Genomic DNA, 55894 nt, shown 5'->3' on the forward strand with positions numbered 1-55894 from the left:
CTGGCCGGTTTTCGCCATACATTCAGTCACTTCCACCTCGATATCCAGCCGCTGCTGATCGAGATTGAGGCAGCGCCAGCGCTGCGCCTCATGGAAGCAGATAACCGACTCTGGTATAACTTACGCCATCCTGCCGAGGTGGGGCTGGCGGCCGCCACGGCCCGTCTGCTCGCCTATCCGGAGCTACAACCATAGAGGTCAACATGAGCCGTACTGTATTTTGCCAACGCCTGAAAAAAGAGGGCCCGGGCCTGGATTTTCAACTCTACCCGGGCGAACTCGGCAAGCGGATTTTTGACAACATCAGCAAGGAAGCCTGGGCCGAGTGGCAGAAGAAGCAGGTGATGCTGATCAACGAAAAAAAGCTCAATATGATGAATCTTGAGCATCGTCAGTTGCTGGAAAAAGAGATGGTCAGCTACCTGTTTGAAGCGGGTGAAGTGCAGATCGAGGGTTATACCCCTCCCAGTCAGTAAGCAATCGAGCTGTAGTACCTGTGAGCGGGGAGTGGAGCCAAAGGTGATCAGCCTCCCCTTGTTTACTCGCGGCATATGAATGATGGGCGGCACTGTCGCCCTGTTTGAGGATCCTATGGGCCGAATTTTCTGGCTGCTGTGCACCCTGCTGTTTCTCTCTGCCTGTTCATCTTCTCCCAAGCCCAGCGGGAATGAGGATGATGATCTCGTCAACGGCAAGGACATCCGCGGCTTTGAACACATGATCAGTGCGCTCTCCCATAACGTGAACGAAATATGGGGGCGAGAGGCGCTGTTTGCGGGCAAGTATGACTACGTCAAATACACGGATCAGTACAAGAGCCGTGCCCACATCGACTTCTCCAGCGGCCATATCATGGTCGAGACGGTATCTGGCGTAGATCCCCGTGCTCACCTGCGTCGTGCCATTGTCGAGACCCTGTTGACACCGGACGATCCGGCCGAAGTGGATCTTTACTCCGACCGTGAAATCATGCCCGGCGGCGAGCCTTTCCTCTATGGTCAGGTGGTGGACAATCAGCGTCAGCCCATTCGGGCATCCTGGCGTGCCGAACGCTACGCCGACTACCTGCTCAACACGGCGATGAAGAAGCGCACCCTTGGTATTCGCACCATTTTCTTCGTCGATATCCCCATGGTGGCCAACCACGAAGACAGACGGGGTTACAAGTACGCCAGCCTGATCCGTGAAGCCTCCCGCAAATACGGGGTCTCTGAAAGCCTGATCTATGCGGTGATCAAGACCGAGAGCAGCTTCAACCCCTATGCGGTGAGCCATGCCAATGCTTATGGCCTGATGCAGGTCATTCCGGCGACGGCCGGGCGTGACGTCTATGTGCGGGTCAAGGGCAAGAGCGGTCAACCGACCCGGGAAGACCTGTTCAATCCGGCCTACAACATTGATGTCGGGACTGCCTATCTGCATCTGCTGCAGACCGTCTATCTGTCGGATATTCAGGATCCCCAGTCCCGTCGCTATGCGGTGATCTCCGCCTATAACGGTGGGGCTGGCGGGGTGCTCAACACCTTCTCCAGCGATCGCAAGGCGGCGCCAGGCATGATCAACCAGCTCTCACCCGAGGCGGTCTATCAGGTGCTGACCGAGCAGCATCCCAAGGCGGAAGCTCGTCGCTATCTCTACAAGGTCAATCAGGCCGAGAAGGGGTTCAAGCGAACATTTGCCAGCCGTTCCGGTTAACGGGTCGCAGCGGCAGAACGGAAAATGAAAAAGGGCGCTTTCAACAGCGCCCTTTTTTACGTCTGGTCAGTCAGGGATCATTCCGGCCTTACTTGGCGATGAAGCCGCCTTTAGCCTTGGGCGCCGCGCCCACTTTCTCCAGACTTTCCACATCAAGCTCGGTCTTGTTCCAGCTGTGGTCCACCTCGCCACGGATGCGGATCAGGTCGTCCGGCCCTACCTCGGTGCCACGCCATACCTTCTCGTCTACCTCGACCTCTACTTCGCCGCTCTCGTCGCGGAACAGGTAGTTTTCACCGCCGAGGTGCTTGACCAGCTTGCCCTCCAGCGTGGCCCAGCTGTCATCGGCCAGATCCTTGAGTTGCGCCACGGAGACCTTGTTCTGCTCCATCGGGCCCGTGTAGGCCGCCATGGCGAAAGAGGATACGGACATCAGGGTCAACATTCCGATAATGGCTGCGCTTGCTTTGTTCATTTCATGCTCCTGTCGTTGGGATGGGGGCATTGTGCGGAGGGGGGCGTGAAACAAGCGTGAAAGCATCCGTTTTATTTGCGAGAAGGGGAAAAAGCACGCGCTGTTTCCGACTGTGGCAGCAGCCGAAATGGGGTGAAAATGGAATAAGAGATCGTCTGTTTTGTGAGCGCAATCGATTCTATTGCGCGAAAGAGTAGGTGAAGGTTTAGCCAGCTCGTTAATCTGTCGCCCTGATCAGGCGTCAGTGGAGATCTGCTTCTTCCCAAAGAGATCTCCGTTCGAGGAAAGCGAGCAAGGTTAACCCTTGCCGAACAATGAGAATAACAATATGAAAAAGTGGCTTGTTTGTTTATTGGGGTTGATGGCATTGACCGTTCAGGCGGTCGAGCGTCCTGCCTTTTCCCGTATCGTGATGTTTGGCGACAGCCTCTCCGATACCGGCAAAATGTACCAGAAGATGAAAGGGTATCTCCCCTCCAGTCCCCCCTATTTCAAGGGGCGTTTCAGTAATGGGCCAGTCTGGCTGGAAGTGTTGCAACAAGAGCATTTTCCGGGGCTTAAGCTGGCCAACGAGGCTGAAGGCGGTGCCACTGCGGTGGCTTATAACCACCTTGGCCCCCTGAATGGCTGGCTTGGCTTCTGGTCCTGGGATCCCAAGTATCAGGTGATCAATAACCTGGAGTACGAGATCAAACAGTTCCTGAAAAAAGACAAGTTCCGCCCCGATGATCTGGTGGTGATTTGGGTGGGAGCCAACGATTATCTGGCCTATGGCTGGAACAAGGAGAAGGATGCAGATCGGGTGGTAGCCACCATTCAGGCGGCAGCGAATAATCTGGTTTTAAATGGCGCCAAACAGATACTGCTGTTCAACATTCCGGATCTGGGGCAGACCCCGTCGGCTCACAGCATGAAGGTGGTCGACAAGGTGCGCCATGTAGCCAAATACCATAACCAGCGGTTGCAGGCGCTCACCAACGAGCTTGCCCCTCTTGGCATCGTGAAGCTGTTCGAAGTCGACAAGCAGTTTGACGAGATGGTGCGCGACCCGCAGCAGTTCGGGCTCAGTGATATCGAACATGCCTGCTACGGCGGTGGCTATGTCTGGAAGCCCTTTGCCAAGATGCCGAAAGCGGCGGCGCTGACGCTGCCGGAGCAGCTTGCCATTGCGAGCAACCCGATCCTGGCGCAGGCAGTGGTCAGCCCCGAGTTGATGCGGGCGGCCATGACAGCCAATTGCGAGGGCAACATGTTCTGGGATCAGGTACACCCGACTCGTACCGTGCATAAAGTTCTGGGTCAGCGTGTGGCCGATTTTATCGAGAAGAACTACGAGTTCATCCGTCAGTAACAACCATTCCGGGCCGGCGACAGGCTGGCCCGTTTCCCCGCAGAATGATGCATTCATCCCTTTCCTGGTCAAATAACAGACATTTGTTGCTGTTTTTGTGGTGTCATTGAGTTAAAGTGTTATTTGTTAATTGATATCAGGTACTTGAAAATAGGCTAACGTTGATATGCTGCGATCGTGTTTGTGCGATTGCGCCTATAAGACGAGGTGATATCAATCAACCTCCTCCTACATAAAGTTGCAGAGGCTAAGACATGAAAAAATCATTGATTACCTTACTGGTTACCGGTTTGCTCGCTGCCAACGCACAGGCGGCCGGTCAGGACAACACCTGGTATGGCGGTGCCAAACTGGGCTGGTCCAACTTCTATGGCATTGATGAAAGCAACGCTTTTACTCTTGGCAATGAGACCAATGATTCCCTGGGGGCCGGTGTGTTTGGCGGCTATCAGGTTAACAAGAATCTGGGTGTTGAGCTGGGTTATGACTATCTGGGCAAGTACAAGTTTGATGCCGTAGAGAAATCAACCAGCACAGCATTTAACGACTCCGTGAAGGCACAACTGGCGCAACTGACCCTGAAGTTGGGCTTCCCGGTGACCGAGAGCCTGGACCTCTACGGTCGTGTGGGTGGTGGCTATGGCTGGGCTGACAACAGTGGTGAGGGAAGCGACAGCCGCTTTGTTGTCGTAGGTGCGCTGGGCGCTGAATATGCCTTCAACCGCGACTGGGCTGCTCGCCTCGAATATCAATACTCCACTCCATATGGCAGCCGTGACGACACCGGCCTGCGTATGGACAACGGCCTGCTCTCGCTGGGCGCTGTCTATCGCTTCGGTCAGGTTGCTCCTGTGGTTGCCGCACCGGCTCCTGCGCCGGCACCCGCTCCCGAGCCTGTTATTGTCGAGAAGCAGTTCACCCTGAGCTCCGACGTGCTGTTTGACTTCAACAAGGCAACGCTGAAGCCGAAAGCCAGCGAGGCGCTGGACAACCTCTACAGCCAGATTGAGTCTGCGCGTCCGAAGGATGGCGTCGCCACCGTGATCGGTTACACCGACCGCATTGGCTCTGACTCCTACAACCAGAAGCTCTCCGAGCAGCGTGCCCAGACCGTTGCCAACTATCTGGTTGGTAAAGGGATCCCGGCCAGCAAGGTCAATGTGGAAGGGCGTGGCAAGGCTTCCCCGGTTACCGGCGACAGCTGCGTCAGCAAGTCCAAGCGCGAGCTGATCGTCTGCCTGGCTCCGGATCGCCGTGTCGAAGTGAAAGTGGAAGGGGTCACAGAGGCCCAGCAGTAATCGTCTGACCGATGCCGCCGTGGTTTAACCCTGGCGGCATTGGTAAGAGATGAAGAAAAGCCAGTCAGTGACCTGACTGGCTTTTCTATTGGGGAAGATCCGGCAATTCGACGGCTCTCAGGAGGGGAGTGGCATGACCCGGTTACGGCCAAGCTCTTTGGCCTTGTAGAGCAGTTTGTCGGTTCGTTCGACCAGACTGTCGGCACTCTCCTGACCGTTGAACTCGCCCACGCCGAACGAGGCGGTGATGTGATCGATGCGCCGGCCCGATTTGCGATCCAGAATCGACATCCGCTCGATGGCGCGGCGCATGCTCTCTGCCATCTGCCTGGTCAGTGCCAGATTGCGATGGGGCACCAGCATGGCGAACTCTTCGCCACCCAGCCGATAGGCGGTCACTCCCTCCTTGCAGGCATCGCGCAGCCGTTTGCTGAAAGCGCGCAGCACCTGATCGCCAAGCAGGTGACCATATTCGTCGTTGAAGTTCTTGAAGCGGTCGATGTCGGCAAGGATCAGCGAGAAGGGCTGCTGGCTGCGGATCAGGCTCTCCAGTTCAAGGTCAAAGGCGCGCCGGTTGAGCAGGCTGGTGAGGGCATCCTCGTTGGCCAGTTTGCGGGTCTCGTTGAGCGCTGCCCGCAGCTCCTTGATCTCTTTCTCGGCATTGCTGAGCTGGTTGCGAAAGTGCATGGTCGACATGCGTACATCCCGCGACTCGCGCACCAGATCGCGCAGGATCCCCATGGTGTCTTCCAGACTGAAACCCTCGTCGTCGATACGGCTCAGCTTGTCGAAGCTCTTGTCGAGCATCTCCTGAAACATGCCGGTATCCGAGATGGCGTCCTGCATGGAGTGGCCCAGCTCGTTGGCCATGGCGGCGAGGTTGAGCTTCATTGCCTCCATCTGCTTCTCGTCCTGAGCCGCCAGATATTGGTGATAGAGGCGCTCACAGGTGGTGAGAGAGCAGGTGCCCTGCAGCTTGACCGCCTGATCGATCGCCTGATTGAGCTCGGGCATGCTGGCCGCAACGTAGTTGTACCAGAGGTGATAGTTATCCGGCGTCGTGGGGATCTGGTACTTGATCATCAGGGGAACTGCCTGCTTGAGATAGGCGGCAGATTGGGCAAATGTGTCCTTACTCATGAGTTCTGTGTCTCATCATGCCAGCGAACTGAAGATAGTATGACAGAGAGATTGGCCAAAAGGCAGCCGATGGATGCCATTCGCCCCCCCCTCCGATATAATGGCACCGTTACCACCTACCCTAAGGCCTGCTTATGTCTCAAAAAGATCCTTTCCTCGAACGCGAGGCCGAAAAATACGAGAATCCCATCGCCAGTCGCGAGATGATCCTCGACCTCATCAAGGGCCACGAAAAACCCATGTCACGGGAAGAGCTGGCCAAGGTTCTCAAGCTGACCGATGAAGAGCCACTGGAAGCCCTGCGTCGCCGTCTGCGTGCCATGGAGCGCGATGGACAGCTGGTCTTCACGCGCAACCAGTGTTATGCCCTGCCGGATCGTCTGAATCTGGTGAAAGGCTACGTACTCGGCCACAAGGATGGCTTCGGTTTCCTGCGTCCCGAGGGTGGTGGCCCGGATCTGTTCCTCAACAACCGCGAAATGCAGCGTCTGATGCACGGCGACTATGCGCTGGTGCAGCCGACCGAAATCGACCGCAAGGGGCGCCAGGAGGCGCGTCTGGTGCGTCTGCTCAAATCCCGCGAGGCGGATATCGTCGGTCGTTACTTCGTCGAGAACGGCGTCGGTTTCGTCGTGCCGGATGACAGCCGCATCGGCCAGGACATCATCATCCCGGAAGGGGAGAACAAGGGGGCTCGCCAGAGCCAGGTCGTGGTCGTGCGCATCAACCAGCGCGCCACTGCCCGCTTCAACGCGGTCGGTACCGTGCTGGAGGTGCTGGGTGAAAACATGGCGCCCGGCATGGAGATCGAAATCGCCCTGCGTACCCACGGCATTCCGCACACCTGGCCGGAAGAGGTGACCAAAGAGGTCGCCGGTCTCGGCGAGCAGGTGCCGGAGAAGGCCAAAGAGGGCCGTATCGACCTGCGTGCCCTGCCGCTGGTCACCATCGACGGGGAAGATGCCCGCGACTTCGATGACGCCGTATTCTGTGAAGCCAAGCGTGGTGGCGGCTGGCGCCTGTGGGTTGCCATTGCCGACGTTTCTGCGTACGTGAAGCCGGGCACGGCCCTCGACACCGAAGCCTATCAGCGCGGCAACTCGGTCTACTTCCCCGAGTTCGTGGTGCCCATGCTGCCGGAGGTGCTCTCCAACGGTCTCTGTTCCCTGAACCCGCAGGTTGACCGCCTCTGCATGGTGTGCGAGATGACCATCTCCGCCTCTGGCCGCATGTCCGGCTACAAGTTTTACGAAGCGGTAATGAACTCCCACGCCCGTCTCACCTACACCAAGGTGGCGGCGATCCTCGACGGGGATCCCAAGCTGCGTCAGCAGTATGACCCGCTGGTGGGCCATATCGAGGAGCTCAACAACCTCTACAAAGCGCTCAAACAGGCTCGTCATCAGCGCGGCGCGGTGGAGTTCGAGAGCGAGGAGACCCGCTTCATCTTCAACGCCCAGCGCAAGATCGACCGCATCGTGCCGCTGGTGCGCAACGACGCCCACAAGATCATCGAAGAGTGTATGATCCAGGCGAACGTGGCTGCCGCCCGTTATATCGAGAAGAACGAAGCTGCCGCCCTGTTCCGGGTGCACGATCGTCCGGGTGAGGAGCGTCTGACCGGTTTCCGTGACTTCCTCGCCGAACTGGGTCTGGAGCTCAAGGGCGGTCTCGAGCCCGAGCCGAAGGATTTCGCCGAGCTGGCTGCCAAGTTTGAAGGGCGCCCCGATGCGGAGCTGCTCTCCACCATGCTGCTGCGCTCCATGCGTCAGGCCATCTATCAGGCCGACAACATCGGTCACTTCGGTCTGGCCCTGAAGTCCTACGCGCACTTCACCTCGCCGATCCGTCGTTACCCCGACCTCATCCTGCACCGTGCGATCAAGTATCAGACCGCCAAGGAGCAGCAGGCCAACCTGCGCCACAAGTGGACGCCGAGCGGTGGTTATCACTACCAGCTGGAAGAAGTGGATCCGATGGGCGAGCACTGCTCCATGACCGAGCGCCGTGCCGACGATGCCACTCGCGACGTGGCCGACTGGCTCAAGTGCGAGTACATGCTGGATCACGTGGGTGACGAGTTTGACGGCGTCATCGCCAGCGTCACCGGCTTTGGCTTCTTCGTGCGTCTGGCCGAGATCCACATCGACGGTCTGGTGCACGTCAGCACCCTCACCAACGACTACTACCAGTTCGACCCGTTGCACCAGCAGCTGATCGGCGAGAACTTCCGCCGCCGCTACCGTCTGGGCGACAAGGTGCGGGTCAAGGTGATGGGCGTCAATCTGGACGATCGCAAGATCGACTTCGTGATGGTGGAAGAGCCCCTCAAGATCACCGGCAAGAACGCCAAGCAGGCGGTTCGCAAGATGGCCGAGATCAAGAAGGAGAAGGCCAAGAGCGCCGAGCGCCACGAAAAGCGCAAAGAGAAAGATGGCAAGGAGAGCGGCAAACCCGCCAAGGGTGGCCGTGCCAAACCCAGCAACAGACGACCGGGCAAAAAAGCTCGCGATAAGGCCAAGAGCACTAAATGAGTACTGAACTGATCTACGGCATTCACGCTGTATCCGCGCTGCTGGAGCGCACTCCCGAGCGCTTTATCGAGGTATGGGCGCTGAAAGGGCGGGATGACGACCGGCTACAACCCCTGCTGGCCGAGCTGGAGTCCCTCGGCTTGCGCGTGCAGAGCGTGAACCGCAAGACCCTTGATGACAAAGCGGAAGGCAACAATCACCAGGGCATCATGGCCCGGGTGAAAGAGGCGCCGAAGCTCGCCGAGCACGATCTGGCCAGCCTGCTGGACGAGCTGGCGGCACAACAGAGCCAGCCCTTCCTGCTGGTGCTGGATGGCGTGACTGACCCGCATAACCTCGGCGCCTGCCTGCGCAGCGCCGATGCCGCCGGGGTGCACGCGGTGATTGTGCCGCGCGACAAGGCCACCGGCCTGACCCCGATTGTGCGCAAGGTCGCCTGTGGCGCCGCCGAAGTGGTGCCGCTGATCCAGGTAACCAACCTGGCCCGCACCCTGCGCGAGCTGCAGGAGCGCGGCGTCTGGATCGTGGGCACCGCTGGCGAGGCCGATCACGACCTCTATCAGGCCAAACTGACCGGCCCGATGGCGCTGGTGATGGGGGCTGAAGGTAAAGGCATGCGCCGTCTGACCCGCGAGCACTGCGACGAGCTGGTGAGCATCCCGATGGCGGGGGCGGTATCCAGCCTCAACGTCTCGGTGGCAACCGGTGTCTGCCTGTTTGAAGCCGTGCGTCAGCGCCGCGCTTGATCATGCTGACTGACAGACCCCCCTTCGATTGGGCGCAGGTCGCAGATAAAGAGGAGGCCGCGCGCCTCCTCTCTTTTGCCCGCCCGCTGACCCTCAGCCCGAAAAGCTGCCTCTGGCACGCCGGCGATAGCCCGGATCAGCTGGTCAGGGTGGAGCAGGGGCTGCTGCGGGCCAAGCTGGTGCTGGAGGATGGCCGCGAGTACATCAAGGAGTTCTACTGGGAGGGGGACGAGTTTCTCGACTTCCACCACCTGCTCAGTGGCGAGCCGGCCCGCTACAGTGTGGAGGCGCTGGAGCCCTGCCGTCTGCAGCTGTTCAGTCTGGCCGACTTGCGCCAGCTGCCCGGCTGGCCGCGCTGGTACCAGCACCTGCTGGAGGTGCAGTTGCGCATCAAGGAGGAGAAGGAGCAGTTGCTGCTGACCGGCAGCCCACAGGCGCGCTATCAGCACTTTCTCGACAGTTTTCCCGCACTCGATGCCAGAGTGCCTGACCACCAGATTGCCGCCTATCTCGGCATTACTCCCATCAGCCTGAGCCGCATTCGCAAACGGCTGAAAGAACTTAACAAAGGTTAATGCAGGGCACTGGTGCCACGATTATGCTGGCAGGCCGAACTGATAAGGAGTTGCCGATGAACTGGATCCTGAAACCCTGGTCTGAACTGACCACTGACGAGTTGTATGAGTTGCTGGCGCTGCGGGCCGAGGTGTTCGTGGTGGAGCAGACCTGCCCCTTTCAGGATCTGGACGGGCTCGATCGCCGCGAAGGGGTCTGGCACCTGCTCGGCTATCAGGGCGATCTGCTGGCCGCCTATGCACGGATCATGGCGCCCGGTATCGGCGATGAGAGCGGCGCCGCCATCGGTCGGGTGGTGACTTCACCCAAGGCGCGCGGCGGTGGTCTCGGTCACCAGCTGATCGGCGAGGCGGTCAAGGCGTGCGAGGCGCGCTGGCCGACCCACAGCATCTGGCTGGGGGCGCAGGCCCATCTGCAGGGCTTCTACGGCCAGCACGGTTTTGTGGCCGAGGGGGAGGGATATGTCGAGGACGATATCCCCCATATCGGCATGCGCAAGACGGTGGCCTGACAGGCCGGCTGCATTCAGGCGTTGCGCCCTGAGATCGGGCTATGACTCCGCAGGGCGTCTGACGGGCAAATTGATGCCCTGATGATCGGATGAGGTTCACTATAAGTTTTGGTTAGGGCATTCAGCTAAAACCCATAAATTAAATTTATAGTGAGCCGTTCTGGCTGCAAATAGCCCTGCAACGGCGGTGGCGAGCCCTAAGTAACACGGCTCCGATTGGCCAGATGTACAGAATGCAGAAGGGCCATCCCGCGGGATGGCCCTTCTCTTTATCGCCAGGCGATCACTTCTTCTTTTTCTTCTTGGTCGCTTTCTTCTTGCCATCGACCGGCTTTTTCTTCTTCACCGGCACCCGCGCCTCTTTATGTTTGGGGCGCAGCTCGTCGATCACCCGGCGCTTGAGGCGCTCTTCGGTGTAGCGCTCGATCTTGGCGACCATCGCCATGTCGTGGGCTTCCACCAGGCTGATGGCGCAGCCACGGTTGCCGGCGCGGCCGGTACGGCCGATCCGGTGGACGTAAACATCGGCGCCGTAGGGCATGTCGTAGTTGATGACATGGCTGACGTTCGGCAGGTCGATACCGCGGGCGGCGACGTCGGTGGCGATCAGGAAGGGCACCTCACCTTCGTGGAACTTGCGGATCGATTCGATACGCTTGCTCTGCTCCATCTCGCCGCGGATCCAGGCGCAGGAGATGCCTGCCGCCTGCAGCTGGCCGGAGAGCTCCGCCAGACGCTCGCGGGTCTTGACGAAGATGATCGCCTTCTGGGTTTCCGGGTTTTTCAGGATGTGGGTCAGCAGCGCCAGCTTGTGGGCGGCGTCATCGGCCAGATGGATCCACTGGGTGATGGGGCGACGCTCGCTGCGCGGCGGCTCGGCGTGCAGCTCCACCGGATCTTTCAGAATTTCGCTGGCGAACTTCTCAAGGCCAGCCCCTTCCAGAGTGGCGGAGAAGAGCATGGTGTGCTTGCGGTAGCGCGCCTCTTCTACGATGCGGTTCACATCCTTGATGAAGCCCATGTCCAGCATGCGGTCCGCTTCATCCAGTACCAGCACCTCGATGTCGTGGCTCTCGAACTCCTCTTTCTCGATGTACTCGAGCAGGCGGCCCGGGGTGGCGACCACGATGTCGGTGGTTTTGGTCAGGGCAGGCAGCTGCTCTTCATGGCTGACGCCGCCGATGATGGTCTCGATGCTGAGGTTGGTGTGGGCCGCCAGCGCCTTGGCGTGGGCAGTCACCTGCAGCGCCAGCTCGCGGGTCGGGGTCAGGATCAGCATGCGGCAGGGGCCCGGCTTGCGGCGCGGGAAGTCCAGCAGATGCTGGAGCGCCGGCAGCAGGAAAGAGGCGGTCTTGCCGGTACCGGTCGGAGCGGATGCCAGAATATCGCGGCCGTCCAGGGCTGGCTCCAGTACCATCTGCTGGATGGTAGTGGGGCGGGTGAATCCCATCTCGGCCAAAGCCCGGTTGAGGGCAGGGTGCAGGTCGAAATCATCAAAGGACTGGCTCATGGCAATACTCGGTCATTAAGGAAACGGCAGATTATAGGCGATTATCTCGTCGGCTCCTATGGCGAGTGTGGCTTAGTCGCTATAATCGCCAACCATTTTTTCAGATGACGGGGGCCAGATGGGGCGTAGTCGCGGTTTTACCTTCAAACAGTTCCATATCAATCACGATCGCTGCGCCATGAAGGTGGGCACCGACGGCATCCTGCTCGGTGCCTGGGCCCCGGTCGAACAGGCGCGCCGGGTGCTCGATATCGGCTCCGGCAGCGGCCTCATCGCCCTGATGCTGGCCCAGCGCAGCAGATCTGACTGCCATATCGACGGGGTGGAGCTGGATAGTGATGCAGTGATCCAGGCCAGAGAGAACGTCGCCGTCTCCCCCTGGGCCGAACGTGTGGCCATCATCGAAAGCGCGGTGCAGGGGTATCAGGCCGCCCCTTACGATCTAATTGTCTCCAACCCCCCTTACTTCGTGGCAGGCCAGTCATTTAGCGATCCGGCGCGGGCGATGGCCCGCCATACCGGCGCCCTCGACAGCCATGCACTGCTAGCTGCTTGCGACCGACTGCTGGCCCCGAATGGGGAGGTGGCACTGGTGCTGCCGACGGCCATGGCTGATGAAATTTTATGCATCTCGGCGGATTATGATCTGCATGGCATTTGTTATACAGCTGTTATCACCAGAGAGGGTAAAGAGGCAAATCGTGTTTTATTGCGACTTGGTAGAGGATTAAACAGGTGTGAAAGGGGGGATATTGTGATCCATTCTGCTGATGGAGCCTATTCCGACAGATATATCCAACTGACCAGCCCCTTCTATTTGAAGATGTAAATTTCGTCTTGAACTATTTTTTCATGCCATTATGCTGGTTCCAGATCGAGCGCCCGCTCCAGACCAGCCAAAACCACTGGTCGCGATGAAAAATCAAGCGGGGCTCTTTTTTTTACCCATATGAACAAACTGGTCAATGACCGATAAAAACTATAACAAGCAATAATTTACAAGACAGACGAGGTTGAACTTGAAGAAATCACTCACGTTGTCCGACGTACTCGGATTGGGGTTCATGACCTTCGCCTTCTACCTGGGCGCCGGTAACATCATCTTCCCGCCGCTCGCTGGTTACATGGCTGGCGAACACCTCTCTCTGGCGATGCTGGGTTTTCTGGTTACCGCTGTGGGCCTGCCGCTCATCACCATCATTGCCGTCGCCAAGGCCGGTAACGGCTGGGCCGGCATGACCAAACTGCTGCCTGCGGGCGTGGCCACTGCGCTGGCGGTTGCCATCTACATCATCATCGGCCCGGCCTTTGCAGCTCCCCGTACCGGTCTGGTGGCCTACGAGATGGGTCTCAAGCCTTTTATCGGTGATATGGGGCAGGCAGGTCTGGCTGCCTACACAGTGCTCTTCTTCGGGGTGGCCGTGCTGGTCTCCATGAATCAGGGCAAGCTGATGGACGCCATCGGCAAATACCTGACTCCGGTGCTGATGCTGCTGCTGCTGACCCTGGCGATCGGGGTATTCGTGGCGCCGCAGGGCACCATGCCGGAATCTGCCGGTGACTATCAGAACAGCCCGTTTGTGAAAGGGATCCTGGAAGGCTACAACACCATGGATACCCTGGCTTCCCTGATGTTCGGTGCCCTGATCGTCGACCTGCTGCGCCAGAAAGGGATTAATGACTACCAGAGCCAGTTCAAGTATCTGGCCATCGCCGGCCTGATCTCTGCCATCGGCCTCTCCGTGGTCTACATCTCTCTGTTCGAGCTGGGCAACACTGCCGCTGGCGTGGCGACCGACATCAGCAATGGTGGCGCCATCGTTAACGCCTATGTGCTGAGCCTGTTTGGTCAGCCGGGTCAGTTCATTCTGGCTGCCATCATTACTCTGGCTTGTTTCACTACTGCCGTGGGTCTGATCTCCGCCTGCTCCGACTTCTTCCACAATCTGACCGGCATGGCTTACAAAAAGCTGGTCGTGCTGCTGGGCGTTATCTGCTCCGTGGTGGCCAACGTGGGTCTGAGCCAGCTCATCAGCCTCTCCATTCCGGTGCTGGTTGCCATCTACCCGGTTGCCGTGGCGCTGGTGCTGGTCACCTTCCTGAAGGGTTACTTCGGTCGCCCGCGTCTGGTGTTCCGTGCCGTGCTGGTGGTGGCCTTCCTGTTCGGCTGCCTGGATGGTCTGGGTGCTGCCGGCATGAAGATGGATGCGTTTGCCTTCCTGCCGCTGTTTGACAAGGGCCTTGCCTGGTTGATGCCGACCCTGCTGGCTTGCGTGGTAGGGATGGTGGTTCGCCCGGCCGAGAAGCTGGCCGCCGAAGCTGCCTGATAGCTTCCCTCTCTGACAAAAGAGCCTGCCTGGTGCAGGCTCTTTTGTTTGTTGATTCCTGCACTGCTGCTGAATGCTTTCCAGCTTCCTTTCTCTCTCCCGCGCTTCAGCTCCTTCCCCACCGTGGTCATTCAGCGATTAATTCTGGCCAAGCAAATTGTTTCAAGATATTAATGTGTGATTGAGATCAAATATCTCTTCTTTATGCTCAGGATGGCGCTCCTCATCCGATTGTCGGGGAGAGCGGGACGCGAGCATATGGTTGTCAGGTTATCTGCCAGGCAGTGGGTGTAATCAACAAGAACAAGCTGATAAGGCAGATGAGGTTGGGTTTGACGAAATCATTGAAGTTGTCCGACGTATTCGGATTGGGGTTTATGACGTTCGCCTTCTATCTGGGGGCAGGCAATATCATTTTTCCGCCGCTGGCCGGTTTTATGGCCGGTGAGCATCTGGTCGCCGCCATGTGCGGTTTTCTGCTGACGGCGGTGGGGCTGCCGCTGATCACCCTGATTGCGGTGGCCAAGGGTAGCTCCGGGCGTGGTGCCGGCGGCTGGACCGAGCTGACCCGCTACCTGCCGGCAGGCGTTGCCACTGCGCTGGCCATCGCCATCTACATCATCATGGGGCCTGCGTTTGCCATTCCCCGCACCGGTCTGGTTGCCTACGAGATGGGGCTCAAGCCCTGGCTCGGCGATGCCGGTCATGAGGGGCTGCTGCTCTATACCCTGAGCTTCTTTGCGCTGGTGATCCTGGTGGCGCTCGATCGCGGCAAGCTGCTCGATGCGGTCGGCAAGTACCTGACGCCGGCCCTGATGGTGATGCTGCTCATTCTGGCAGTCGGGGTCTTTGTGGCGCCACAGGGCACCATGCCTGATGCCAGCGGTGAGTACATAGAAGCAGCCCTGACCAAGGGGATGCTGGAGGGGTACAACACCATGGATACCCTGGCCTCCCTGATGTTCGGTGCCCTGATCATCGGCTTGCTGCGCCAGAAGGGGATTGAGGATTATCGCAGCCAGTTCAAATATCTGACCATCGCGGGGTTGATCTCGGCGGTCGGGCTGTCGGCTGTCTATATCTCGCTCTTTCATCTGGGCAACAGCGCTGAAGGGGTGGCGAGCGATATCAGCAATGGCGGCACCATCGTCAATGCCTATGTGCTGAGCCTGTTTGGCCAGCCGGGTCAGTTCATTCTGGCGGCCATTATCACGTTGGCCTGCTTTACCAGCGCGGTTGGCCTGCTCTGTGCCGGTGCCGACTACTTCCACGGTCTGACAGGTTGGGCCTATCGCAACTGGGTCATGCTGCTGGGGGCACTCTGTGCGCTGGTGGCCAATGTGGGGCTGAGCGAGTTGATTGGCCTCTCCATTCCGGTGCTGGTGGCCATCTATCCGGTCGCCATCGCGCTGGTGCTGGTGACCTTCCTCAAGGGCTATTTTGGTCGCCCCCGTCTGGCGTTCCGCTGCGTGCTGGCGGTGGCCTTCCTGTTTGGCTGTCTCGATGGGCTGGGAGCTGCCGGCATGAAGATGGATGGGTTTGTCTTCCTGCCGCTGTTTGATAAGGGGCTCGCCTGGCTGATGCCAACCCTGCTGGCTTGCGTGCTTGGCATGCTGGTGCGGCCGGTCGGCGATCTGGCTGCCGAGGCAGCGTAAACAGGTGACTCACTCGTTCGTATAACAAAAGAGGCCAGCAGATGCTGGCCTCTTTGTATTGGTCTTCGAGCAGACGAACTAGATGCGCGGGCCTTCCGGTTTGGGTTTGCCATCCAGACCATACCAGTGGGTCTGTACGCGCCCGGCATGCCATTCGAAGGTGCCCCACGGCGCTTTGGCTTGCCAGCGGGGGAAGTTGATGACTACCCGATTGTCTTCGTATTTGTAGAGAGAGGTGCTGATCTGGATATCAGAGAGGATCAGCAGCAACGCCCAGCAGATAAAGAACCACTTCAAGGCAGTCCACATTCTGACTACTCGAAGCAGATTTCGATGGTGGCACGACCAAAATCAGATTCGAAAGGCATCATGATCTTGGTGCCATCGGCGCGGTGAGTGATGGTGTGGTTGGGGCCGGAGACGATAACCGGAGTGGCCATGTCAAACTCGTAGCCCTTCTCGCCCAGCATCCGCTTGGCACCACCGGTCACCATATTGGTGATCTCGCCCACCATGTCGGTCACTTCTTCGTTGATGGTGGCAGGAGCTTCCCCCAGCATGCGGCGCATGATCTCCAGCGCTAGCCCTTTTTCAAAGCTGATGGAGAGGGAGCCACGGGTCTGCGGGCCGACCATGCCGATCAGGCCTGAGACATCGCCGCGAGCCAGCTCGTCCATCTTGCGTTTTGGTTTGCCCGGTTTGAGTTCCAGCTGTGCCATGGTGGAGAGCACATTGAGCAGAGAGAGCAGGAACGGATTTACAAAATCAGCCTTCATGATGACTTCCTACAGTGGGCGTACAGCGAGCACATTGGCCATGTGCCTCTATCGTCTTATTGGTAATAGTAAAACCATGCAGATGGGCCTGCTCGGAAAACGCGCTATCGATCGCCGTGTCGTGCAGCTCGACCACCTCGCCGCAGTCATCGCAGATGAGCAGCTGCATCGGGTGAGCGTGATCGAAGTGGCAGCAGAAGATAAATGCGTTCAGCGATTCCACCTTGTGGGCAAAGCCCTGTTCGAGCAGAAAATCGAGTGCCCGGTATACGGTTGGCGGTTTGGCGTTGGCTTCCGTTTGCTGCAGTTGAGCCAACAAATCATAGGCGCTGATGGCGTTGCCATGTGCCGCCAGCAGGCGAAATACCTGACGTCGGGTCGGGGTGAAGCGGATCCCTCGCTGTACACAGAGTCGCTCGGCTCGTTGTAAAAGTTGGTCTTGATTCATGATCGCGCAATTGCCCTTTCTATTAGCTGGATACTATCACAGGGCCTCGCATGGCGCGGCGACAAAATTCATTTTCTGGGGCTGCTTCACGTTGTGATAAAATCCGCCCCTTTCTTTAGCCAACCCGGATGATTTTTATGCAGGCGCAGCGTTTTTCCATCGCCCCCATGCTGGACTGGACCGATCGGCATTGCCGTTATTTTCATCGACTGATGAGCCGCCAGACCTTGCTCTATACCGAAATGGTGACCACTGGCGCCATCATCCACGGCAAGGGTGATTATCTGGGTTACAGCGAGCAGGAGCACCCCATCTCCCTGCAGCTGGGTGGCAGCAATCCGGCCGATCTGGCGCGCTGTGCCAAGCTGGCCGAGGAGCGTGGCTATGACGAGGTGAACATCAACGTCGGCTGCCCCTCCGATCGGGTGCAGAATGGCCGCTTTGGTGCCTGCCTGATGGGTGAACCGGCGCTGGTGGCTGACTGCGTCAAGGCGATGCGCGATGTGGTCGATATTCCGGTGACGGTGAAGACCCGCATCGGCATCGACGATCAGGACTCCTACGAATTTCTGCAGGCCTTTATCGAACAGGTGCGCGATGCCGGTTGTGACACCTTCATCGTCCATGCCCGCAAGGCTTGGCTGAGCGGCTTGAGCCCCAAGGAGAACCGCGAGATCCCGCCCCTCGATTACCCTCGGGTCTATCGGGTCAAGCAGGATTACCCGGATCTCACCATCGCCCTCAACGGCGGTGTCACCTCCATGGAGCAGACCCTTGAGCACCTGCAACACGTGGACGGTGTTATGATGGGGCGCGAAGCCTATCAGAACCCCTATATTCTGGCGCAGGTGGATAATCTGGTGTTCGGCCAGAATAACGCTGTGCCGAGCCGCCATGAAGTGGTGCGGATGATGCTGCCCTATATCGAGCAGGAGCTGGCCAAGGGCAACTACCTCTCCCACATGACCCGCCACATGCTGGGGTTGTTCCAGAACATGCAGGGGGCGCGCGCCTGGCGTCGTCACCTGAGCGAAAACGCCTGCAAGCCGGGGGCGGATATTCAGGTGGTGCTGGATGCCATGGCCAAGGTGCCGGAGTTTGCCGCCAGCGAGCAGGGCGAATAACTTTCCTGTCAGGCAAAGCGGAAAAAGCGCGTCTTGTGACGCGCTTTTTTTATTTCGATCGGCTGTGGGCAGAGGCTTAGCTGGCGGGGTGAAAGTTGTGGATCTCCCCCTCGCGCGGGGTGAAGCGGGGATCGCTGTCGCGATGCGCCTCTATTTGCAGCATGGTCTGGCAGAAACTGCCTGCTTTGTCGTACTCCTGCCGGGCAAGGTCGATAGCCCGCTCGGCCCGTCGCCGCGTCATCTTGTCCGCCTTGCGATCGCTGAACTGCTGTTGCTGATGCAGCATCCAGTCGACAAATGCTTGCTGGCAGTGAGATTCACTCTCGGCCAAGGCTGGCAATGTCCAGAGCAGGGAGAGCAGTAACAGGTAACGCATGATAAATGGCGATCGACAACGGCTGATGGAATCGGAAAACGGGCATTCTATGCGGCGATATCGGGTGTGAACAGTATCAATAAGAGGGCCGCCCGCAGGCGGCCCTCTTGTGCTTCAGCGCGCTATATCCGCTCAGTGTTTGACGATATAGAGCTGGCGGCTGTAGGCCACATCTTCCGGGTTGTTGATGGGGTATCCCTTGAGCCAGGGCTTGATGAGCCGGGCATTGGTGTACTGATAGATGGGGGCGATGGGCGCCTGCTGCTCGAGGATGCTCTCCGCCTGATCGAACAGCCGGCTGCGGGCGCCGCTGTCGCGGGTTTGCGCCGCCTTGTCCAGCAATTGGTCATAGCTTGCATCGGCAAAGCCGGTCATGTTGCCGCTGTGGTGAGAGCCCCACAGGCCGAGGAAGGCGGACGGGTCGTTGTAGTCGGCCACCCAGGAAGAGCGGATCACCTCGAACTGGCCGCTCTGGCGGCTGTCGAGATAGGTTTTCCACTCCTGATTGGTCAGCTCTACCTGGGCGCCCAGCTTCTGTTTCCACATGTTGGCGATGGCGAGCGCCAGTTTCTTGTGTACTTCGGCGGTGTTGTAGAGCAGCGAGAGCTTGAGCGGTTTGTCCGGGCCGTAGCCAGCCTCCTTGAGCAGCGCCTGTGCCTTGCTGTCCAGCTCCTGTTGGCTGCTGCTCGAGAGCAGGTTGGCCTTGGGCTCGAAGCTGGCGGTGACATCCGGGGTGAAGTGGTAGGCCGGTTTCTCGCCGGTGCCGAGCACCTTGTCGGCAATCAGGGCGCGATCGATGGTGTAGGAGAGCGCCTTGCGCACCCGCATGTCGTTCAACGGCGGCTGACGGGTATTGAAGGCATAGTAGTAGGTACCAAGCTGCATCGGGGTGTAGACCTCACCCGGGATCTCTTTCATCAGCTTGTCGTACTGCTCCTTGGGGAAGGATTCGGTGATCTGCAGGTCCCCCGCCAGATAGCGGTTGGTGGCGGTGGTCTCCTGATTGATCGGCATGAAGATGACCCTGGTCAGCACAGTGTGGGCCTTATCCCAGTAGTGGGGATTGGGCACCAGCTCCAGCTTCTCGTTGACCACCCGGCTGCTCAGCACGAAGGCGCCGTTGCCGACCAGCTTGCCGGGCTGGGTCCACTTGTTGCCAAACTTCTCGATGCTGGCCTGATGCAGTGGCGACAGGCTGGGGTGGGTGAGCAGGCTCAGGAAATAGGGAACCGGTTGGGAGAGGCTGATCTGCAGGGTGTGGTCATCGATCGCCTTGACACCCAGCTCGCTGGCAGGCAATTTGCCAGCCATGATCTCGTCCACCTTGTCGAAGCGGGCAAGTTGGGCAAACCAGGCGAAAGTGGCCGCCTCTTTCGGGTCGACCAGCTTGCGCCAGCTATAGACGAAGTCGCCAGCCTTGACCGGATCGCCGTTGGACCAGCGGGCATCCGGGCGCAGGTGGAAGGTGAAGAACTGGTTGTCCTTGTTCTCCCAGCGCAGGGCAACGGCGGGGACGGGTTTGCCATCCGCCCCCTGGGTCAGCAGCCCCTCGAGCAGATCCCGCAGCACCTGCAATTCGGGCAAGCCGACCAGCTTGAGCGGACTGAGACTGGCAGGTTCATCTTTCAGGTGGCGAACCACCACCTGTGTGGCGGCCAGTTCGGTTCCGGCGGGAATATCGGCAGCCTGGACTGCGGCACAGCCCAAGAGGGCCAGCAAGGGGCTCCATCCTTTCATGGGTCGGATCCTTCAAATTGTGTGAAGCGGGGAGAAAACTCGGCGAGAAAATGTCGCCGACAGACGGGAAATCATGATATCCCGTTTACTGGTCTGACCGCCAGCATTCGGCTCTCATCTGTCGCCGGGGCGGCGCCGCGTTGTCGCGTGTCCGGGATTGAATGTGACTAGGAGTAGCAAACGATGAAAGCATGGTTATTGCCGGGCTGTTTCCTGATGGTCGGGGCGCTCAGCCAGAGTGCCTGGGCGTTGACGCCGTGCCAGAGCGACACGGCGGTGGGTAGCTGGTGCGAGGCGGGGATCGAGACCCTGCACCCGACCCAGGGCGGGGTGGGGCAGCTGCAGGTGGATGAAACCCAGGCGACGCTGGCGGACATGAGTCCGAAGCAGCTCGACAAGCTGATGAAAAAGAAAGAGATCCCAGTGGTGATTGCGCCGGATGGCGGCTATTGGCTGGTGGACAGACATCACCTGACCAAGGCGCTCTGGCAGCAAGGAGTCAAGCAGGTGCGGGTCAAGGTGATCGGTCGCTTGCAGGATAAAGACAACTTCTGGAGCCAGATGCAGAACAACCACTGGGCCTGGCTCAAGGATGAGAAGGGGCTCCCCCTCACGCCGGAGCAGCTGCCGACCAGTATCGACAAGCTGCCTGACTACCCCTATCGCACTCTGGCGGGGTTGCTGCAGGATGCGGGTTACTTCAGCAAGCAGGATCAGGTCTACTTTGTCGAGTTCGCCTGGGCCAGCTGGCTCGGCAAGCAGATGCAGTGGATGCCGATAGACAGTGCCAATCTGGCGGCCCGGCTGCAGCAGGCCAAACGGCTTGCCTGTGGCAGCGATGCCAAAGATCTGCCCGGTTATCCCGGCCGGCAATGCAGCCTCAACCAGTCGAAAACGGCGAGCTGATAGCCAGACAACGAGAGAGGGCGACCCGTGGGTCGCCCTCTTTGTTATGCCTGTCTGCGCGTTATGGTGTCGCATCTGGCGCAGAAGCTTGGCTCTGCCAGGTGGCAGCCGCCTGTTCCAGCAGCGCCACATCGCCCTGCTGGATCAGTGGCAACAGGGCATTGACCTGTTCGTCCGGCCAATCCCACCAGGCGAGGGCCTGTAGCCGGGCTATCTCGCCCTCGGTGAAGCGCATCCGCACTATGGCCGCTGGCGTGCCCGCCACCATGGCGTAGGGGGGCACATCTTTGGTGACCAGCGCCCGGGCGGCGATGATGGCACCATCGCCGATGGTGACGCCGGGCATGATCATCGCCTCCATACCGATCCAGACATCGTTGCCGATGCGGGTATCGCCGGCAGGGCGGTAGCTGCGCTTGAGCGCCTCCAGATCAGCAAACGGATAGGTGCTGATGAAGGCGGTGTTGTGGGTGTGGTTGCCGCCCATGATGATCTTCACCCCGGCGGCAATCTGCACGTAGTCGCCGATATGGAGCTGGTCGATATGCCAGAGCGGCTCCCAGCCGGTATCGGGATGACGGCTGAAGCTGTCGCCATAGAGGTAGCGCACCACCTCCTGTTCGAAGGGGCCATCCCAGGCACCCGAGTAGTAGCTGTGTTGTCCCTTGAGGCGGATGTTGGGGTTGCTGACCGTCAGATGCAGATATTCGACCTGTGACCAGTGCTGGCAGGTTTTCATCCTGGTACTCCTTTGTTGAATGGATTTGATTGGTTGCGCTCGATGGAGCGCAGCTAATAGATCCAGACCAGCATGCGGGGCACGCAGAGCAGTGAGCAGCCCAGCATTTGGGGCAGACGGGGTCGCATTCGGGGTAAGCCCTGATATGGGAAATCGGTGGGATCATAAGGGCAATGATGGCGATTTGCCAACCTGCTGCGGAGATCCTGCACTAACCATCTGGTTGATATTTATTCTCAATTAGCCATCATTAACCTCCCGGTTTAGTCGGTGGGGGATAACGAAATGACACCAGAGAGTTGGCAGCGTTACATGCTGGAGGCGGAGCGGTCGTGGCAGTCCGGTTCGCTGGGGGCCGCCGTCTGCTTCTATCAGCAGGCGCTGGGGGATGTCTACGAGATGAGCGAGGTTGAGCTTGCCGAGCTGGCCAGCATGCGGGTCGCTACCTGCCACCGGCTGGCCGATTTCTGGCGGGCGATGGATGAACCCGCCTATGAGCTGCGTTATCTCAAGCTTGCCTCCGAGCTGGTGACGGCGCTGGTACCGCAGTGCCCCAACCGGGAGTGCGAGGCGCTGATCAGCGAGCTGGGCTGCTGCCGCGGCGCCCTGCTCGCCTTCTTGAAGCGCCACCCCAACCCCGAAATAGCCAAACTGATCCAGCTGCAGGACAAGGTACAGGGCTGCGAGCTGATCGGCCGTTTTCGCCTCAACTGACAGGCGTCGATCTCAGCTGCGGCGCTTGAGCTTTTGAGCGATGCGCTGCTGCGCCTCTTCCCCTTGCAGCGCCTGGGCGAAGGCGCGCGCCTCCAGATCGATGACGAAGTGGACCGCCTGTTTGAGCTCCTGTTTCAGCAGCGCCTTGCTCTTTTGCACCGCCCTGGGCGCCTTGGCTGCCAGCTTGAGCCCCTGCTCGCGGGCAAAGGGGAGCAGGACATCGGCCGCTACCACCTTGTTGGCGAGTCCGAGCCGCAGTGCCCCGTTGGCATCGATCGCCTCGGCCAGCAGCAACAGCTCGGCCGCCATGAGGTGACCCACCATGCGCGGCAGCAGCAGGCTGGAGGCGAACTCCGGCACCAGCCCCAGCTCGACGAAGGGGAGTTGCAGGCGGGCGTTATCCGCCAGATAGACCAGATCGCAGTGGAGCAGGATGGTGGTACCGATCCCCACCGCCGGGCCGCCGACCGCCGCAATCACCGGCTTGGGAAAGTCAGCCAGGGTGTGGAGGAACTGCAGGATGGGGTCATCGGGTTCCAGCGAGCTCTTGCCGACGAAATCGGCCAGATCATTGCCCGCGGTAAAGCAGTCGCTCTGACCCTGTAGCAGCAGGGCGTGCACCTCCTCATCGTTTGCCGCCTGTTGCAGGGCGCTCACCAACTGCTGATAGAGGGCGGTATTGAGGGCATTGCGCTTGTCGGGGCGGTTGAGCGTCAGGGTGAGCAAGCCATCCTGCTGCTCGGCGACGAGAATGGGGGCCATGTCTAAATCCTTGTTATTGAAGGGTGCACAAAGGTTACTGCCGGAGTAACCTTGGAGCCGTTTAACAACATCATAAAAGGATTTCAACCATGTTTAAACGTGCGTTTTATTCTCTGCTGGTGCTCGGCATGACGGCTCCCGCGCTGGCCAAGGTGGATGCGGTTGACGGCTATGTGCGTTTGCTGCCGCCGGGCTCTCCCAACACCGCCGCCTTCATGGTGCTCAAAAACGATGCCGACAAGCCGGTCAAGCTGGTAGCCGCAGCCTCTCCTGCGGCGGGTCGCGCCGAGCTGCATACCCACCTGCACGAGAATGGCGTGATGAAGATGCGTCAGGTCGAGAGCATCGAGATCCCGGCCAAGGGCGAAGTGGCGCTCAAACCCGGCAGCTTCCACATCATGCTGTTCGAGATTGGCGCTCTCTCCGAAAAAACGCCGATGCCGCTCACCCTGACCATGGATGATGGCGAGAAGCTGGAGCTCTCCCTGCCGGTCAAACCGATCGAGCCGATGGCCGGGATGAACATGAAGCATATGAAACACTGACATTTGTCGTCGCTTGTTCAGATTTGAGACTGGGTATTTTGGCTGCACCGGGTAAAATAGCGCTCTTTCCATGTATGCAAGAGGAAGTGAAGTGATGAAAAAGACGCTGATTGCCGGTGTTCTGTTTGCCCTGTGCAGCCAGGGTGCCATGGCCGCCAATGACTGGCGTTTCGCCGCCGGTGCCGATGTATGGAATGCCCAGGGCAGTGGTCAGGTTTATGGTGCCAGCACCAACTATGACGATCACTACAACTGGAACGGCTACCTGCAGCTGGAACACGGCATCATTTTCCTGCCGAACGCCAAGTTTGAGATCTCCGACTTCAGCACCTCCGGCGGCGCCTTCAAAAACGAGCTGACTGCCTACGATCTGAACCTCTACTACCGTCTGTTCAACAACGATCTGTTCAAGATCGATCTGGGTCTGACCGGTCGTTACTACGATGGCGAGCTGACCTCCTACGGTCGCAAGGGCTACGACAAGGACACCGTGATGGCCTACGCCGGTAGCGAACTCTACATCCCGAACACAGGTTTCGCCTTCTTCGGTGATCTGCGTACTCACGATGTGGACAACTATGACTACCGTCTGGGTGCCTCCTACAAGTTCTCCAACATGCCGGTCAAGCTGCGTGCCGGCTGGCGTGAAGCCAATGTGGACTTCGACAACGTCGACCAGCGTATCGACGGCTGGTTCATGGGCGGCGAATTCACCTTCTAATCTGAACCTCTGACGACAAGGAGAAGTAATGGGCTACATCATAGTGACGGGGGCCGGTTCCGGTCTGGGCCGCGCCTTGACCGCAGGGCTGGTTGAGCGGGGCCATCGGGTTGCCATGATGGGGCGCCGTTACGAGAAGCTGCAGGAGCAGGAGGATCTGCTCGGTCAGGCGGTGATCGGCATTGCCGCCGATCTCGCGCACCACGAAGAGGTGGAGATGGCGTTTGCCGCCGCCGTCGAGTGGGGCGGCCTGCCCGAGATGGTGATCCACTGCGCCGGGGTTGGTGAATTCGGCCCGGTCGGCATCTACACCGCCGAGCAGATCCGCAGTGTGGTGGAGAGCAATCTTGTCTCCACCATTCTGGTTGCCCAGCAGACGGTGCGCCTTATCGGCGAGAAAGGTGGGGTGCTGGCCAACGTGCTCTCCTCTGCCGCTCAGGTGGGCAAGGCCAACGAGAGTCTCTACTGCGCCTCCAAATGGGGGATGCGCGGCTTTCTGGAGTCGTTGCGCGCCGAGCTGAAAGGCTCGCCGCTGCGGCTGGTGAACCTCTACCCGAGCGGGATCCGCAGCGCCTTCTGGGACAACTCGGATCACGTCGACCCGACCCGTTTCATGACCCCGGAAGATGCCGCCGCCTACATGCTCGATGCGCTGGCGGCGCGTAGCAGCTGCCACGTGACCGATCTCTTTATCGGTCGCAACGAGTAGGCTCCTTGCCGCAATCCTCTTTGCTTTAGAAGAGAAGACAAACAAAAAGCGCGCCATCGGGCGCGCTTTTTTATATCGGGAAGAGGGTGGGCTTAGCGGCCCAGCTTGGCCTTGATCATGGCGACGATATCGCTGATGGCCACTTCCTGCTTCTCGCCGGTGCGGCGGCACTTGTACTCCACCACGCCGCTATCCATGCCGCGTTCGCCGATGACGATGCCGTGCGGCACGCCCAGCAGCTCCATGTCGGCGAACATCACGCCCGGGCGCTCTTTACGGTCGTCGAACAGCACGTCGACACCGGCCGCTTTCAGCTCGGCGTAGAACTGCTCGGCCAGCTCGGCAACACGCACGGACTTGTGCATGTTCATCGGCACGATGGCCACTTCGAACGGGGCGATGGCGTCCGGCCAGATGATGCCGTACTGGTCGTTGTTCTGCTCGATGGCAGCGGCCACCAGACGGGAAACCCCGATACCGTAGCAACCCATCTCCATGGTGACGGACTTGCCGCCTTCGTTCAGCACGCTCGCCTTCATCGCTTCGGAGTACTTGGTACCCAGCTGGAAGATGTGGCCCACTTCGATACCGCGCTTGAGCAGCAGCTTGCCCTGGCCGCACGGGCTCGGGTCGCCTTCTACTACGTTGCGCAGGTCGGCAACTTCGTAAGCGGTGATGTCGCGATCCCAGTTGGCACCGGTCAGGTGGAAACCGGTCTCGTTGGCGCCGGAGACGAAATCCGCCAGATGGGCGGCGCTGCGATCGACGATGATGCGACCGGCAAAGCCGACCGGGCCGATGGAGCCTGCGTCGCAACCGGCGGCCGCTTTGATCTGCTCGTCGTTGGCGAAGGTCAGCGGGTTGGCCACGCCAGCCAGTTTCTCGGCCTTGATTTCGTTCAGCTCGTGGTCGCCACGCAGTACCAGTGCGATGACGGCCTGCTTGCCGTGCTCATCTTCCTCTGCCAGTACCAGCAGGGTCTTGGCGATGGTGGTCGGCGCCACGTTCAGGAAGGCAGCCACTTCGTCGATGGTGTGGACGTTCGGGGTGGCAACCTTGGTCAGGGCAGCAGTGGCGGCAGCGCGCTCGCCGGCCGGCGCCAGCGCTTCGGCCATCTCGATGTTGGCGGCGTAATCTGATGTATCGGAGAAGGCGATCAAGTCTTCACCGCTCTCGGCCAGCACCTGGAATTCGTGGGAGCCGGTACCACCGATGGAGCCGGTATCGGCCTGCACCGGACGGAAGTTCAGACCCATGCGGGTGAACGCCTTGCAGTAGGCGGCGTGCATCTTCTCGTAGGTATCGACCAGAGATTCTTTGTCGATGTGGAAGGAGTAGGCATCCTTCATCAGGAATTCGCGGCCACGCATCACGCCGAAACGGGGGCGCACTTCGTCGCGGAATTTGGTCTGGATCTGGTAGAGGTTGAGCGGCAGCTGCTTGTAGCTGTTCACTTCGTAACGCACCAGCGCAGTGATCACCTCTTCGTGGGTCGGGCCCAGCACGAAGGGACGGTTGTGACGGTCGGTCAGGCGGCACAGCTCGGGACCGTAGTCATCCCAGCGGCCGGACTCCTGCCACAGCTCGGCGGGTTGCACCACCGGCATGGAGACTTCGATGGCACCAGCATTGTTCATCTCTTCGCGAACAATGTTCTCGATTTTCTTCAGTACCCGCAGACCGGTTGGCAACCAGGCATACATGCCGGAGGCCAGTTTACGGATCATCCCGGCGCGCAGCATCAGCTGGTGGCTGACAACTTCAGCGTCGGAGGGGGTTTCCTTGAGAGTGGAAAGCAGATATTGGCTGGTACGCATCGCGGTAGACCTTAGCTAGAACGGGCGCGGGGCCCAGGATAATTTCAAGGGCGGAATTTTAACAGGCTGGGCGTTGCGGCCCAAGGGCTAAATTTGCCGCAGCCGCGAAAGGGCTGCGCGGGCTGGCCATCTTGCGCGGATCGGAGGGGATGCCCGGCTGGCCATCATCAGCTTGCCGGAGGCGCATGTGACCGCAATTGGCTTGGTATAAGTAAAAATTTGGCCATTTCGGCAAAACCCATAAATTTAATTTATACCGCGCAGTTTGGCCCTGCAACGGGCCGCAGCTTGCCAGTGAGGGCTCGCTAAGGGGATTGGCCGATCCTGACGATGCAAATCTTGCCGCAGCCAGCGGGAACGGGGGCTGGCGGGGCCTTGCCCACGGGTCATTTGGCCGGGCTGCAAAAGCGGGACGGGTAGTACCACAACCATTGGGCTTTTAATGCCTGCAATTTGGCCGGATCTCCGCTAAACTCTGCCACCTTTTCGTGACGGGTCGGCCAAACCGGCCTCGTCGCCCCCTCTTTATTTGTACTTTTGGAGCCGCTCATGCCGCTAGTGGGACATCAACACCAGATCGAGATCCTGGAACTGACCGACAAAGGAGATGGCAAAGGACGCCTGTTCGACCGCCCCCTGTTTGTCGAAGGTCTGCTGCCGGGTGAGCAGGCGTTGGTCGAACTGACCGAGGTGAAGCCCAACTACCTGCACGGCAAGGTCGCCGAGCTGCTCCAGCCCTCCGCCGACCGGGTGGCAGACTTCTGCCCCAACACCGAGTGCGGTGGCTGTCAGGTGCGCCCGCTGGCCTATCCGGCCCAGCTCAAGCTCAAGCAGAGTCTGGTGCAGAGCGCCCTGGAGCAGGTCGGGCTGGGTGATGCCGTGGTCAATCCCATCCTCGGCATGGAGACCCCGTTCGCCTACCGCAACAAGGCGCAGTACGCGGTGCGCGGTTGTGATGCCGGTGCCGAGATCGGTTTTTATCGCAAGCACTCCCATGACCTCATCACCGCCGATGATTGCGCGGTGCAGGATTCGCTGCACGTGGAGCTGAACGCCCGGGTGCGCAACTGGATGCGCGCGCACGACATCGCTGCCTATGACGAGGTGAACCACACCGGCTGTGTGCGCAACCTGATGACCCGCAAGGGCTTCAAGAGCGGCGAGCTGATGGTGGTGCTGGTGACCCTGAGTGAGGAGCTGCCGTTTGAAGCCGAGCTGCTGGCGGCCCTGCAGGATCTGCCGATCACTACCCTGGTGCAGAACATCAACGAAGCGCGCACCAACCGCATTCTGGGCGATAACAACCGGGTGCTGCTGGGCAGCGGGGTGATCCGCGACAAGATCCACGAACTCGAATTCGAGATCTCGCCGCTCTCCTTCTTCCAGAACAACCCGAGCCAGACCGACGTGCTCTACTCCAAGGCGCTGGAGTATTGCGAGCTGACCGGTAACGAGACGGTGTTCGACATCTATTGCGGTATCGGCACCATCTCCCTGTTCCTGGCCGGCAAGGCCGCCAAGGTTGTCGGGATCGAGTCAGTCGAGAGCGCCATCAGCGACGCCCGTCGCAACGCCGCCCTCAACGGCATCGAGCAGACCGAGTTCCATGTCGGCAAGGCGGAGCAGCTGATGCCTGCCCTGCACGCCGAAGGGGTGAGCGCCGACGTGGTGGTGATGGATCCGCCGCGCAAAGGCTGTGACAAGGCCGTACTGCAGACCCTGGTGGCCATGGCGCCGCGCCGTCTGGTCTATGTCTCCTGCAACCCGCAGACCCTGGCCCGCGATCTCGCCTGGCTGGTCAAGCAGGGCTTCGTGCTGGACGAGGTGCAGCCGGTCGATATGTTCCCGCACTCCATGCACGTCGAAGCTGTCGCTCGCCTGAGCCTGCCCGCCAAGGCATAAGTCGCCTCTGACTTGCGCCCATAAAAAAACGACGCCTACTGGCGTCGTTTTTTGCTATCTGATGCTCGCAGCTTGCGGTGGTCAGCCCTGCTTGCGTACCTCGTCGGCAATCTGGTCGAGCAGCTGTTGCCAGCCCAGCCCCAGTTCGCTGACCAGCGCGTTGTAGCCATCGGCCGGTAGCACCCGCACCTGATTGAAGGGGGCTTCGCGCAGTACCGAGCCATCTTCCGCCAGCAGGCGCCAGCGTCCGCTCAGCACGGCGCGGCCATCGTGACGACCCTGAAAGCGCTCGACCAGTATGGTCAGCACCGGGCCCTTGCGGCCGCCATCCTGACGGACGACCCAGCCCGGCAGGCGGGTGGAGAGGCCGTTGAGGGTGAGCTGGTTGAGCTGATCGTCAAGCGAACCGGCCCAGCGGTGGTACTCGGCGAAGTGCAGCTCCTGCCCCTCCAGCTGATAGACCAGACTGATCCGGTCGAGCTGGCCCGCCAGTGCGATGGGGCGCAGCACCAGCTGGTGCTGCGGGGTAACCGGCACCGCCGCCGGTTGCTGGCTGTCGGCGGCGAGGGAGTAGTAGTGCAGCGCTGGCTGGGTGCCGCTGCACCCGGCCAGCAGGCCGGTCAGCGCCAGCGTCAGGATGAACTTTTTCATGGTGTGCCTCGCTTGGGTTCAGGGTCCCGGGGACGGACGCGATCGAAGATCAGCGAACTCGGCTGCTCGTTGAGAGAGTGCACCAGCGGCTGCAGCTCGCGCATCAGCTGGTTGAGGGTCTGCACCGACTGACGCAGATCCTGATTGGTTTGCGACTGGGCATCATAGGCCTGCAGGGTCTCCTGCAACTGCTTGAGGCTCTCGTTGAGCGAGGCCGGCAGCTGCTGGGTGGAGTCCTTGGCGGTGAGCTTGTCCAGATTGGCGCTGACCGCACTGATGTTGCGCAGGGTGCCATCCAGCGTCGAGAGCGAGCTGTTGACCTTGGTCAGGGTGGTGGCCATATCCATGTCGACAAACTTGTCGAGGATGAGGTTCACCTTGCGCTCGATCTGATCCAGCCCGCCCTGCACGGTCGGGAAGACCTGATAGCCGGCCAGCTTGACCTGATCGAAGCGCGGTGCGTCCGGATAGAAGTTGAGGTCGATGATCTTGCCGCCGGTCAGCAGGCTCGAGGTCTTGAGGCTGGCACGCAACCCCTCCTTGAACTGCTTGCTGAACAGGGCGCGCCACTGGTCCTTCTCCGCCTTGGCATAACGGTGGGAGAGACGCTGCACCTCGATGCGGGCCAGTACCGGGATCTGGCGGTTCTGGAAGATGCGAACCCCCTTCTCCTCGATCATGTAGGGCGCCGAGATGACGGTGCCGACCCGGATGCCGCGATACTGCACCGCCGCGCCCGGATGGAGACCCGCCACGTTGTCGTCGAACAGGAAGACGTAGTCGATGAACTGATCCAGACTACCGGCCAGCACGCTCGCCTCATCCTGGAACAGGGTGAACTCCTCGTGCTGCTTGACCGGATCACCCGGTGACCAGCCGGCAGGCAGGCCCATGGTGATGCCGCCGTCGATAAGGCTCTCCAGCGAATCCATCTTCACCTTCATCCCTTCACTGCTCATGGAGACCTCGAAGCCCGGGGTCAGCCAGAAGCGGGAGTTGCTGCTCACCAGAATGTCGTAGGGGGCGTTGATGAAGATCTGATACTGCATCTCGCTCTTTTCAGGCAGGAACTTCGCCTCTTCCACCTGACCTATGGTGAAGCCCTGATAGTTGATGGGCGAGCCCTCGCCAAGTGCCTTGGCTTCACGGCTGGAGAGGGTGAGGCGCAGCCCCTTGGCGTCCAGCGAGGCGAGCGGCGGCTTGTCGAGCATGGCGTACTCGTCGCGTGCCTTCCCTTTCTTGCCGGGGGAGAGCTCGATATAGGCGCCGGAGAGCAGGGTGCTCAGACCCGATACCCCTTCGCGACCCACTCTGGGTTTGACCACCCAGAACTTGCTGTCGCCGCGCAGCATGCTGGCGGCGTCGTTGGTCAGGCGGCCCTTGAGCACGGCGTGGCTGTAGTCATCGCTCAGCTGGACGGCATCGATGCGGCCGACGGTGACCTCGCGGGAGCGGATCTCCGTCTTGCCTGCCACTATGCCTTCGGCGGTGGCGACTGTCAGGGTGAAGCTCGGGCCCTGGGAGTACCAGTGCTGAAACAGCATCCAGAGACCGATGAACAGCGCCAGCAGGGGCACCATCCAGATTGCGGCGGCGGAGCTCAGAAAGTCAGAGCCCGGTTTCCACCTTGTTTTACGCTCACTCACGTTCGCGTTCTCCTTGTTGTAAATCCCAGATCAGGCGCGAGTCGAAGCTCATGGCGGCGACCATGGTGATCAGCACCACGCCTGCAAATGCGACGGCCGCAGGGCCGGGGTAGATGGTCATCAGGTTGTCGAGCCGGATCAGGCCCGCCAGAATGGCCACCACGAAGACGTCGATCATCGACCAGCGTCCGACAAATTCGGTCATCCGATAGAGCTTGAGCTTGCCGAGCGGCGACTCGGCATGGCCGCTCTGCACCATGTAACAGAGCCAGAACAGCGCCAGGATCTTCACCAGCGGCACGACCACGCTGGCAAAGAAGATGACGGCGGCGATGGGGTAGGAGCCCATCGCCCAGAGCAGCACCACGCCGCCGAGGATGGTGGAGGGGCTGTCATCGCCGAGAAAGACGGTGTCCATAATCGGGTAGACGTTGGCCGGGATGTAGAGAATGGCCGAGGTGATGAGCAGGGCCCAGGTGCGATTCAGGCCGCCCGGTTTGCGGGCATGCAGCTTGCCGCCGCAGCGCTGGCAGCTGTGGCTGCCCGCCTCGCTCAGGGCGCCGCAGATATGGCAGCCCACCAGACCCGATGCCATGGCGCCCGCTTCGGGATCGAGTTCACGCTGCTCGGTCGGGCCGAACAACCGTTGCCAGAGCCACATCCGATCCAGCGACGAGATGGTCTTGATGAGCAGGATGGTGTAACCGACGAAGGCCCAGAACGAGAGGCCCATCTGGATGTCGGCCATCCCCATCAGCTTGACCAGCGAGATGAGCACCCCCACCAGAAAGACATCTACCATCAGCCAGGGCTTGATACGGCAGAGCAGGCGGCCGAGAGAGCGCAGGGCGTGGCTGTGCAGGTCTTTGTCGAGGCGCCACAGTACCAGCATGATGGAGCTGATATAGACCAGCGGCAGACCGATCAGGGTGATGCTGAGCACGGCGCTGAGAAACAGATACCCTTCGTCCACCAGAGTCGAGATGCACTGGAGAAAGGTCATCTCCTGCCCGATCCCCTTGGCCGAGAAGGACATGAAGGTAAAGGAGTTGGAGAGCACGAACATGATGAGCGCCGCAAACCCGTAGGAGATGGGACGCAGCTCCTGTTGTGGCAGATGCTGGCTCAGGGTGTGACCGCAACGGGGGCAGTGGCTGGCTTCGCCCACCGCCAGCGGTGTGGCCGGGATCAGCAGGTCACACTCTTCGCAGGCGGTGTCGTCATGAACGTAGGTGGTATGGTGTTGGTGTGAAACCGGATGCAAGATAAAACCCCAGATTAGGCTCGCGAGAGAACCAGAGGGGCGATTATCGCAGTTGTACCGGTCAGCGACCAGTCCTGCGGCGGTGCGATTTGCGGGGCGGTGTGTGAGAATGACTTTGACAAGCCAGTGGCCATTTAGCACAATCAAACGCCACTTTTTTTCCGCGGGACAATAATTTATGACAACTGAATCCCCAAGCTACTCCACGATTGAGCAAGCCTTCTCCCTCGGGAACGGGCAAGATTCTGCCCTCAACTGGTTGCGTAAAAACCGCAGTCAGGTCGCCATTTTCCTGGTGAGCGGCATCAAGCTGGAGGGCACCATCAGCGGGTTTGACCAGTACAGCGTGCTGCTGACCGATGCACACGGCAACCAGCAGCTGGTCTACAAGGCCAAGATCTCCACCATCGCCATGCACACCGGCCGTCCGCAGGTGAACATCCAGCGTGCTCGCAAGCCGCGTGTCTCCATGGCGCCGCGTCCCCACGGTGCGCCGGGTCGCTATGACGACAATCAGGGCGGCGGCAACAACGAGTAATCGTACGTCACTGCCTGTCCGTTGACCGCCTGCTGCGTCAACGGCTGACGGGAGTTCCGCTCATTCTCCATCCTGTCCCGTATGAGCGCGGACTCCCGTTATCGCCCTGTCAGGGCGATAACGTTCACCTCATCAGAAGTCGATCCCTAGCGGTTTACCCTCTTTGACCATGCAGGTCTGCATACCCGCAGCCTCGCCCGCCTGTACGCCGATCCCGGTATCTTCAAACACCAGACAATCTGACGGTGCGACCCCCAACTTGCTGGCGACCAGCAGGAAGGTGTCCGGATTGGGTTTGTGCAGCTCCACGTCGTCGGCCGTCACCACCACCTGAAAATAGCGATCCAGCCCGGTATTGCGCAGCACCGCTTCGGCATTGACCCGGGGTGAGCCGGTGCCAATTCCCATCGGGATGGTGCCGTGATAGCGATCGAGCAGTGTCTGCATGGCTGGAAACACCGTCGCCTTGTGCAGGTTGGCCACGTAGTGGGCGGTCTTGCAGCGGGTCACCTCGAGCGGATCGAGGGGGATCTGCTGCTCTTCGGCGACCAGCAGCGCGATCTTGCGGCTCGGCATGCCACCCAGTTCATAGAACCAGTCGGCATCGAAACGAAAGCCAAACTCACGGGCAGTGTGCTCCCAGGCGGCGAGGTGCAGCGGCATGGAGTCGACCAAAGTGCCATCAAGGTCAAAGACCAGGCCTTGGAATCCGGAAAGGGTCATGGTGCTGGGTCTGTCTCTGAAAAAAGGGAGCCCATTCTAGCCAGTGGCTCCCCGGCTCGCCATCACCTAGCTGGTGAGAAACGCTTGCCCCCACATTTGTGCCTGAAAATAGATGGGGGTGAGTCTGGCCGGATCGAGCTGGTAGTGTGGGGCCAGCTGTGCCAGCAGAGCCCAGTTGCCCTGCTCGTAGGTGTTGACCAGCTGGAACAGGTGAAACAGCGGCCCCTCGCGCAGCTCGATGGCCCGTTTGACGTTAGTTGGCAGGTGGCGCTTCATCTCCTCCGACAGCAGGGAGGCATCCTGCACCAGCCCGACCAGAAAGGCCCAGCTGGCGTCAGCTTTACCGAGCGCCGTGAGGGCGATGAGCTCGCAGAAGCGGCCGCGAGCGATGGCCATCCGGGTACAGGCTTCGGGCATATGCTGGCTGGCTCTGGCCAGCCCGTTGATCAGCACGAATTTGCGGATCTCCTGCTCCCCCAGATAGGAGAGGGCGCGGGGCACCGAGGTGATGGGAGTGGCGTGATCGAAACCGGGGGCGTTGACATAGGTGAGCAGCAGGCCCGGTAGCCAGGCATCCTGCTCCAGCAGGCGGGCGACCTGGGCAAACGAGAACTCTTCGTGGCAGATGAGCTGGAGGATCTGCTGTACCAGCGCCATGTCGGGCTGCTGGGCGCGCTGGTTGACCAGCTCGGGACGGGCGAGAAAGCCGCCGGCGAAGAAATCGACCCCCGCCTCCCGCAAGGGGAGAAAGTCCTCCCACGCCTCGACGTTCAGCGCCATCCGCTTGTGATCGGTGGGCTGGCAGATCCCCTCTTCACCGGTCCAGAACACCAGCAGGCGGCTCGCGCCCAGCCAGCGGGCATCGCGATGGGCGCCATGCACGGCGAGCCGGCGCCGGCTGTCGCGCCACTGCTCCAGCACCGGAAAGGAGGTGGGTAGCCGTTCGCTGGATGCCTCGACCAGCGGGATGGTCTCCTGAGCAAACAGCAGGGGGCGTTGCTCATCGAGCTGTTCGTGGTTGAAGGGGAGCAGATATTGGCGCCCCTGCGCCAACAGGTGGCTATGTTGGGCCAGTGCGGGCCATTCGGCCGGTGAGCTGAGCTGATAGTCGATGCCGTAGGCCACCAGAGCCAGGCGACGGTTGAAGATGGGATAGCGACGCAACAGCATGGGATCACCGATAAGCCAGTGTGCGGGCCCTCCCTTCTGATTTGGCGTGGTAGAGCGCCTGGTCGGCCTGTTCGGTCAGGCTCTGCCATGCCTCGTCCTGGGAGGGGACCAGATAGCTAAAGCCTATGCTAACCGTAATGAAATCAGCAACTCGGGATGCTGGATGTGGCAGGTGCAGGCGGGCTAGTCCCTCGTGAATCCGCTCCGCCAGCTGCTCCGCTTCACCGGGTTGCGGTGCGCAGAGCAGGATGACGAACTCCTCCCCGCCATAGCGAGCCACCAGATTGGTGCGGCGGCGTTCCGCCTCCTGTAGCACCCGGGCCACCTGCTGGAGGCACTCATCCCCCTTGGCGTGGCCAAAGTGATCGTTGTAGCCCTTGAACTCGTCTACATCGATCATCAGTACGGCCAGCAGGCTCTGGGTGCGTCTTGCCCACTCCCACTCCCGTTGCATGGTGATATCCCACTGGCGCCGGTTGGCGATGCCGGTGAGGGGATCTTCCAGCGACAGCAGGGAAAGGCGCCGGTTGGCCTCCTCCAGCGCACGGTTGGTCTCGGCCAGCTGCATGGTGCGTTCGGCAACCCGCTCCTCCAGCTCGCGATTGAGCCGCTCCAGCTGCTCCTGGGTGCGCTGGCGGATCAGCAGTTGTGACAGGATGGCGGCGTACTGTTTGAAGATCTCGCTCTGATAGGCTTTGAGCGGGCGGTGCCACAGCAGGTTGTCTGCTGCAATCCAGCCGATGGGGATGGCGCCATCCCAGAGCGATACCATGGCGTTCCAGCCCTGTCCCACCTGCTGTTTCTCGTAGTAGAGAGGGGTATCCTCCAGTACCAGCACGTAATCCTTGCGCTTGAGCGCCTCCTGCACCGTGGGGTGATCCGGGATGGGGCTGACAAAGTCGTGTTCGTCCACCAGCTCTCCCTCTTCACTGGTGCCCCAGGTACCGCGCATGGTCTTGCCGTCGGGCTCGATGAGAAAGATGGCGACCCGGTCAAATTGCAGCTCCTTGCGTGCCAGCAGCACGGCATCACGCAGTAACTGGTTCTCGCTGCGGCTACGGGAGAGAGTGACGCTGACCATGTGCAGTGCCTGCAGCATGGTGAGGAAGGAGCCCTGCAGCGCCTGACTCTGCACCAGATCGGTCTGGGTATGCAGCCGCTGGTCCCGCTCCTGATCAACCTGATCTGCGAGCAGGTGGTTGCTAAGTTCGGCGGTCAGGTAGTGGATCAGCAGCTGGATCCCCTGACGCTGATGGCGGGAGAGGCGATCGATCCGGCGGTGGGTTTCGAGGTAGATGACCCCTTCCAGCTTCAAGTGACGTTTGAGGGGGAAGCAGGCGCGCAGACGAGGAGGCTGGGGCTCCGATTCATCCCGCTCGTCCGGAGGCTGGTGGACCGGCTCGATCATCAGCTGGCCCTGATGAATCGCCTTGTCGATCAAGGTGTGGGGCAGGGGCAACGCATCCAGATGGGCGAGATCGAGCGTGGTCAGCCCCTGCTCCAGCTGGAAGCGGTAGAGTTTCGGTTCGGGGGATTTCAGCCAGAGATAGAGGTAGTCGGCATCTGTCTTGTCACGAATGGTAGCGAGGCTGACTTCGCATAACTGGGCAAAGTTGGTGAAGTGTTCCGGATCCCATTCCTGCATGCCAATATCCCTTTGGGTCTAACCCCGCGAGTATATATAGAGTCCGTTTAATTTATTGATTGAAATGTCAAAATGGAGATCCAGAGCCCAGATTTTGGCTCCTTTTATGGTGCGTGATGACGGGCTTTGCATGGGGCTATTAACTGTTACGGGTAACAGCAATCAGTGGCCGGTTGGCAGGGAGATTTGAAGGATTATGAAAAGAAGAGCCCGCACAGTGGCGGGCTCTGGAGAGGGGGATTTATTCCGCCTTGCTGGCTTCATCGGCCGGTGCCGCGGCGTTATCAGCATTGTTCTCGGCGACCGGCGCTTCCGGTGCCGGTCCAGGCACCAGATCTACCGCCGGTTTGGCGATAAGGGAGCGGGTCTCTTCCACCGCTTCGGTCAGCTTCACCTCGATGATTTGGCCCAGCTCGTAGACCACCTCGGCCTTGTCCAGATAGACGCGGCCGTTGTCCCAGTTGCACTCCAGTCGATCCTTGTTGTCGAGGATGTGACGGGCAGGCATGAAGACCACGGCGCCGTTCTCCTGCAGACGCAGCTTGAGACCGGCACGCATCACGTCGATGATCTCGGCGTTGAACACCTGATCGGTGCCCGCGGCGGCTTTCAGATAACGGACATAGAGCCAGTCGCCGATGTCGCGCTCCACCATGCGGTGCAGACGGCGGCAGGCGGTCAGATGCTCGGTGAGCTCGGTGCTCGGGCGCTCGCCCGGGGTCTTGCCGGCGATAACGGCTTTAAGCAGACGATGGTTGACCATATCGCCGTACTTGCGAATAGGTGACGTCCAGGTGGCGTAGGCATCCAGACCCAGGCCGTAGTGGGCGCCCGGCTCGGAGGACATCAGCGCATAGCTCTGGAAACGGCGGATCTTGCCATCCAGCCAGCGGGTGTCGAGGTTGTCGATCCAGCGGCGCAGGGCACAGAAGCCGGAGAGGCTGGCGATCTCGTCGCGCTCGAACGGGGCTTCGGCACTCTTCAGCAGGTCGATGGCGCCGTCGAGGGACTCTTCGTCAAAGCCGGTGTGAACGTTGAAGATGCCGTAACCGACGCTCTTGCCCAGCACGCGACCGGCGCAGATGTTGGCGGCGATCATCGACTCTTCCACCATGCGGTTGGCGATGCGTCGTGGCTCGACGTGGATAGCCAGCACTTCGCCATTTTCGCCCAGCTCGAAGTCGTAGTCGGGTCTGTCCGGGAATACCAGCGCATGTTCGGTGCGCCACTTGATGCGCGCTTCGGTCATCGCCTTCATCAGCGGCAGCTGGGCCAGCACGCCGGCGTCGATGGCCAGCTCTTTGCCATGCTCAGCCCAGTCGGAGACGTCGTCATAGTTGAGACGGGCGTGGGAGCAGATGCGGGCGGCGAAGAACTCGGTCTCCTCCAGCAGCAGACCATCTTCGGCGATCAGCAGACGGGCGCACAGGGTGTTGCGCTCCTCGCCCTCCTTCAGGGAGCAGAGCTCGTCGGAGAGGGTGCGCGGGATCATCGGCACGTTGCGGCCCGGCATGTAGACGGTGAAGGCGCGCTGGGCGGCTTCCTTGTCCAGCTCGCTCCCTTCGGCCACATAGGCGGTCGGGTCGGCGATGGCGACCAGCAGCTCCCAGCCGTTATCCAGCTTGGTGATGGCCAGCGCATCGTCCATGTCCTTGGTCTTGGCACCGTCGATGGTGAAGAAAGGCACCTTGGTCAGGTCACGACGGGGCAGCTCCTCCTCTTCGATCACCTTCCACTCCGGCAAGTCAGCCGGTTCGACCTGGGCCAGGTTGTGGCGCGCCAGCACCACCCACCAGGGCACGTTGTGATCTTCCTGTGCGGCGATCTTCTGGGTGATCTCGGCAGAGAAGTTGCCGTCGACCAGCGCATGGCGCTTGAGGGTGGCGACCACCCAGTCCCCTTCCTTGAACTCTTTTTCGTCCAGACCCTTCTTGACGCGGGCCTTGATGGCATCCTTGATCAGCGGGTGGTCGGCGACCACGTTGAGACGGTCGCGGAACATCTTGACCCGGGCCACGAAGCGGGTGACGGACTGCTCCAGCAGGGCATCCGGCTCGGCCACTTCCTTCTCTTTTTCGGTACGGATCAGGGCGCTCACCCGGTCACCGTGCATCACCTTCTTCATGTAGGGAGGCGGCACGAAATAGCTGGTCTTCTCATCGACCTCCAGAAAGCCGAAGCCCCGATCGGAGGCGCGGATAACACCCTCTTTCTTGGGGATGTTTTCGCGGATTTGTTGCTTGAGCTGGGCCAGCAGCGGATTGTCTTGGAACATAAGTGAGGAACCTGAAGTGAAAACCTGGGTGGAGACCTGATGAAGGATCGCCCAGCACTATACGTTTTTAGCCCTGCAAAGCCAAGGTGAATGGCCTGCTCAGCGTGGTTTCAACTGCGATCTGGCATGGTCGATGAGACGTTGGGATAGCTGCTTGTGTACCCCCTTTTCCAGTACCCAGCGGTGCCAGTAGAGGCGTTCCGTCAGGACATGGTCGGGACTGAGGTTGAGCAGTGATCCGCCAGCCAGCTGACCTCTGATCTGCAATTCGGGGATGAGACAATAGGCCAGGCCCTGTTCGGCCATGGCGACGAAGGCCTCGGATGAGTGAACCGTGTGGCAGGGATAACCGCCGGGCTCCAGTCCGAAGTGTTGCGCCATAAAGCTGACATGCATGTCGTCGCGTTGATCGAAGGCCACTGCCGGAGCCTTGGCCAGCGCCTCCCGGGTCAGACCGTGGGGAAAGTGGCGCGCCACGAACGCGGGGCTGGCGGTAAGCAGATAGTTCATTTCGCCCAGCTCATCGACGCAGCAACCAGCCAGTGGCTGGGGGCTCAGGCTGACGGCGCCGAAGGCTTGGCCCTCGCGAACCTTGTCGAGGGTGCGGATCTCGTCATCTACCAACAGATTGAGTTCGATGGGATGCTGCTCCAGCAAGGGAGCGATAGCGGGCAGAAACCAGGTGGCCAGGCTATCGGCATTGACGGCGATGCTGATCCGGATGGGGGCTTTTGGCGTGGCGGGGGCCAGTTCGCCGGCCAGCTCAAGTTCGAGCTGGTGCACCTGACGATAGTGAGCCAGCAGCTTTTCCCCCAGCGGGGTTGCCTGCAACGGCTGACTGCGTATGAGCAGCGGTTCGGCAAATTGCTGCTCCAGCTGCTTGATGCGTTGAGAGATAGCCGATTGGGTGATGTGCAGCGACCTGGCTGCACGCTCGAAATTCTGCTCCTGCAACACGGCATCCAGTGCCCGCAGCAGTTTGTAATCCAGCTCTTTCATCCCTCATCCTCCCCTCAGCGCAGAGCCCAACTCTACGTGACTGCGCCGGGGACAACAACGGCGAGAGATGGCGCCATTCTGGCGGTGCTGTGATATCTGACAGTGGTAGAGGAGCCTTTTGGGGCAGATACTGGGCTCGTCGCGCTGGCAGCCCGGCGCGGAGTCATGGCGAGCCATTTGTCCCGGGGCGGGCTCCCGGGATTTTTTATGCTTGAGGGGTCAGTTCAGGCTGCTGATAGTGGCTGCTTTGATAGTTACCCTTGAGTGGCTGCGATACTGCCCGGGCGAAACGTTCATCGAGATGAAAGCGAATGCCAACCCCGCGAACTGCGCCCAGATCTACCGCCTGACGGTGACCAAGGCGTTCGATTGGAAGGCCAAGGCGTCGGAAAATGCGCTCTACCGGCAGGCTGACCACTGCGACCAGTTCGCGGATCCCGTGAGCGATTGCGAAAGCGTAGACTTCGCGAAAGATAACGCAGGTCAGTTCGTTGACTCCGCTTCCCATGCTGGGTGCACGGCTTGCATCTATGGCCAAACGGGTTAGCTCCCAGACATCGGAACTGCGTGGCGCATTTTCGCCAGCCAGTGCCGTCGGGAATATCGTTGGTAGCATGTAGGCTTCGGCACAGTTGAGCATGCGGATACAGCCGCAAACACCTTCGCTATCTTCGATCAGCACCCAGTGCGTATCTGGTGAATCGAAGCTGTCACGTTCCAGTCCACGACGCGATTCGACATCCCACCCGAGGCGTTCTGAAAAGACGCTGTTGCGAAAGCGATAGAGTTCGTTCTCCACCTCGTTTCGTGGGTGTTCTCTCATTTTTCCAGTGAAAACAAACATTATGAACTCTCCATTACTCTATTCAGCGTTATAATCGGGGCCTGGTCAGGGGGACTACCACATGAAACGCGACCAACTGCTTGAATACCTCGAACACTTCACATCGGCCACAGATGGCAACCGCTTGGCTGAGCTGATCGGGCGCTTCACTATCGAAATGGGTTATGACTACTATCGTTTTGCCTTGATCATTCCCATGTCTATGCAAAGACCGAAGGTTGTGCTGTTTAATCAGTGCCCTGACTCCTGGGTGCAGGCCTATACCGAAAACAACATGCTGGCATGCGACCCCGTGATTCAGCTGGCGCGCAAACAGACATTACCCATCTACTGGAATCGCCTTGATGAACGAGCCCGCTTTTTACAAGAGGGGAGTATGGATGTGATGGGCATGGCTGCCGAATTCGGGCTGCGCAATGGCCTCTCTTTCCCTCTTCATGGCGCTGCTGGCGAAAACGGCATTCTCTCTTTCATCACTTCCGAGCGGGCATCAAGTGACTTGCTGCTGGAGTCCTCGCCAGTTCTCTCCTGGATGTCCAATTACATCTTTGAAGCGGCTATACGGGTAGTGCGTTACAACATGGTGGAAACTTCGTACCCGGAGACTTTGACTGAACGCGAGACCGAGTGTCTTTTCTGGGCCAGTGAAGGGAAAACCTCGAGTGAAATTGCCTGCATTCTCGGCATCACCGAGCGAACGGTGAATTACCATCTCAATCAGGTCACTCGTAAAACCGGCTCCATGAACCGCTATCAAGCGATTGCAAAAGGCGTCAGCAGCGGGATTCTGTTGCCCAACCTGGAACAGGTGGTCGTGACAAACTTTCCACTCGCACTGCAGTAAAACCCTACGACCTTGGTGGTAGCGATGGATTCTCCTGCTGCAATTGGAGGGTCACAATTGTCAGATCCTGTAATTGACAAGATGGCTTGATAAGAGAGTGGATATTCGAGATTAAGAAATCATTAGGAAAATGAATAAATCAGTAAATCCATGAATTTCTCTGGATAGACGCTCATCGCTATAGTGCCGTTTATTCCCAATTTCAGACGGTGCTTTTCATGTTCACTACTACTCTGCAAGGCTTTACCCTTGGCCTTGCCATGATCATTCCCATCGGTGCCCAGAACGCCTTTGTGCTTAGCCGCGGCATTCATCGTAACCACCATCTGCTGACCGCAACGCTCTGCAGCTTCTGCGATCTCATCCTGATCGGGATCGGCGTATTTGGTGGTGCTACTGTCCTATCTGCAAGCCCCATCGGGATGGCGCTGCTGACCTGGGGCGGAGTGCTGTTTCTCTCCTGGTTCGGTGTGCGATCCCTGCGCAGTGCCTGGCGTGGTTCTCAGGTCGGGCTTGCTGACTCGCCCCAGCAAATGGGGGCAAAGAGTGTGCTCGCCATGACCCTTGGCGTTACCTTGCTCAATCCCCATGTTTATCTCGATACCCTGATGCTGCTCGGTTCAGTCGGTAGTCAGGTCACTGACTCATTGCGCCCGGCATTTGCCGCAGGTGCCATGCTGGCCTCGCTGGTATGGTTTTACTCACTGGCTCTGGGGGCTGCAGCTCTAGCCCCTTGGCTGACCAAGGGGAGGGTGCAGCAGGGGATCGATCTGCTGGTCGGCATCATCATGCTGATCCTGGCGCTACAACTGGCCAGAGGGAGTTAACTCATCCAGATAAAAAGATGCCACTCGCAGGGAGTGGCATCTTGGTTGTTAAGAGGGATCAGACCCGGAACTGTGAAAGCAGCCGCTGTTGCAGCAGGCTGGCCTGATGCAGTGACGAGGCGAGTTGCAGACACTCCTGCGCCTCCTGTTCACCAGTTTTGGCCTGCAGGCTGATCCCCGAGACTTTGTCAGAGGAGTGGCTGAGGGTGTGTGACAGCTGCCCGGTGGCGACGGCCACCTGCTGCACCATATCGGCCAGCTGATCGATGGCACCCTGTACCTTGAACAGAATTTGCTTGGTGTTCTCGGAGTCTTGCATACCCGCTTCCACCGTCTTGAGATTGCGCTGCATCATCAGGTAGGCGGTCTCGGTTTGCTGCTGGATGCTGCTAATCACCTGGCTAATCTCGGCACTGGAGGCCGCTGTGCGGTTGGCCAGGGTGCGCACCTCGTCAGCAACAACCGCAAAGCCCCGTCCCATTTCCCCTGCTCGGGCCGCCTCAATCGCGGCATTAAGTGCCAGCAGATTGGTTTGCTCCGAGATACCGCTGATGGTGGAGATGATCTGGCCGATCTGCCCCGCCTGCTCCTTGAGGGAATTGATCGCGATAGCGCACTCGCTCACCTCCTGTACCACACGCTGCATGCCTGCGCTGGCAGAGGCGACATACTGGCTGCTCTCGGTGGTCAGCTGGCGCACTTCATTGGCATTTTGAGCGGCTATGCTGCAGTTATCCGAGATACCGGTGGCAACCTGCACCATTTCTTCACTGTCATGGTGCAGCGCCAGCGCGTGTTCGGCGGTCTGGCGGCTGCTCTGGCTGATGGCCTCCACCCGATTGACCGAGGTATGGACATGCTCGCTGATATGCTGGTTGTTGTGCATCGTCGAGCTGATCATCTTCTGCAGCTTCTCGATAAAGCGATCCACGCTATTGGCGAGCGATCCGATCTCATCATCCCGCTTCAGGTTGATGCGCACGTTGAGATCGCCATCGCCTGCGGCTATATCCTCCATGCGTTTATTTACCTGGAGCAGTGGGGTTACAAGCTTGCGGGTCAGCCAGAAGCCACACAGGGTGACGATGACGAGGCTGAATACAAGGCCAGCCAGGATCAGAGTGTTGGTCTGGCCGATGATGCCATTGAGCTGGATAATCTGATCTTCCACGGTGGCATCGCCTTTTGCCTCGACATCGACCAGTTGTTGCGCTAGTCGATCTGCGCTTTGCTCATAGGTCGCCTGTTGTGTCTGATAACTGGCGAGGGCCGCAAGCCAGCTGCCCAGCAACTGTTTGTGGCGGGCCTGCAGCTCGCGGTATTGGCTCGACAGCGTATGACCGCCGAATTCTCCGCTGCCCTGTGCATCGAACATTCCAGTGGCCAGCATCCGGCTGGCGGCACTCTCATAAAATGTGATTGCCTCTTCCAGCTCCTTTTTGATGGCATCCGAGATTCCGAGTCTACGCATCTTTTCCATGGCGTAGAGTTGACGCAAGAAGCCGATATTGGCCTCCATACCGCCATCGGCAGCCTCCCATCGTGTTTCCAGACCGCCATTCCAGCTAATGGGTTGGTCAGGCGATTGCGTCAGGCCTTCCACGGCCTCATCACCGATGACCTCCATCTGTTCCGAGAGGCGGGCCAGTCGATCGGCATTATCGCGCAAGGATTGATCCACATCGGTATAGCTGCGATAGAGCGCCAACAAGGCATCTTGCTGCTGTCGATAGTCCTGCTGCTGCTGCTGCATGATCTTGACTGCGGAAGGGTCGATGAGTTGCCCGTTGGCCACCCGCGTCAGTGCATCATCGGTTGCAGCCTTGGCTGAATTCAGCTTGCCATTATCGAGCGGGATCCCGTTGAGCATCTTCTGGATTTGCAGTTGCTGGTGGCCCAGTTCGATGGAGCCTTCCATGGCGCCATCTGCAGTTTGCCAGGCTGCCCCCAATACATAGGAGAGCAGATTGGCCAGTCGCTGGCTGCCGTACCAGCCGACGATCCCCATGCCCAGCGTGCAGCCAAGCAATATGGTGAGGCCCAGATTTGAGGTCGTAACAATCTTCATGTGATGGCCTTCCTTGGTGTGTTGCACTATCAGGTGCCGAATAAGTCTAATCAGACAACGCCATGTTTGCCAAAGATGCGGAGTCGGCTACCGGTTATCCCGTGCCTGAAAAAGCACAGGATCAAGCATGGTGGATCTTGCATAAAATGCTTCTCCGATGAGCGGCCACCGATAGGGCAATGCTGGATACTTATCCAGTTATTCTTTATGCTATGAGCCAATTTGCGAATTGCTGTACTGGTGAGGAGAGAGCCGTGATTGGTCGCTTGAGAGGCATTGTCATTGAAAAGCAGCCCCCCGAGGTTTTGCTGGAAGTGGGTGGCGTTGGCTACGAGGTGCAGATGCCAATGAGCTGTTTCTATGATTTGCCGGAAATCGGCAAGGAGGCGACCATCCACACCCATTTTGTGGTGCGTGAGGATGCCCAGCTGCTCTATGGTTTCAACCACAAGCAGGAGCGGGCCCTGTTCCGCGAGCTGATCAAGACCAACGGGGTCGGCCCCAAGCTGGCGCTGGCGATTCTCTCCGGTATGACAGCCAGTCAGTTTGTCATCTGTGTCGAGCGTGAAGAGATAAGCTCACTGGTCAAGCTGCCAGGGGTAGGCAAGAAGACGGCCGAACGGCTGGTGGTGGAGATGAAGGATCGCCTCAAGGGATGGGTCAGCCATGATCTCTTCTCTCCGGCAGCAGTCACCTTGCCATCTCGCGAGCCGGAACTGCGAGCACCGGATGCAGCGGAAGAGGCGGCCAGTGCCCTAGTGGCACTCGGTTACAAGCCGCAACAGGCGAGCCAGATCGTCAGCAAGATCGCCAAAGATGGCATGTCGGTGGAAGATATCATCCGCGAATCCCTGCGTAGTCTGGTGTGAGGTAGCAGATGATTGAAGCAGATCGTCTCATTTCGTCCAGTGCCGCCCGCGAGGACGACATTATCGACCGTGCCATCCGCCCCAAAAAACTGGCGGACTATACCGGTCAGGATGCCGTTTGCGAGCAGATGGAGATCTTTATCGAGGCGGCGCGGCTGCGGGGGGAGGCTCTCGATCACCTGCTGATCTTCGGCCCGCCGGGTCTGGGCAAGACCACCCTCGCCAACATCGTTGCCAACGAGATGGGGGTCAACATCAAGACTACCTCTGGCCCCGTATTGGAGAAAGCGGGTGATCTGGCTGCATTGCTCACCAACCTCGAACCACACGATGTGCTCTTTATCGACGAGATCCACCGCCTCAGCCCGGTGGTGGAAGAGGTGCTCTATCCGGCGATGGAGGATTACCAGCTCGATATCATGATCGGGGAGGGGCCGGCGGCCCGCTCCATCAAGCTCGATCTGCCCCCATTTACCCTGATCGGTGCTACCACCCGGGCTGGCTCTCTCACCAGCCCGCTGCGGGATCGCTTTGGTATCGTTCAGCGCCTCGAGTTCTACAACGTCAAGGATCTCACCGATATCGTCTCCCGCAGTGCTCGCTGTCTGGGGCTCGACATGACAGAAGATGGTGCCATTGAGGTCGCTCGTCGCTCTCGCGGCACGCCGCGGATTGCTAACCGCTTGTTAAGACGGGTGCGCGACTTTGCCCAGGTCAAATCCGATGGCCGGATCGATGGCCCCATCGCCGCACGGGCGATGGACATGCTGGACGTCGATAACGAGGGGTTTGATTTTATGGACCGCAAGTTATTGTTGGCTGTCATAGACAAGTTTATGGGGGGGCCGGTGGGTCTCGATAACCTGGCGGCGGCAATCGGTGAAGAGAAAGATACGATTGAGGATGTACTGGAGCCCTATCTGATCCAGCAGGGCTATCTGCAACGTACCCCAAGAGGGCGGATAGCGACTACGCGGGCATATGCTCATTTCGGCCTTCAGCGGCCTGATGAGAAGTAAGAAAACAGCTGCTTGAGTAAAAAACCGCCATATAAGGCGGTTTTTTGTTATCCGGGCAAAAAAAAGCCCACGGCGGATGCGGTGGGCAAAGACAATTCAGGATGGATGTTCACAGACAGTGAGTGCGTCTGGACACAGACCGGAAAATAAACAGGTGAGCCGTCGCGAGCTCTCAGAGTCGGTTCAGTTGATAGAGCTGAACAAAGGAAAGCTTGTAGTAACGGATGGTTTTAGCAACAAACTTTTTCATCTTCGATTCCAATAGTCAGGTTCAAAATGATGGTCGAATACGTACCGTGAACCCCGATTAACCGGCCTGTATCCAAGGGTATGCCCTCACTGCGAGGCGCATTGTAGGAGTTCGAATCGGCGTGGGCAAACAAGAAAAATTGCACCGTTCAGATTAGTTTATCTAATTTATTTTTCGACTGGTTTGGCTCGCATGAGTATGCATTTTTAGCAGTATTAAATTGAGTTTTTCAGAGCGGGAGTCAGTTGCGAATAACATAAGAAAAAGAAGCTTGGCTCCATTTTTCAAATTAAATGAAGGCATTGTTGGTTAAATAATTAAATTGATTTAAATCAATAAATTACCGTTTTTGTTATTCTGTGATCTGACTCATGTCATCAGACGTTAAATAGTTTAAAAATGCCTTTTGCGGTCATCTTTTGCGGGTGCTTTTACATTGATTTCAATCAAATAAAGGTGATATAAAACCACAGTCATCATGGGCGAGAATAAATTCCAGCTGGTTGTTTTATAAATGTTAAACATTAGCTTTCTTTGTTCTCAGTTATTGCCTTGTTGTTAATGCTGGTTGTTAGTAATGGGGTTTTGTTGTGAGTGCTCATGGCGGGACCCATTTGATGGCCATCAACGGAAGCTTTGTGCTTAAAACTTAAAATAGCCGTGCCAATAATCGGTGAGGAAACATCATGATTGCTGAGCATGTGGTCGACCTATCGCGGTTCCAGTTCGCTGCGACGGCCCTTTATCACTTCTTGTTTGTCCCCCTGACGCTGGGAATGACCTTCATTCTCGCGATCATGGAATCTGTCTATGTTATGACCAACAACCCCATCTACAAGGACATGACCAAGTTCTGGGGTAAGTTGTTCGCCATTAACTTCGCCCTCGGGGTAACGACCGGTTTGACCATGGAGTTCCAGTTCGGAACCAACTGGGCTTACTACTCCCACTATGTTGGCGATATCTTCGGTGCCCCGCTGGCTATCGAAGGTCTGATGGCTTTCTTCCTTGAATCTACTTTCGTCGGCATGTTCTTCTTTGGTTGGGATCGCCTGAGCAAGCATCAACACCTGGTTGCGACCTGGTTGATGGCGCTGGGTACCAACCTCTCCGCCCTCTGGATCCTGGTTGCCAACGGCTGGATGCAGAACCCGGTTGGTGCCGAGTTCAACTTCGAATCCATGCGGATGGAGATGGTGAGCTTCGCAGACCTGGTGTTCAACCCGGTTGCTCAGGTCAAGTTCGTCCACACCGTAGCGGCTGGCTATACCTGTGGCGCCATGTTCGTGCTGGGCATCTCCTCCTACTACCTGCTGAAGAATCGTGATGTGGCTTTTGCCCGTCGCTCCTTCGCCATCGCTGCCGCTTTCGGTATGGCTTCCATCCTCTCCGTACTGGTGCTGGGTGACGAGTCAGGTTACGAGACCGGTGAAGTGCAGAAGGTGAAACTGGCTGCCATCGAAGCCGAGTGGGAAACTGAGCCTGCTCCGGCTGCCTTCACCCTGTTCGGTATTCCGAATCAGGAAGAGATGCGCACCGACTACGCCATCAAGATCCCCTATGCCATGGGCATCATCGCGACTCGTTCCCTTGATACTCAGGTCACCGGTCTCAAGGATCTGAAGAGCGAGCACGAACTGCGCGTTCGCAACGGTATGACCGCTTACGATCTGCTGACCAAGCTGCAGTCTGGTGACAAGTCTGACGAAACCCGTGCCCGCTTCGATGAAGTGAAGCAGGATCTGGGTTACGGTCTGCTGCTCAAGCGTTACACCAGCAACGTGACCGACGCTACCGACGAGCAGATCAAGGCCGCCGTGGATGACTCCATCCCGCAGGTACTGCCGCTGTTCTTCGCTTTCCGCATCATGGTTGCCGTCGGCATGCTGATGCTGGTGCTGATCGGTATGGCCTTCTATGACAGTGCCCGTCACCAGATCGGCCAGCGCAAGTGGCTGCTCAAGGGCCTGCTGTGGGGTATTCCGCTGCCGTGGATCGCTATCGAAGCTGGCTGGTTCGTTGCCGAATATGGTCGTCAGCCCTGGACCATTGCCGAAGTGCTGCCGACCTCGGTCTCCGCTTCCAATGTGCCTGCCGCTGAAATCTGGTTCTCTCTGATCGGTATCTGCCTGTTCTACACAGTGCTGCTGGTGATCGAGATGTACCTGATGTTCAAGTTTGCCCGCCTCGGCCCAAGCAGCCTGAAGACCGGCAAGTATCACTTTGAACAGCTCAAGGCATAAGGAGAGTGACCATGTTTGATTACGAAACTCTGCGTGTCATCTGGTGGGTACTGGTCGGCGTGCTGCTGATTGGCTTCGCCATCACTGACGGCTTCGACATGGGGGTGGGCGCACTGCTCCCCTTCGTCGGCAAGAAAGATATCGAGCGTCGCGTCATGATCAACTCCATTGCCCCCCACTGGGACGGCAACCAGGTGTGGCTGATCACTGCGGGTGGTGCTCTGTTCGCAGCCTGGCCGCTGGTTTACGCAACTGCGTTTTCCGGCTTCTATGTGGCGATGATCCTGACCCTGATGGCGCTCTTCTTCCGTCCGGTCGGTTTTGACTACCGTTCCAAGCTGGAGAGCCCGAGATGGCGCAACAACTGGGACTGGTGCCTGTTCATCGGTGGTGCGGTTCCGCCCATCGTGTTCGGCGTCGCCTTCGGTAACCTGCTGCAGGGCGTGCCGTTCGAATTCAACCAGTTCCTGATGTCCACCTATCACGGCAACTTCTTCGGCCTGCTCAACCCGTTCGGCCTGCTGGCCGGTATCGTCAGCCTCAGCATGTTCCTGGCTCAGGGCGCGACCTGGCTGATGATGAAGACCGAAGGCGAAGTGCTGGCGCGCTCCCGTACCGCCGCCATCGGCAGCTCGCTGCTGCTGCTGGTACTGTTCGCGGTGGCTGGCTGGTGGGTTAGCGGCATGGAAGGCTATGTCATCGTCAAGGCTGCGGCCAACGATGCTGTCTCCAACCCGCTGGGCAAGGAAGTTGTGCTGCAGGCTGGCGCCTGGATGAACAACTACAGCCTCTACCCGTGGATGATTGCCGCGCCGGTACTGGGTCTCTCCATGAGCCTGCTGACTGCACTGTTCGCCATGCTGAACAAAGGTTGGGTGGCGTTTACTACCTCCTCCCTGGCGATGGCTGGCGTGATCCTGACTGCCGGTTTCTCCATGTTCCCGTTCGTGATGCCCTCAAGCCTCGAGCCGTCACAGAGCCTGACCATGTGGGATACCACTGCCTCTTTCAACACCCTGCAGGTGATGACAGTGGCCGCAGCTATCTTCGTACCGATTGTGCTGGGTTACACCATCTGGACCTACATCAAGATGTTTGGCCGGGTGACCAACAAGCACATCGAAGATAACCAACATTCGGCCTACTAAGAGGAGCCCTGATAATGTGGTATTTCACCTGGATCCTGGGTCTGCTGCTGGCCTGTGCATTTGGCATCATCAATGCGCTGTGGTTGGAACATACCGAGAACATGGATCGTCAGATCGATGAGGATAAGTGATCGACTGGCCAGGCTGGCGGCTCCACTGGAGCGCCAGCCATGGCAAGGGTTGATGTTGCTCGCGGCGGCCTTGTTGGCCGTCGCTATTTTGCAGGCCCCCAATCTGATAGCAGCCAACACCAGCAGCCACGGCCACTGGTTGTCGTTCTGGCTGATGTGGGCAGTCTGCTGCGGCATCCTGAACGGACTCGGCTTTCATCTGAAAAGCGTGTTCGGGCGGATCCTGTTTAACCCTTGGCTCGCCTGGCCCAGTTTGTTGTATGGCCTTTGGCTGACACATTCATATTTCCTCTCATAAAAAACAGGGGGAGGCAGGATTTCCCTGCTTCCCCCTGCTTCTTTCCTATTCAGCCCTGCGCTATGATAGCCCCCCATCTGACTGTCGAATGGATCACAGATTGTTATGGGGGAAGTCCATGAGTTTCCGGTGCGTGTCTATTACGAGGACACCGACGCCGGGGGCATCGTCTACAACGCCAATTATCTCAAGTTTATGGAACGTGCTCGCACCGAGTTCCTTCGTGCCAAAGGGGTCGAACAGGACCTCTTGCTGCAGGAGGGATATGCCTTCGTCGTGAGTCGAACAGAGATCGATTTCCGCTCGGCGGCCCGTTTTAATGAACTTTTGAATGTGTTAACGCAAGTGACTGAAGTGAAACGCGCATCCATGCGTTTTTCACAGCAGATCCTGGCGGCTGATGGACGACTGGTCACTCAGGCCATGGTACAGATAGCCTGTGTCAGTCATCCGCAAATGAAACCTGTTGCAATACCTGTAAATGTGAAGGGAGTGCTGTAAGTGCACGCTGAAATTTCGTTTATTGGCCTGTTTTGGCAAGCCAGCCTGTTGGTAAAACTGGTCATGATGACCCTGATGAGCATGTCGATTGTCTCCTGGGCGCTGATTATCCAGCGCTCCAAGGCGATCAAGGCTGCCAATATCGCATCTGAGCAGTTTGAAGATCGCTTCTGGTCCGGGGTTGATCTCAATCGCCTCTATCAGGAGTCCTCTTCCCGCCGCGATGACATCGAAGGCATGGAAGATATCTTCTACTCCGGCTTCAAGGAGTATGCCCGCTTGCTGAAGGCCGGCGCCCGCGGTCAGGATGCGGTGATGGACGGTACCTACCGTGCCATGCGCGTCTCCCTCTCCCGAGCTGTGGACGATCTGGAATCCAACCTGCCCATCCTGGCGACCATCGGCTCCATCAGTCCCTATATCGGCCTGTTCGGTACCGTATGGGGGATCATGAACGCCTTTATCGCCCTGGGTCAGGTACAGCAGGCGACCCTGCAGATGGTAGCCCCCGGTATCGCGGAAGCGCTGATCGCTACCGCCATGGGTCTGTTTGCCGCCATCCCGGCCGTTATCTTCTACAACCGCTTCTCCAACAAGGTGGAAAAGCTGGAGAACGCCTACGCCAACTTCATGGACGAGTTCACCACCATTCTGAACCGTCAAATTGCACAGCAGCAGGGTGATCAGTAATGCAAACCTATCAGCGGATCCGGCGCAAGAAGGTGGCCGAGATCAACGTGGTTCCCTATATCGACGTCATGCTGGTGCTGCTTATCATCTTCATGGCGGTAACGCCGGTGATCACCCAGGGGGTCAAGGTTGACCTGCCGCAGGCGGAATCCGAGCAGTTGCCGGAAGATGCCAAGCCGCCCTTCATCGTCAGCGTCAACACTGATGGCGAATATGTCATAAAGGCTGGCGAAGCCGAGGATGAGCCGGTACCAAGCGGCACGCCCGAAGCGATGCAGCAGTACATCACCGAGAAAGCCATGGGCTATCTGGCCATCAACCAGAACGCTCCCGTGGTGGTGGCCGGTGACAAGTCGGTGCGCTACGAAGAGGTGATCCTGTTGATGGTGGCCCTCAAGAAAGCCGGTGTTCCTCAGGTTGGCCTGATGACTGATCCGGTGAATTGACGGAGATGGATGTGAAGCGTGGTATTTCCGGTTATCTCATCGCATCGTTTCTGCTGCACCTGATCATCGGCATCATCCTGTTTGTCGGTCTCGACTTCAGCAAGCCGAAGCGGCCCGAGTCGCAGGGGCAGATCGTCAATGCGGTGATGCTGGATAGCGAATTCCTGGCCCAGCAGGCGCAGCAGATCCAGCAGCAGAAGGCTCAGCCCAAGGCTGCACAGCAACAGCAGAAGAAAAAGGAAGAGGCGGAAGAGGCCAAGCGCGAGCTGGCCGAGCAGCAGGAGCGCCTGCGTATTGCCGAGACCAAGCGCAAGCAGGCCGAAGAGGCGACCCGCAAGGCCGAAGCCGAAAAGCAGAAGAAAGAGGCTGAGCAGAAGCAGGCGGAAGAGAAGGCCCAGAAAGCCGAGGAAGCCCGCAAGCTGGAAGAGCAAAAAGCCAAGAAGGCAGAAGCCGAGAAGAAAGCGGCGGAAGATGCCAAGGCGCTCGCGCTGAAGAAAAAGAAAGAGCTCGAGAAAAAACAGGCGGAAGAGAAAGCCAAGGCTGAAGAGGCCAAGGCCAAGAAAGCGGAAGCCGAGAAGAAGGCCAAAGCCGAAGCTGAGAAAAAAGCCAAGGCAGAAGCCGAGAAGAAAGCCAAAGCCGAGGCCGAGAAGAAGGCCAAGGAAGAGGCTGATAAAAAGGCAAAAGCTGACGCAGAGAAAAAAGCCAAAGCCGAAGCCGAGAAGAAGGCCAAGGCGGATGCCGAGCGCAAGCGCAAGGCAGAAGAGGCCAAGCTGCAGAAAGAGATGGAAGCCATGATGGAGCAGCAGATGGCGGCTGAAGCCAATGCGCGCAGTCAGGCTGCATCGGCGGCAGCCAAGGGTGAAGTCGACAAATATGCGGCACTCATCAAGGCCACTGTTGAGCGTTATATGATTTTGGATCCCACCATGCGGGGCAAAACATGTACTATCGGCGTACGTCTTGCGAGCAGTGGCTTTGTCATTTCGGTGGATAACGGCCAGGGTGACCCGGCGGTATGTCGTTCCGGTAAAGCGGCCGTATTGAAGGCCAACCAGTTGCCGGTGCCGAAGGATCCTGCGGCATTCGAGATGTTGAAGGAATTTAACCTCAAATTGGAACCGAGTATTTAAGCCATGATCAGAAAAGTGTTTTTTGCTTTGGTTGGTTGTTTGCTGCTGGGCCAGAGTGCCCATGCGGCTCTGGATATCGTCATCACTGGCGGCATTGACAGCGCCCGTCCCGTCGCCGTTGCCCCTTTCAAGTGGGAAGGCAATGGCCAGCTGCCGCAGGATATCGCGGAAGTGGTCTCCAACGACCTGATGCGCAGCGGCAAGTTCAAGCCGCTGGCGCGCAGCCAGATGCCGCAGACCCCGAGCAGCAGCAGCGAAATCAACTTCGCACCCTGGGCTGCCCAAGGGGTTGAGGCTGTGGTGGTAGGCTCCATCGCCGCCGTGGGGGACGGCACCTACAAGATCAACTTCGAGCTGGTCGATGTGCTCAAGGGCCAGTTGGCCAAGGCGCAGGGTGGCGAGAGCAACGGTTACATCCTGGATAGCCGCATGGCGACCATCCCGGGTGCCCAGATGCGTCAGTTCGCCCACCGTATCTCCGACATCGTCTATGAGCGTCTGACTGGCGAGCGTGGCGCCTTCCTGACTCGTCTGGCTTACGTTTCCGTACAGCAGGGGACCCAGTTCCCGTATCAGCTGCGGATCTCCGACTACGACGGTTACAACGAGAAGACTCTGCTGCGCTCCCGCGAGCCGCTGATGTCCCCAGCCTGGTCGCCGGATGGCAGCAAGCTGGCCTACGTGAGCTTCGAGAACCAGAAATCCGAGATTTACGTGCAGGATATCTACACTCAGCAGCGCAGCTTGATCACCAGCTTCCGTGGTATCAACGGTGCGCCGGAGTGGTCTCCTGATGGTCGTCGTCTGGCTATCGTTCTCTCCAAGGACGGGTCACCGAACCTCTATGTTGTTGATGTCGCTAGCAAGCAGTTGACCAGGGTCACCACCAGCCGGGTGATCGACACCGAACCCTCCTGGATGCCGGACGGGCAAAATTTGCTGTTCACCTCTGAACGTGGTGGCAAACCCCAGATTTATAGCGTAAATTTGGCGACTGGCATGACTCGCCGGATGACCTGGGAAGGTGAATCCAACCAGGGCGCATCCATCACACCTGATGGCAAGATCATGGTGATGGTGACCCGGGTTCAAGGGCAATACCGTATTGCCCGTCAGGATATGGACACCAATGCCCAGTTGGTCCTGACTCAGAGTGCACTGGACGAGTCCCCAAGTGTGGCTCCCAATGGCAGCATGATCATTTATGCCACCATCTATCAGGGTCGTAAGAGTCTTGCGTTGGTGTCGACTGATGGTCGCTTCAAGGCTGTGCTTCCGACCAGTAGCGGTGAAATTCGTGCACCAGCTTGGTCGCCCTTCTTGAATTGATAAAAATCCAATTGTTTTTTGTTTTGTTATAAAGGTTTAAGGAAATAGCATGCAACTCAATAAACTGCTCAAGGGTTTGGCCATCGCACTGCCACTGTTCACCCTGGCTGCTTGTAGCTCCTCTTCTGATTCAGGCTCTGCTGGTGCCGAATCAGGTATGACCGACGGCATGGGCGGTGTACAAACCGGTGGCGCCAACGGCATGTTGTCCCCGGAAGAGCAGATGCGTCAGAAGTTCGAAGCGCTGCAGCGCGACAACGTCATCTACTTCCCGTTTGACGGCTACGAAATCCAGGGTCAGTACGCTGATCTGCTGGATGCCCATGCCAGCTACCTGCGCGAGCGTCCGAGCGTGAAAGTACTGATCGAAGGCCACGCCGATGAGCGCGGTACTCCGGAGTACAACATCGCTCTGGGTGAGCGTCGTGCCAAGGCTGTTGCCAAGTATCTGCAAACCCTGGGTGTGCAGGCTGAGCAGCTCTCCATCGTCAGCTATGGCGAAGAGAAGCCGCTGGATCTGTCCCACACCGAGGAAGCCTTTGCCAAAAACCGCCGTGCGGTTCTGGTTTACTAAGGTTCTATACGGATGAATTTTGTGTATAAGCAAGCGGCCATTTCGATGGCCGTTTTATTTGCAGTCTCTGCCCACGCCGCGGCTCCGGTCAGCGATTTGGGGGGGGATTCCGGCGGCGTTGTCCTTAATGGCAACAACGGCGCCATCGTGCCCACCGGTAGCCTCGAAGATCGGGTTGCCCTGCTGGAGCGCACCCTGAACGCCCGTCTGCGACTGCAAGCTGACTTGCAGCAGCAGGTCGACTCCCTGCAAGGGGAGGTCTCCGAGCTGCGCGGTCAGCTGGAGCAGCAGACCTACCAGATGGAGCAGTCGCAAGAGCGTCAGCGTCAGCTCTACCAGGAGCTGGACAAGGTGAGCAGCCAGCAGCAGGCCGCTGCTCCGGCCGCCGCCGCACCAGCTGCCGCCACAGCCGCCAATCCGGCCCCGGCCGTCAACTACTCGACCAATCAGGACGAGAATCAGGCCTACGACGCTGCTGTGAACATGGTGCTCAAAGAGAAGAACTACGACAAAGCCATTCCGGCTTTCCAGGGCTTCATCAAGCAGTACCCCAGTTCAAGCTATGTCCCCAATGCACACTACTGGCTGGGCCAGCTGCTGTTCAACAAGGGTGACCGAGCCGGTGCTGCCGCCCAGTTCTCTACCGTCGCCAACAAGTACAGCAAGTCGCCCAAGCGC

56 protein-coding genes (2 of these 56 only partly in view) are annotated in these 55894 nt (G+C 58.9%); 35 read left to right on the top strand and 21 right to left on the bottom strand.

The annotated features are described in order from the left end of the window. The 3 genes from mutY to mltC form a co-directional block, all read left to right on the top strand. Positions 1-195, top strand: the 3' end of a protein-coding gene (mutY, locus tag NOM67_RS12290; RefSeq protein WP_255937448.1) for an A/G-specific adenine glycosylase. 858 nt of this gene lie to the left of the window's left edge; 195 of the gene's 1053 nt are visible here — the last part of the coding sequence; its start codon lies off the left edge, out of view; its stop codon occupies positions 193-195. A gap of 8 nt (positions 196-203) precedes the next feature. Beyond that, positions 204-476, top strand: coding sequence for an oxidative damage protection protein (locus NOM67_RS12295; protein WP_041209221.1), 273 nt, complete (start codon positions 204-206; stop codon positions 474-476). A 115-nt stretch (positions 477-591) separates the two neighbouring features. After that, complete coding sequence (mltC, locus tag NOM67_RS12300; RefSeq protein ID WP_255937451.1) at positions 592-1695, top strand: membrane-bound lytic murein transglycosylase MltC; 1104 nt, start codon at positions 592-594, stop codon at positions 1693-1695. Positions 1696-1783: 88 nt separating this feature from the next. Here the strand turns inward: mltC and NOM67_RS12305 are convergent, their stop codons facing one another. After that, positions 1784-2170 carry a YgiW/YdeI family stress tolerance OB fold protein gene (locus NOM67_RS12305; protein ID WP_033115065.1) on the bottom strand — a complete coding sequence of 129 codons (387 nt, stop codon included), beginning with the start codon at positions 2168-2170 and terminating at the stop codon, positions 1784-1786. 328 nt (positions 2171-2498) lie between these two features. Between NOM67_RS12305 and NOM67_RS12310 the strand changes: the two genes are divergently transcribed. Further along, complete coding sequence (locus NOM67_RS12310; protein ID WP_041209220.1) at positions 2499-3521, top strand: SGNH/GDSL hydrolase family protein; 1023 nt, start codon at positions 2499-2501, stop codon at positions 3519-3521. A gap of 254 nt (positions 3522-3775) precedes the next feature. Beyond that, positions 3776-4819: a porin OmpA gene (ompA, locus tag NOM67_RS12315; RefSeq protein WP_255937454.1), complete on the top strand. Its 1044-nt coding sequence runs from the start codon at positions 3776-3778 to the stop codon at positions 4817-4819. 117 nt (positions 4820-4936) lie between these two features. On the opposite strand, the gene NOM67_RS12320 is transcribed toward ompA, so the two are convergent. Continuing rightward, a complete protein-coding gene (locus NOM67_RS12320) occupies positions 4937-5959 on the bottom strand; it encodes a GGDEF domain-containing protein (RefSeq protein ID WP_185430665.1) in 1023 nt (340 codons plus the stop codon). Positions 5960-6093: 134 nt separating this feature from the next. On the opposite strand from NOM67_RS12320, the gene rnr reads away from it, so the two are divergent. The 4 genes from rnr to NOM67_RS12340 are packed head-to-tail and all read left to right on the top strand — an operon-like array spanning position 6094 to position 10326. Next, positions 6094-8493 (top strand): ribonuclease R, encoded by a 2400-nt coding sequence (gene rnr / locus NOM67_RS12325; RefSeq protein ID WP_041209218.1) that lies wholly within the window; start codon positions 6094-6096, stop codon positions 8491-8493. Continuing rightward, positions 8490-9239 (top strand): 23S rRNA (guanosine(2251)-2'-O)-methyltransferase RlmB, encoded by a 750-nt coding sequence (rlmB, locus tag NOM67_RS12330; RefSeq protein ID WP_201912554.1) that lies wholly within the window; start codon positions 8490-8492, stop codon positions 9237-9239. Before rnr ends, rlmB begins: the two co-directional genes overlap by 4 nt. 2 nt (positions 9240-9241) lie before the next feature. Continuing rightward, positions 9242-9814 (top strand): Crp/Fnr family transcriptional regulator, encoded by a 573-nt coding sequence (locus NOM67_RS12335; protein WP_255937460.1) that lies wholly within the window; start codon positions 9242-9244, stop codon positions 9812-9814. 56 nt (positions 9815-9870) lie between these two features. Continuing rightward, entirely contained in the window at positions 9871-10326 is a 456-nt protein-coding gene (locus tag NOM67_RS12340) for a GNAT family N-acetyltransferase (RefSeq protein ID WP_043849689.1), read from the top strand. A gap of 283 nt (positions 10327-10609) precedes the next feature. On the opposite strand, the gene srmB is transcribed toward NOM67_RS12340, so the two are convergent. Further along, positions 10610-11836, bottom strand: coding sequence for an ATP-dependent RNA helicase SrmB (gene srmB / locus NOM67_RS12345; RefSeq protein ID WP_041209215.1), 1227 nt, complete (start codon positions 11834-11836; stop codon positions 10610-10612). 118 nt (positions 11837-11954) lie between these two features. Here srmB and NOM67_RS12350 point away from each other — a divergent pair, with 118 nt between their 5' ends. The 3 genes from NOM67_RS12350 (at position 11955) to brnQ (NOM67_RS12360) (ending at position 15818) form a co-directional block, all read left to right on the top strand. Beyond that, positions 11955-12665 carry a tRNA1(Val) (adenine(37)-N6)-methyltransferase gene (locus NOM67_RS12350; protein WP_255937464.1) on the top strand — a complete coding sequence of 237 codons (711 nt, stop codon included), beginning with the start codon at positions 11955-11957 and terminating at the stop codon, positions 12663-12665. A 190-nt stretch (positions 12666-12855) separates the two neighbouring features. Continuing rightward, positions 12856-14163: a branched-chain amino acid transport system II carrier protein gene (brnQ, locus tag NOM67_RS12355; protein ID WP_255937466.1), complete on the top strand. Its 1308-nt coding sequence runs from the start codon at positions 12856-12858 to the stop codon at positions 14161-14163. Positions 14164-14540: 377 nt separating this feature from the next. Continuing rightward, positions 14541-15818, top strand: a complete 1278-nt coding sequence (brnQ, locus tag NOM67_RS12360; protein WP_255937727.1) for a branched-chain amino acid transport system II carrier protein — start codon at positions 14541-14543, stop codon at positions 15816-15818. Between the two features lie 78 nt (positions 15819-15896). Here the strand turns inward: brnQ (NOM67_RS12360) and NOM67_RS12365 are convergent, their stop codons facing one another. The 3 genes from NOM67_RS12365 to zur are packed head-to-tail and all read right to left on the bottom strand — an operon-like array spanning position 15897 to position 17042. Continuing rightward, positions 15897-16127, bottom strand: a complete 231-nt coding sequence (locus NOM67_RS12365; protein ID WP_041209212.1) for a hypothetical protein — start codon at positions 16125-16127, stop codon at positions 15897-15899. 5 nt (positions 16128-16132) lie between these two features. After that, positions 16133-16594, bottom strand: a complete 462-nt coding sequence (locus tag NOM67_RS12370) for a chemotaxis protein CheX (protein WP_033115052.1) — start codon at positions 16592-16594, stop codon at positions 16133-16135. Beyond that, entirely contained in the window at positions 16584-17042 is a 459-nt protein-coding gene (gene zur / locus NOM67_RS12375; RefSeq protein ID WP_041209211.1) for a zinc uptake transcriptional repressor Zur, read from the bottom strand. The genes NOM67_RS12370 and zur overlap by 11 nt, the downstream gene beginning before the upstream one ends. 137 nt (positions 17043-17179) lie before the next feature. Between zur and dusA the strand changes: the two genes are divergently transcribed. Further along, a complete protein-coding gene (dusA, locus tag NOM67_RS12380; protein ID WP_043849695.1) occupies positions 17180-18166 on the top strand; it encodes a tRNA dihydrouridine(20/20a) synthase DusA in 987 nt (328 codons plus the stop codon). 76 nt (positions 18167-18242) lie between these two features. On the opposite strand, the gene NOM67_RS12385 is transcribed toward dusA, so the two are convergent. Together NOM67_RS12385 and NOM67_RS12390 are read right to left on the bottom strand one after the other, a co-directional pair. Next, positions 18243-18542: a hypothetical protein gene (locus tag NOM67_RS12385; RefSeq protein ID WP_041209209.1), complete on the bottom strand. Its 300-nt coding sequence runs from the start codon at positions 18540-18542 to the stop codon at positions 18243-18245. Between the two features lie 132 nt (positions 18543-18674). After that, positions 18675-20279 carry an ABC transporter substrate-binding protein gene (locus tag NOM67_RS12390; RefSeq protein ID WP_255937469.1) on the bottom strand — a complete coding sequence of 535 codons (1605 nt, stop codon included), beginning with the start codon at positions 20277-20279 and terminating at the stop codon, positions 18675-18677. A gap of 183 nt (positions 20280-20462) precedes the next feature. Between NOM67_RS12390 and NOM67_RS12395 the strand changes: the two genes are divergently transcribed. Next, on the top strand, positions 20463-21185 hold the full coding sequence (locus NOM67_RS12395; protein ID WP_203974782.1) for a ParB-like protein: 723 nt from the start codon (positions 20463-20465) through the stop codon (positions 21183-21185). Positions 21186-21246: 61 nt separating this feature from the next. On the opposite strand, the gene NOM67_RS12400 is transcribed toward NOM67_RS12395, so the two are convergent. Beyond that, on the bottom strand, positions 21247-21924 hold the full coding sequence (locus NOM67_RS12400) for a CatB-related O-acetyltransferase (RefSeq protein WP_255937470.1): 678 nt from the start codon (positions 21922-21924) through the stop codon (positions 21247-21249). A gap of 285 nt (positions 21925-22209) precedes the next feature. Here NOM67_RS12400 and NOM67_RS12405 point away from each other — a divergent pair, with 285 nt between their 5' ends. After that, positions 22210-22638: a DUF2753 family protein gene (locus NOM67_RS12405; RefSeq protein ID WP_033115108.1), complete on the top strand. Its 429-nt coding sequence runs from the start codon at positions 22210-22212 to the stop codon at positions 22636-22638. A gap of 12 nt (positions 22639-22650) precedes the next feature. Here the strand turns inward: NOM67_RS12405 and NOM67_RS12410 are convergent, their stop codons facing one another. Next, positions 22651-23400, bottom strand: a complete 750-nt coding sequence (locus tag NOM67_RS12410; RefSeq protein ID WP_255937471.1) for an enoyl-CoA hydratase-related protein — start codon at positions 23398-23400, stop codon at positions 22651-22653. A gap of 89 nt (positions 23401-23489) precedes the next feature. Between NOM67_RS12410 and NOM67_RS12415 the strand changes: the two genes are divergently transcribed. From NOM67_RS12415 to NOM67_RS12425, 3 genes are all read left to right on the top strand, one after another. Continuing rightward, a complete protein-coding gene (locus NOM67_RS12415) occupies positions 23490-23945 on the top strand; it encodes a copper chaperone PCu(A)C (RefSeq protein WP_042032588.1) in 456 nt (151 codons plus the stop codon). 94 nt (positions 23946-24039) lie between these two features. Continuing rightward, entirely contained in the window at positions 24040-24666 is a 627-nt protein-coding gene (locus NOM67_RS12420; protein ID WP_033115111.1) for a TIGR04219 family outer membrane beta-barrel protein, read from the top strand. A gap of 28 nt (positions 24667-24694) precedes the next feature. Continuing rightward, complete coding sequence (locus NOM67_RS12425) at positions 24695-25375, top strand: SDR family oxidoreductase (RefSeq protein WP_156853603.1); 681 nt, start codon at positions 24695-24697, stop codon at positions 25373-25375. A gap of 92 nt (positions 25376-25467) precedes the next feature. Here the strand turns inward: NOM67_RS12425 and NOM67_RS12430 are convergent, their stop codons facing one another. Then, positions 25468-27192 (bottom strand): proline--tRNA ligase, encoded by a 1725-nt coding sequence (locus NOM67_RS12430; protein ID WP_255937472.1) that lies wholly within the window; start codon positions 27190-27192, stop codon positions 25468-25470. Positions 27193-27741: 549 nt separating this feature from the next. On the opposite strand from NOM67_RS12430, the gene rlmD reads away from it, so the two are divergent. Continuing rightward, positions 27742-29094 carry a 23S rRNA (uracil(1939)-C(5))-methyltransferase RlmD gene (gene rlmD, locus NOM67_RS12435; protein WP_043849707.1) on the top strand — a complete coding sequence of 451 codons (1353 nt, stop codon included), beginning with the start codon at positions 27742-27744 and terminating at the stop codon, positions 29092-29094. An 81-nt stretch (positions 29095-29175) separates the two neighbouring features. Here the strand turns inward: rlmD and NOM67_RS12440 are convergent, their stop codons facing one another. From NOM67_RS12440 to NOM67_RS12450, 3 genes are read right to left on the bottom strand one after another with little or no spacing between them, the layout of a single operon-like run. Beyond that, on the bottom strand, positions 29176-29745 hold the full coding sequence (locus tag NOM67_RS12440) for a membrane integrity-associated transporter subunit PqiC (RefSeq protein WP_255937475.1): 570 nt from the start codon (positions 29743-29745) through the stop codon (positions 29176-29178). Continuing rightward, a complete protein-coding gene (gene pqiB, locus NOM67_RS12445; protein ID WP_041209196.1) occupies positions 29742-31391 on the bottom strand; it encodes an intermembrane transport protein PqiB in 1650 nt (549 codons plus the stop codon). The genes NOM67_RS12440 and pqiB overlap by 4 nt, the downstream gene beginning before the upstream one ends. Continuing rightward, positions 31384-32655 carry a paraquat-inducible protein A gene (locus NOM67_RS12450; protein WP_255937478.1) on the bottom strand — a complete coding sequence of 424 codons (1272 nt, stop codon included), beginning with the start codon at positions 32653-32655 and terminating at the stop codon, positions 31384-31386. Before NOM67_RS12450 ends, pqiB begins: the two co-directional genes overlap by 8 nt. 178 nt (positions 32656-32833) lie before the next feature. Here NOM67_RS12450 and hfq point away from each other — a divergent pair, with 178 nt between their 5' ends. Then, positions 32834-33193 (top strand): RNA chaperone Hfq, encoded by a 360-nt coding sequence (gene hfq / locus NOM67_RS12455; protein ID WP_005335772.1) that lies wholly within the window; start codon positions 32834-32836, stop codon positions 33191-33193. Between the two features lie 132 nt (positions 33194-33325). Here the strand turns inward: hfq and NOM67_RS12460 are convergent, their stop codons facing one another. From NOM67_RS12460 to NOM67_RS12485, 6 genes are all read right to left on the bottom strand, one after another. After that, entirely contained in the window at positions 33326-33916 is a 591-nt protein-coding gene (locus NOM67_RS12460) for an HAD family phosphatase (RefSeq protein ID WP_255937480.1), read from the bottom strand. Between the two features lie 66 nt (positions 33917-33982). Continuing rightward, the gene (locus tag NOM67_RS12465; RefSeq protein WP_255937483.1) at positions 33983-35086 is read right to left on the bottom strand and encodes an EAL and HDOD domain-containing protein; all 1104 of its coding nucleotides are present in this window, start codon (positions 35084-35086) and stop codon (positions 33983-33985) included. Positions 35087-35090: 4 nt separating this feature from the next. Then, entirely contained in the window at positions 35091-36731 is a 1641-nt protein-coding gene (locus tag NOM67_RS12470) for a sensor domain-containing diguanylate cyclase (RefSeq protein WP_043849712.1), read from the bottom strand. Between the two features lie 241 nt (positions 36732-36972). Beyond that, positions 36973-39006, bottom strand: a complete 2034-nt coding sequence (locus NOM67_RS12475) for an exoribonuclease II (protein ID WP_255937504.1) — start codon at positions 39004-39006, stop codon at positions 36973-36975. A 99-nt stretch (positions 39007-39105) separates the two neighbouring features. Further along, a complete protein-coding gene (locus NOM67_RS12480; protein WP_255937506.1) occupies positions 39106-40005 on the bottom strand; it encodes a LysR family transcriptional regulator ArgP in 900 nt (299 codons plus the stop codon). 205 nt (positions 40006-40210) lie between these two features. Continuing rightward, complete coding sequence (locus NOM67_RS12485; RefSeq protein ID WP_041209189.1) at positions 40211-40849, bottom strand: acyl-homoserine-lactone synthase; 639 nt, start codon at positions 40847-40849, stop codon at positions 40211-40213. A 61-nt stretch (positions 40850-40910) separates the two neighbouring features. Between NOM67_RS12485 and NOM67_RS12490 the strand changes: the two genes are divergently transcribed. Then, the gene (locus NOM67_RS12490; protein ID WP_041209188.1) at positions 40911-41693 is read left to right on the top strand and encodes a LuxR family transcriptional regulator; all 783 of its coding nucleotides are present in this window, start codon (positions 40911-40913) and stop codon (positions 41691-41693) included. A 218-nt stretch (positions 41694-41911) separates the two neighbouring features. Then, positions 41912-42520: an L-lysine exporter gene (lysE, locus tag NOM67_RS12495; protein ID WP_255937509.1), complete on the top strand. Its 609-nt coding sequence runs from the start codon at positions 41912-41914 to the stop codon at positions 42518-42520. Positions 42521-42578: 58 nt separating this feature from the next. Here the strand turns inward: lysE and NOM67_RS12500 are convergent, their stop codons facing one another. Then, positions 42579-44588 carry a methyl-accepting chemotaxis protein gene (locus NOM67_RS12500; RefSeq protein WP_255937511.1) on the bottom strand — a complete coding sequence of 670 codons (2010 nt, stop codon included), beginning with the start codon at positions 44586-44588 and terminating at the stop codon, positions 42579-42581. Between the two features lie 254 nt (positions 44589-44842). On the opposite strand from NOM67_RS12500, the gene ruvA reads away from it, so the two are divergent. From ruvA to ybgF, 13 genes are all read left to right on the top strand, one after another. Further along, positions 44843-45457, top strand: coding sequence for a Holliday junction branch migration protein RuvA (gene ruvA / locus NOM67_RS12505; RefSeq protein WP_041209185.1), 615 nt, complete (start codon positions 44843-44845; stop codon positions 45455-45457). An 8-nt stretch (positions 45458-45465) separates the two neighbouring features. Further along, positions 45466-46476, top strand: a complete 1011-nt coding sequence (ruvB, locus tag NOM67_RS12510) for a Holliday junction branch migration DNA helicase RuvB (RefSeq protein ID WP_255937512.1) — start codon at positions 45466-45468, stop codon at positions 46474-46476. A 936-nt stretch (positions 46477-47412) separates the two neighbouring features. After that, positions 47413-48969, top strand: coding sequence for a cytochrome ubiquinol oxidase subunit I (locus NOM67_RS12515; protein ID WP_041209184.1), 1557 nt, complete (start codon positions 47413-47415; stop codon positions 48967-48969). Between the two features lie 11 nt (positions 48970-48980). Beyond that, positions 48981-50117 (top strand): cytochrome d ubiquinol oxidase subunit II, encoded by a 1137-nt coding sequence (cydB, locus tag NOM67_RS12520; RefSeq protein WP_041209183.1) that lies wholly within the window; start codon positions 48981-48983, stop codon positions 50115-50117. Positions 50118-50131: 14 nt separating this feature from the next. Beyond that, entirely contained in the window at positions 50132-50248 is a 117-nt protein-coding gene (cydX, locus tag NOM67_RS12525) for a cytochrome bd-I oxidase subunit CydX (RefSeq protein ID WP_026456928.1), read from the top strand. After that, positions 50235-50546, top strand: coding sequence for a cyd operon YbgE family protein (locus NOM67_RS12530; protein ID WP_041209182.1), 312 nt, complete (start codon positions 50235-50237; stop codon positions 50544-50546). Before cydX ends, NOM67_RS12530 begins: the two co-directional genes overlap by 14 nt. Positions 50547-50651: 105 nt before the next feature. Continuing rightward, positions 50652-51047: a tol-pal system-associated acyl-CoA thioesterase gene (ybgC, locus tag NOM67_RS12535; RefSeq protein ID WP_255937520.1), complete on the top strand. Its 396-nt coding sequence runs from the start codon at positions 50652-50654 to the stop codon at positions 51045-51047. Positions 51048-51059: 12 nt separating this feature from the next. Further along, positions 51060-51737 carry a protein TolQ gene (gene tolQ / locus NOM67_RS12540; RefSeq protein WP_215803751.1) on the top strand — a complete coding sequence of 226 codons (678 nt, stop codon included), beginning with the start codon at positions 51060-51062 and terminating at the stop codon, positions 51735-51737. Continuing rightward, positions 51737-52183: a protein TolR gene (tolR, locus tag NOM67_RS12545; protein ID WP_033113513.1), complete on the top strand. Its 447-nt coding sequence runs from the start codon at positions 51737-51739 to the stop codon at positions 52181-52183. The genes tolQ and tolR overlap by 1 nt, the downstream gene beginning before the upstream one ends. Positions 52184-52188: 5 nt before the next feature. Beyond that, the gene (gene tolA / locus NOM67_RS12550) at positions 52189-53313 is read left to right on the top strand and encodes a cell envelope integrity protein TolA (RefSeq protein ID WP_041209180.1); all 1125 of its coding nucleotides are present in this window, start codon (positions 52189-52191) and stop codon (positions 53311-53313) included. Between the two features lie 3 nt (positions 53314-53316). Next, entirely contained in the window at positions 53317-54642 is a 1326-nt protein-coding gene (tolB, locus tag NOM67_RS12555) for a Tol-Pal system beta propeller repeat protein TolB (RefSeq protein ID WP_041209179.1), read from the top strand. A 49-nt stretch (positions 54643-54691) separates the two neighbouring features. Continuing rightward, entirely contained in the window at positions 54692-55216 is a 525-nt protein-coding gene (pal, locus tag NOM67_RS12560; protein ID WP_033113510.1) for a peptidoglycan-associated lipoprotein Pal, read from the top strand. A gap of 12 nt (positions 55217-55228) precedes the next feature. Then, positions 55229-55894: the 5' portion of a tol-pal system protein YbgF gene (gene ybgF / locus NOM67_RS12565; protein ID WP_041209178.1), read on the top strand. It continues 144 nt past the right edge of the window; only the first 666 of its 810 coding nucleotides appear in the window; it begins with the start codon at positions 55229-55231; the stop codon falls past the right edge of the window.

Source organism: Aeromonas sp. SG16, from assembly GCF_024436135.1.
Taxonomy (GTDB): domain Bacteria; phylum Pseudomonadota; class Gammaproteobacteria; order Enterobacterales; family Aeromonadaceae; genus Aeromonas; species Aeromonas jandaei.

Bases quoted from the DNA above. Each gene is read 5' to 3' on its own strand.
- mltC (WP_255937451.1), top strand. From the start codon at position 592: ATGGGCCGAATTTTCTGGCTGCTGTGCACCCTGCTGTTTCTCTCTGCC.
- brnQ (WP_255937727.1), top strand. From the start codon at position 14,541: ATGACGTTCGCCTTCTATCTGGGGGCAGGCAATATCATTTTTCCGCCG.
- NOM67_RS12530 (WP_041209182.1), top strand. From the start codon at position 50,235: ATGAGGATAAGTGATCGACTGGCCAGGCTGGCGGCTCCACTGGAGCGC.
- NOM67_RS12440 (WP_255937475.1), bottom strand. From the start codon at position 29,745: ATGAAAAAGTTCATCCTGACGCTGGCGCTGACCGGCCTGCTGGCCGGG.
- ruvB (WP_255937512.1), top strand. From the start codon at position 45,466: ATGATTGAAGCAGATCGTCTCATTTCGTCCAGTGCCGCCCGCGAGGAC.
- rlmB (WP_201912554.1), top strand. From the start codon at position 8,490: ATGAGTACTGAACTGATCTACGGCATTCACGCTGTATCCGCGCTGCTG.
- NOM67_RS12500 (WP_255937511.1), bottom strand. From the start codon at position 44,588: ATGAAGATTGTTACGACCTCAAATCTGGGCCTCACCATATTGCTTGGC.
- NOM67_RS12475 (WP_255937504.1), bottom strand. From the start codon at position 39,006: ATGTTCCAAGACAATCCGCTGCTGGCCCAGCTCAAGCAACAAATCCGC.
- zur (WP_041209211.1), bottom strand. From the start codon at position 17,042: ATGAATCAAGACCAACTTTTACAACGAGCCGAGCGACTCTGTGTACAG.
- dusA (WP_043849695.1), top strand. From the start codon at position 17,180: ATGCAGGCGCAGCGTTTTTCCATCGCCCCCATGCTGGACTGGACCGAT.
- tolB (WP_041209179.1), top strand. From the start codon at position 53,317: ATGATCAGAAAAGTGTTTTTTGCTTTGGTTGGTTGTTTGCTGCTGGGC.
- tolR (WP_033113513.1), top strand. From the start codon at position 51,737: ATGCAAACCTATCAGCGGATCCGGCGCAAGAAGGTGGCCGAGATCAAC.
- tolA (WP_041209180.1), top strand. From the start codon at position 52,189: ATGGATGTGAAGCGTGGTATTTCCGGTTATCTCATCGCATCGTTTCTG.
- NOM67_RS12395 (WP_203974782.1), top strand. From the start codon at position 20,463: ATGAAAGCATGGTTATTGCCGGGCTGTTTCCTGATGGTCGGGGCGCTC.
- NOM67_RS12335 (WP_255937460.1), top strand. From the start codon at position 9,242: ATGCTGACTGACAGACCCCCCTTCGATTGGGCGCAGGTCGCAGATAAA.
- NOM67_RS12400 (WP_255937470.1), bottom strand. From the start codon at position 21,924: ATGAAAACCTGCCAGCACTGGTCACAGGTCGAATATCTGCATCTGACG.
- NOM67_RS12480 (WP_255937506.1), bottom strand. From the start codon at position 40,005: ATGAAAGAGCTGGATTACAAACTGCTGCGGGCACTGGATGCCGTGTTG.
- ybgC (WP_255937520.1), top strand. From the start codon at position 50,652: ATGGGGGAAGTCCATGAGTTTCCGGTGCGTGTCTATTACGAGGACACC.
- rlmD (WP_043849707.1), top strand. From the start codon at position 27,742: ATGCCGCTAGTGGGACATCAACACCAGATCGAGATCCTGGAACTGACC.
- NOM67_RS12425 (WP_156853603.1), top strand. From the start codon at position 24,695: ATGGGCTACATCATAGTGACGGGGGCCGGTTCCGGTCTGGGCCGCGCC.
- NOM67_RS12305 (WP_033115065.1), bottom strand. From the start codon at position 2,170: ATGAACAAAGCAAGCGCAGCCATTATCGGAATGTTGACCCTGATGTCC.
- NOM67_RS12430 (WP_255937472.1), bottom strand. From the start codon at position 27,192: ATGCGTACCAGCCAATATCTGCTTTCCACTCTCAAGGAAACCCCCTCC.
- NOM67_RS12385 (WP_041209209.1), bottom strand. From the start codon at position 18,542: ATGCGTTACCTGTTACTGCTCTCCCTGCTCTGGACATTGCCAGCCTTG.
- NOM67_RS12515 (WP_041209184.1), top strand. From the start codon at position 47,413: ATGATTGCTGAGCATGTGGTCGACCTATCGCGGTTCCAGTTCGCTGCG.
- NOM67_RS12340 (WP_043849689.1), top strand. From the start codon at position 9,871: ATGAACTGGATCCTGAAACCCTGGTCTGAACTGACCACTGACGAGTTG.
- NOM67_RS12415 (WP_042032588.1), top strand. From the start codon at position 23,490: ATGTTTAAACGTGCGTTTTATTCTCTGCTGGTGCTCGGCATGACGGCT.
- NOM67_RS12390 (WP_255937469.1), bottom strand. From the start codon at position 20,279: ATGAAAGGATGGAGCCCCTTGCTGGCCCTCTTGGGCTGTGCCGCAGTC.
- cydX (WP_026456928.1), top strand. From the start codon at position 50,132: ATGTGGTATTTCACCTGGATCCTGGGTCTGCTGCTGGCCTGTGCATTT.
- NOM67_RS12350 (WP_255937464.1), top strand. From the start codon at position 11,955: ATGGGGCGTAGTCGCGGTTTTACCTTCAAACAGTTCCATATCAATCAC.
- NOM67_RS12370 (WP_033115052.1), bottom strand. From the start codon at position 16,594: ATGAAGGCTGATTTTGTAAATCCGTTCCTGCTCTCTCTGCTCAATGTG.
- pal (WP_033113510.1), top strand. From the start codon at position 54,692: ATGCAACTCAATAAACTGCTCAAGGGTTTGGCCATCGCACTGCCACTG.
- srmB (WP_041209215.1), bottom strand. From the start codon at position 11,836: ATGAGCCAGTCCTTTGATGATTTCGACCTGCACCCTGCCCTCAACCGG.
- NOM67_RS12470 (WP_043849712.1), bottom strand. From the start codon at position 36,731: ATGCAGGAATGGGATCCGGAACACTTCACCAACTTTGCCCAGTTATGC.
- cydB (WP_041209183.1), top strand. From the start codon at position 48,981: ATGTTTGATTACGAAACTCTGCGTGTCATCTGGTGGGTACTGGTCGGC.
- NOM67_RS12420 (WP_033115111.1), top strand. From the start codon at position 24,040: ATGAAAAAGACGCTGATTGCCGGTGTTCTGTTTGCCCTGTGCAGCCAG.
- NOM67_RS12410 (WP_255937471.1), bottom strand. From the start codon at position 23,400: ATGGCCCCCATTCTCGTCGCCGAGCAGCAGGATGGCTTGCTCACCCTG.
- NOM67_RS12485 (WP_041209189.1), bottom strand. From the start codon at position 40,849: ATGTTTGTTTTCACTGGAAAAATGAGAGAACACCCACGAAACGAGGTG.
- hfq (WP_005335772.1), top strand. From the start codon at position 32,834: ATGACAACTGAATCCCCAAGCTACTCCACGATTGAGCAAGCCTTCTCC.
- rnr (WP_041209218.1), top strand. From the start codon at position 6,094: ATGTCTCAAAAAGATCCTTTCCTCGAACGCGAGGCCGAAAAATACGAG.
- NOM67_RS12310 (WP_041209220.1), top strand. From the start codon at position 2,499: ATGAAAAAGTGGCTTGTTTGTTTATTGGGGTTGATGGCATTGACCGTT.
- lysE (WP_255937509.1), top strand. From the start codon at position 41,912: ATGTTCACTACTACTCTGCAAGGCTTTACCCTTGGCCTTGCCATGATC.
- NOM67_RS12465 (WP_255937483.1), bottom strand. From the start codon at position 35,086: ATGCTGTTGCGTCGCTATCCCATCTTCAACCGTCGCCTGGCTCTGGTG.
- NOM67_RS12405 (WP_033115108.1), top strand. From the start codon at position 22,210: ATGACACCAGAGAGTTGGCAGCGTTACATGCTGGAGGCGGAGCGGTCG.
- NOM67_RS12490 (WP_041209188.1), top strand. From the start codon at position 40,911: ATGAAACGCGACCAACTGCTTGAATACCTCGAACACTTCACATCGGCC.
- NOM67_RS12295 (WP_041209221.1), top strand. From the start codon at position 204: ATGAGCCGTACTGTATTTTGCCAACGCCTGAAAAAAGAGGGCCCGGGC.
- NOM67_RS12460 (WP_255937480.1), bottom strand. From the start codon at position 33,916: ATGACCCTTTCCGGATTCCAAGGCCTGGTCTTTGACCTTGATGGCACT.
- ompA (WP_255937454.1), top strand. From the start codon at position 3,776: ATGAAAAAATCATTGATTACCTTACTGGTTACCGGTTTGCTCGCTGCC.
- NOM67_RS12365 (WP_041209212.1), bottom strand. From the start codon at position 16,127: ATGTGGACTGCCTTGAAGTGGTTCTTTATCTGCTGGGCGTTGCTGCTG.
- NOM67_RS12320 (WP_185430665.1), bottom strand. From the start codon at position 5,959: ATGAGTAAGGACACATTTGCCCAATCTGCCGCCTATCTCAAGCAGGCA.